The organism is Dermacoccus sp. BD5 (assembly GCF_044878485.1).
GTDB classification, from domain to species: Bacteria; Actinomycetota; Actinomycetes; order Actinomycetales; family Dermatophilaceae; genus Dermacoccus; species Dermacoccus nishinomiyaensis.
This window is the reverse complement of sequence record NZ_JANJER010000002.1, coordinates 1-56,932: the sequence shown is the minus strand read 5'-3', so window position 1 is coordinate 56,932 and position 56,932 is coordinate 1. Positions and strand designations below refer to the sequence as shown.

Here is a 56,932-nt window from a genome sequence, read left to right as displayed (position 1 = left end):
GCAGGTCGCGTCACCGAAGGCGGATTCGGCTTCGCGCATCGCGGCCTCGAGGTTCTCGCGCAGCGCCTCGGGCTTCTCGACGCGACGCATGCCGCGCCCGCCGCCGCCGGCGACGGCCTTGACGAAGACGGGGTAGCCGATGTCGTCGGCGCCCTTGACGAGTTCGTCGATGTCGGACGACGGCGGCACGCTGCGCAGCGTCGGCAGGCCGGCGCGCTTGGCGGCGGCGATGGCCGTCGCCTTGTTGCCCGTCATGTGCAGCACGTCGGGCTTGGGGCCGATGAAGGTGATGCCGGCGTCGGCGCACGCCTCGGCGAGCAGCGGGTTCTCGGACAGGAAGCCGTAGCCGGGGTAGATCGCGTCGGCGCCCGATTCGCGGGCGACGCGGATGATCTCGTCGACGTCGAGGTAGGCGCGCACGGGGTGGCCGACCTCGCCGATCTGGTAGGCCTCGTCGGCCTTGAGGCGATGCTCGCTGCCGCGGTCCTCGTGGGGGAAGACGGCGACGGTGGTGGCGCCCAGCTCGGTGGCGGCGCGGAACGCGCGCACGGCGATCTCGCCTCGGTTGGCGACCAGGACCTTGCGGAACATGCACATCTCCGTTCGGGGTGGGGCGCCGCGGCGGCGCAGTTGGTGCTGACACTACCGGTCGCTCAGCGCTGAAAACCGCAGAGCTTCGCGGCAAAACCGACCAATAGCGAACAGTTGGCAACACACGCGTGTCTCGCACCACACCGGACGTGAGAAAAGCCTCTGGGCGGGCCCGACGCCGGGTCGAGCCCGCCCAGAGGCGAGGGTGTGCAAGCTGAAGCGACCGCGTCAGCCCACGTGCGCGGTGGGCGCTGCCCCGTCGGTCTGCAGTTCGTCGCTGCGAATCGTGATGAAGATCAGGATGAGCAGGGCTCCGACGAGAAGCATGCCGGAGGCCACCCAGAACCCGTGCGTCGAGGCGAAGGTCTGCACGTCGAGCGCTCCGGCTGCCTGCTGGGCCTGCATTTTCGACTTGAACTCAGCCGTTCCCTGCACCGACGTCGGCACCTTCGCCATCGCGGCAGCGGCGGCGGCCTTGAGCTCGTCGGCACGCTGCGTCGCATAGTGCGAATACACCGTGGTGAGAGCCGCGAGACCGATCGAACCACCGATCTGCTGCGCGGTGTTGAGCGCGGAGGCGGCGGCCCCCGAGTCCTTCGCTTCGACGCCGTGGGAGGCGGCGAGCGTCATCGGGATGAAGACGAAGCCCATGCCGAGGGCCATGACGAAGATGCCGGGCAGCAGGTGCGTCGCGTAGCTCGAGTGCGTGTCGAGCTGGGTGAACGACCACATGCCCGCTGCTGCGAGCAGGCCGCCGAAGCCCGAGAGGTAGCGCGGCTTGATGCGCGTGACGAGGTTCTGCGAAAGGCCCGCGGCGATGACGATGCCGAGGCTGAACGGCAGGAACGCGAAACCGGACTTGACCGGCGAATAACCGAGCACCTGCTGGATGTACAGGCCGAGGAAGAAGAACATCGCGAACATCGCGGCACCCATGATGAGCATCGCGAGGATGGCGGTGCCTCGCGTGCGGTCGGCGAGGATGCGCATCGGCAGCAGGGCGTGCTCGGTGCGGCTCTCGATGGCAGCGAACGCGATGACGAGCAGGGTGCCCACGATCAGCGGCACGAGGGTCCAGGTGTCGCCCCACGAGTGGGACGCGGCGTTGGACAGGCCGTAGACGATGCCGAACAGACCTGCGGTCGCCGTGACGGCGCCGATGATGTCGAGGGTGCCCTCGTGACCGTCGGATTCGACGAGCACGCGGGGTGCGAGCACGGCGACGGCGATGCCGATGGGCACGTTGATGAGCATCGTCCAGCGCCAGTCGATCTCGGTCAGCACGCCGCCGAGGATGAGGCCGATCGCTGCACCGGCGCCGGACATCGCGGCGTAGACACCCATGGCGCGGTTGCGCTCCTTGCCGGGCGGGATCGTCGTGTTGACGAGGGCCAGTGCCGCCGGCTGAGCCAGCGCCGCACCGGCACCCTGGAGCACGCGCGCGGCGAGCAGGAGGGTGGGGTTGGGCGCGATGCCGCCGAGCAGCGAGGCGAGAGCGAACACGGCGATGCCGACGGTGAACATGCGGCGGCGTCCGAAGATGTCGCCGAGGCGCCCGCCCAGCAGCAGGAGCGAACCGAGAGCCAGCGCGTAGGAGGTGACGACCCACTGAAGGCCGGACTGGCTGAAGTGCAGATCGGTCTGGATGTGGGGTAGTGCGATGTTCACGACCGTCCCATCGAGCACGATCATGAGCTGGGCGCAGGCGATCACGAAGAGCGCGAGGCTGAGGTTGGGCTTCGCGGGGTTGTCGGTGGATGACTCCACGGGTGCGTCGGGGCCGTGAGTGCTGACAGCAGCAGTCGACATCAGCCCCTCCTTTCTCGAGTTGGCGCCTTTGAGGGGCCGGGGCAGGCGTGGGGGAGAGGCCGGCGAGGGACCGACGGAGTGTGATGCGCGCGGGATCGAACGCGGGCAGCAGGGCGATCGGGCGCTGCTCTGGGGGAGTGCAGCCGCGCGTTGGCCGCCGTTCGTCGGGATGGGATCGGCCGTGGCGCGACGCAACGTGCCCGTGCGGCGAGGTGATTGAAGATGCAACGACCGAGGAACAACGATAGACCCCTCTGGGTGAGGCGCCAAGCGATCCTCGTGTGGCGCGCGACACGGCAGGAGGCGCAGCGCGTGGGAATGCGCTCGCGTCCTTCGCTGTTGAACCGCTAGACTGACGGACGCTGATTCGTCAGTCAGCACAACTCCACAGAGCGAACAGTTTCCATGGGGATGATCGGTTTCGACATCGGTCGCCGTCCCAGGGGAAGCGGGCCGAGGATGCAGAGTTATCTCGTTAACGCTCTCTGCAAACTTATAGGTGCCGATTCCAAGCGCACCGACTTCGCCCTCGCCGCCTGAGCGAGCCCGAAGTCTGTCAGCCTGAGCTAGTTCTCGACTCAGTGTCTGGCATCAGCTAGAGAACTTGCTGCAACGTCTTGTCGAGGGGCGTTGTGGGACTCTCACTCGACTGGGCCTGTCGCGGAATGTGTCATTCCTTGCCGCGGGGCCGAGAAAAATCCGCAGGATGACTGCGCCCGGAGAAGCCCTGGATCGCCGTCGATGGACGGGGGTTCAATTCCCCCCATCTCCACCACCTCCATGCATCGGTCGCGAGGCCGAGCGGCTGTTCGCAGAACTCGTCACGCAGCGTGAATCAGGCTGCTGCGTGACCCGTGTGGCACGGAGCCCGCCGTCATCCCTTTCGAGGGATGACGGCGGGCTCTTGCACGTCGTGCGGTCCGGCGCGTACCACTCGCCGGTGCCGAGCCACCGCTGCACGATCGGCGTCATAGATCGCGACAAACCCGGCCGGGTGATGGCCGTCCCGCCCGACTTCTCGATCAATAGATCGCCCATGGACGAGCTCGTGGCGTCCACCGATCCCTACCAGTACGCACGCGGGAGGGCTCTGGCCAGCTTTGCGCAGCTGAAGGATTGAGAAATGAGCGGCGCCGCCATCAGCGTCTCGACGTCGGTCGACGGTGAGGACATGACGGTCGGGACGTGGTATCCGCATCCACGAAGCGGTGGCACTTTTCGCCATGAGGAGTCGTGGGCGAGCGCTGAGTACCGCTACTCGCGGTCGCCGGCGCTGCCCGTGCTGGCAGGCAGTGCGCCTCAGGTGACATATACCGAGAAGGGGGCCCTGCCGTAGGTCTCCTCGGACAGCGCACCTGCTCGGTGATGCCGGCAGATCATCGAACGGACGTGGCAGGCCGACGGCAGGGGTGTGCCTGACGCAGTCGACATCCTTCTCGCCGTGAGCGACCGGCTACGGATAGGCACACTTCGCTTCGTGCGCGACGGAGTCGTGATGAGCGAGAGCGCACGCGTGCCCAAGATGCTCGACCTGGCTCACCTCGAGGCGGTGGCGCGGGCGCCACGGCATTCAGCCGCACCGCGATCGCGTCGTGCGCGACGGGTTCGACGGTGCGATGAGGCAGCAGAACGCAGTGTCCTCAGGCCGCCGGGGCACAGACCACCTGGTCGAGCTCGGCGGACAGCGGCTGGCCGACGTTGTTCTTCACGACGTTCTTGACGCGTGCGACGCAGCGGACGCGCTTGTCGTCCTTCGTCAGGTAGGTCGTGCCGTGCGCGGCGATCGTCGCGGTTTCCTGGCCGATCGAGTCGACCTCGATACGGCTTCGCGCGTACGTCTCCGTCAGCCCGTTCTTCTTCTGCGCGGCGACGCTGAGGGCGTGCAGGTCATCGGGCGACCACGTCACGTCACTCGAGGCCGGCGCGGCGACGGCCTTCGCCTCCGGGCGCCAGTCCTTCTCGGGGACGGCGGCGGCACGCGCCGCGCTCAACGCGTCGGCGCGCTCGATCGTCGCCGTGGCCGACGCGATGGGCGCCGAGCCCGCCACGCGATGACGCATCGACGGCACCGCCGCCACGAGCGCGACGACGGCGAGCGCCGCGATCACGCCGAAGCGCCACGGGTGGGCCCGCTCCAGGCACATCGACGCGAACATCCACGCGATCGCGCCGATCAGCACGGCGCAGAACGCGAGCGCGGCAAGCGTCGAGACGACCGTCACGTGGGTGGGGGACAGCTGCGGCAGCCACACCGTCGCGACGTGGGCGGCGTGATCGAAGCGCACCGTCATGAGAGCTCCTTGGACGAGGGGCTGCCTCGTCGCAGCCGCTCGAAGCTATGCCGACAGCCTGAGAACCCGCCGAGAGGGCGCCGGACGTGCGCGGTGCGATACTGCACGGGATGCCCCCTTCCGACTCCCGCCTCCTCCGCGCCTGCCGCGCGCTGCTCGTGCTCGCCCTCGCACTGCAGACGTACCTCCTGTACGTGTTCCATTCGAGCGGGGCAGAAGGTGAGCTGTTCCCCCACGCCGACAAGGTGGTCCACGCCTGCATGTTCGGCGGACCCGCCCTCCTGGCACTGCTCGGACGGTGGCGATGGGTGGCGCTCATGCTCGCGTTCTATGCGCCGATCTCCGAACTGATCCAGGGCACGGACGTCGTGGAGCGCGACGCGGACTGGCGCGACGCACTCGCCGATGTGACAGGAATCATCCTGGCGTGGGGGTTGACGCGTCTGCTTCGCCGCCGGGCGTGACGTAGACTCGGGGGACCATTGATCTTGCGTTCAGTAGGTTTGCTTTCGGTTTGAGCGTGCCCGCAGCTACTCCCTGTGGCGGCACGTGGTGGTGAGAGTAGGCCCGTTCTCTGAGCGTCACCCACGATGTGACGCCGTCATGTGAGCGCCGAGATCCCACGCAACAGCGCCGATCCACCCAGTACGCAATCCTTCCAGCCCACGTGCTCCACGGGCTCTCTGGCGTGCTCGCCTTCGGTGCTCTCGACCGAGAGGTTCACACCCATGTCTTCGACGAACAACAACAACGGCAAGAAGCCGCGCTGGTCGCACGCCGACAAGGCCGGCGCCAAGCGCGGCCAGGACCGCTCCGGCGGCCGCGACTTCGGAGGACGCCGCGACGGCGGCGCGGGCGGACGCGACGAGCGACGCGGCGGTTTCAGCCGTGACAACGACCGTCGTGAGGGCGGTTTCCGTGGCGGTGACGAGCGTCGTGGCGGCTTCCAGGCCCGTGACGACCGCCGTGACGGTGGTTTCCGCGGCCGCGATGAGCGACGCGGTGGCTTCAACCGTGACAACGACCGTCGTGAGGGCGGTTTCCGTGGCGGTGATGACCGTCGTGGTGGTTTCAACCGCGGTAGCGACGAGCGCCGTGGCGGCTTCCAGGGCCGTGATGATCGCCGTGGTGGTTTCAGCCGTGACAACGACCGCCGTGAGGGCGGTTTCCGCGGCGGTGATGACCGTCGTGGTGGTTTCAACCGCGACAACGACCGACGTGAGGGCGGCTTCCGCGGCGACGACCGCCGTGGCGGTTTCAACCGCGGTGGCGACGACCGTCGTGGTGGTTTCGGGGGCCGCGACGACCGTCGCGAGGGTGGCTTCCAGCGTCGCGATGACCGCGGTGGTTTCAACCGTGGCGGCGACGACCGTCGCGAGGGCGGCTTCCAGCGTCGCGATGACCGCGGTGGTTTCAACCGTGATGACCGTCGTGGTGGCTACCAGGGCCGTGACGACCGGCGCGGTGGTTTCAACCGTGACAACGACCGTCGCGAGGGTGGCTTCCAGCGTCGAGACGACCGCGGCGGTTTCAACCGTGGCGACCGCCGTGACGGCGGCTTCCAGCGCCGCGACGAGCGCCGTGAGGGCGGTTTCGACCGCGAGAAGCGCTTCGGGCGCCCCGACCGCTCGTTCGACGACGCCCCCGTGCGTGACGAGTCCCGCGTCGAGGACGCGCAGGTCGAGAACGTGACGGCGGCGAACGCCGACGTCGCGGCGACCACCGTCGAGGCCGACGCGGCCACGAGCGAGAACATCCAGCGCGAGAACGTCGACGTCGTCGGCGAACAGAACCCCGACGGGCGCGTCCACGTCGAGGGTGACGTCCGCGTCGACGACGCTCCCACCGCCGACGCCACGGACGCCGAGCGCGACGGTGCTGACGCCGCCGACTCCGACACGACCAACTCTGTCGCCGACAACACCGACGCGGAGAACACCGACCCCGCCGACGCCACGAACGCCACCGCGGGCACGGCCGACGGCGAGCACGCGGGCTTCGACGAGAGCGAGTCGGACGAGATCGACGAGAGCGTCATCATGACGTTCACCGAGCTCGGGCTGCCCGAGGCGCTCGTCGAGCGCATGGCGCGTGACGGCATCACGAAGCCGTTCCCGATCCAGGCTGCGACGATTCCCGACGCGATGGCCGGCAAGGACGTCCTCGGCCGCGGTCGCACGGGTTCGGGCAAGACGCTCGGCTTCGGTCTGCCGATGCTGGCGCGTCTCGCCGAGGGCGGCAAGGCTCGCGCGCACCAGCCGCGCGCCATCGTCCTCGTGCCGACGCGTGAACTCGCGATGCAGGTGAGCGATGCGCTGCAGCCGCTCGTCCACGTCGTCGGTCTCAAGCACAAGCTCGTCGCCGGTGGTATGCCGTACGAGCCGCAGCTGTCCGCGCTGGAGCGCGGCGTCGACGTCCTCATCGCCACGCCGGGTCGCCTGTCCGACCTCATCGAGCGTGGCGCGGCCGACCTGAGCCGTGTCGAGATCGCCGTGCTCGACGAGGCCGACCACATGGCCGAGATGGGCTTCCTCGAGGCCATCACCGAGATCCTCGACCTCGTGCCCGAAGGCGGCCAGCGCCTGCTGTTCTCCGCGACGCTCGACCGTGGCATCGACACCGTCGTCGACAAGTACCTCGTCGACCCGGTGACGCACTCGACGGACGACGGCACCGCCACCGTCACGACGATGGAGCACCACGCGCTGCTCATCGAGCCGCGCGACAAGAAGGTCGTGACGGCCGAGGTCGCGAACCGTGAGGGACGCACCGTGGTGTTCGTCCGCACCAAGATGGGCGCCGACCGTGTCGCCGCAGAGCTGCGCGAGCAGGGCGTCATGGCTGCCGCGCTGCACGGTGGCCTCAACCAGGGTCAGCGCAACCGTGTCCTGTCGGCGTTCAAGGACGGGCGTGTGCCCGTGCTCGTCGCGACGGACGTCGCGGCGCGCGGCATCCACGTCGACGAGGTCGGCGTCGTGCTCCAGGTCGACCCGCCGGCCGACCACAAGGACTACCTGCACCGCGCCGGCCGCACGGCGCGCGCGGGGGAGAAGGGCACCGTCATCACCCTGGCGCTGCCGCACCAGCGTCGCTCGATGCAGCGCCTACTCGACTCCGCCGGCGTCGACGTGAGCCTCGTGCGCACGCGCCCCGGTGACGAGGCGATCGTCGCCGCGGGCGGTTCGACGCCCGAGGGCCGTTCGATCTCCGAGGACGACCTGCGTCGCACCCTCGCGCCGCGCAACGACCGTGGTGGTCGCGGCGGCCGCGGCTACGAGCGCGGTGGCCGAGGTGGTTACGACCGCGGTGGTCGTGACGGCGGGCGCGGCGGTTACGGCCGTGGCGGCGGCTTCGACCGCGGTGGTCGTGGACGTTTCAACGACCGCGACGACCGTGGCCAGGGCCGCGGACGCGGCGGCGACGACCGCGGCTTCGGTGGCGGGCGCGGTTACCGCGACGACATCGACGGTGGTTTCGAGCGCGAGAACCGTCGTCAGAGCTTCGGTGGTCGCGGCGGCCAGGGGGGTCGTGGTGGTTACGGCGGCGACCGTGGTGGCTACCGCGGCAACCGCGACTGACGCCGACTGAATCTGCGCTGATGTTGCCCGGTGATCCGGGGCCCCGTGCCCCGATCACCGGGCAACATCGCGTTCGGGGCGGGCGTGTTCCACAATGGACGGGTGACCTCGTTGACCGGCCGACTGCTCGTCGCGGTGCCTCGTGCCCACGACCGCGATGAGGGTGACATCTTCACCCGTAGCGTCGTGTTCGTCCTCCACCACGGTGACGACGGCGCCCAGGGTGTCGTGCTCACCGAACCGCTCGAGGCCGGTGTCGACTCGGTCCTTCCGGGGTGGCAGTCCGCGTGCTCGGCGCCCGATCGTCTCTTCCAGGGCGGGCCCGTCGGCCTCGACACGGCGGTCGCGCTCGCGGGCGTGCCGGGGCGCGGTGACGTCGTGGGCGCCACGCGACTGTTCGGTTCGCTCGCCGTCGTCGACCTCGACGCGCCGCCGGAGATCGTCGCCCCGCAGCTGTCGGGGCTGCGCGTGTTCGCCGGCAACTGCGGCTGGCAGCCGGGCCAACTCGACGTCGAACTCGCTGACGGGTGGTGGGTGCGCGCCGAACCCGAGATCGCCGACCTGTTCGACGCCGACCCCGAGACGCTGTGGGCGCGCGTCCTCGCACGCCAACCCATGCCGACGTGCCTCCTGGCGTCGTTTCCCGACGACCCGACGCTCAACTGACCCTGCCGCCTGACGCCTCGGCTCGCTGCCCCCTGGCCCGCCGCGGGCGGCGCGCCTACACTGGCGCCCATGAACCCGGTTGTGTGGAACTCTTCGATCGACGACCCGTCATCGCCCCTCGGCGCGCCCGACGGCCCGGGCGGCCTCGGAGGTCCGGGCACGTCGACGGCGGTGCTGGAGCGAGAGCAGGTCGACCACCAGCTCTCCGAGCCCGGCGATCACGAGCGCTTCGCGCACTACGTGCGTAAGGAGAAGATCATGGAGTCGGCGCTGTCGGGCGAGCCCGTCACCGCGCTGTGCGGCAAGGTGTGGGTACCGGGCCGCGACCCGGAGAAGTTTCCGGTGTGCCCGACGTGCAAGGAGATCTACCAGGGCCTGCGTCCGCCGCAGGACGGCGGGGAGTGACGCCGACGGGCGTCAGCTCGCCTTCGCGACAGGCTGCCTGACGTCGCCCGTGACCGGGGCCGCACCGACGGCGCCCGTGACGACCGGTCCCGCGGCGGTGGACGCCGTCGCCGAGCCGCCGTCCACCCCCGTCAGGTGCTCACGCACCTCGACTGCGGGCGCGTGCGATTCGGCCATGCGGATGAGCACCGTGCGGACGGCCTCGACGCTGACGCCGGCCGCCTCGGCAATGGCGCTCTTAGTCACCTTCGCCTGATCGGCGGCGGCGACCGCTCGCCGGTACTCCGCTTCGGCGGCGAGACGCGCCTCGCGCGCCGCAGTGACGGCGCTGAGCTTCTCGCGTTGAGCATCGGTGAGTTGGGCTCTCGTGCGAACCATGACTCTCGTCCTTTCCCTGCGAGCCCCGGCCAGGGGTGAGCGGCCTCGATGGACCGAGCGGCGACGCGCCGCTGGGGCCATCGAGTGCTCGATGTCCATGACTGACTCCACCCTAGGCGCGCGGGCACCCCGCATGGTGGGTTGAGCGCTACCCAACTCCAGGGTGTGGTGCTCACCCCACCCTCCGCCGTCGCCTGGCGCGCCTCCGACACCCTTCGACGCGCCGTCGCGACCCAGCCCGTCTCGTCAGCTGGGAGCCTGTTGGGTGAAACGACGAAGCGGCGACGAGTGGGCTCCGGCGGTGGCAGCCTGCCCCCATCGCGCTCGTGCTGTGCGCGGGGGCTCGGTTCGGTGGCGCGGGAGTTCCTCGCCTCGCGCGGCGGCACGACGCGCAGCCTGCGCGTCGGCTTCGCCGCCATCGTCGTCGCGCTGCCGCACATCGACCTCGCGCACGGCGTCGGCGCACTGGCGTCGGCGATGGCTGCGTATGGCCTGGGCCTCGGCCTGGTCGACGCCGGGTGCAACATGCGGGCCGTCGCCATCGAGCACCGTTACGGGCGCCCGCTCATGTCGACGTTCCACGCGGCTTGGACGCGCGGCGGCGTCCTCGGCACGCTCATCGCGCTCGCGACGCATCGCTGGGGCTTCGCCCTCGCCGCCGCGGTGCTCATGATCCTGACCGCCGCCGCGACGCTCGCGCCGTACGTCCCGCACGTGCGGCCGGAACCGGCGCCCATCACATCCGGGGCCGACGCCCCCGCCGCGCGCAGCCTGCCCTGGCGCGCATCCTCACCCTCGGCCTCGCGCTCGTCGTGTTCTACATCGTCGACACGGCCGTGACGACGTGGGCGCCTACCTACCCGCACCACAGCTTCGACTCACCGGCCTCGCTCGTCGCCGTCGCCGTCGCCGTCGCCGTCGCCACCCTGCCGTACCTCGTGTGCTCGCTGCTCAGCCGCAGCTGCGGCGACTGGCTGACGGCGCGGCTCGGCCCCGCGGCGCTCGTTGCGGCGGTGGGCGTCATCGGGTGCGCGGGCCTGGCACTCGCCGTCTTCGCGAACGGCGCGGCGCTCGCGCTCGTCGGAATGGGCGTCGCTGACCTCGGTCTCGCCGTCGTCGCGCCGCTGTCGTACTCGGTGGCCGTGCGCCTCGCCCGAGACGCACACCCGGAGGCGGACGCGGCGTCCGCGCAGGCCGGCAGCGACGCGGTCATCGCGCGCTTCAACCAGTTCAACTACGTCGGCGCCCTGCTCGGAGCCGTGCTGACGGGGACGGACGTGCTCGGCGACACGTCCCTGCGCTACGGATTCGCCGTCCCGATGGTGCTGGTCCTCGGCCTCGTGGGGCTGTCGCGCGCGTTCCGGCCGGCCTGACGGTCGGTGGCGGCGGCCACGTCGGGGAGTTCGTTCGGCGCCGGTAGACTGCTCGATCTATGAGTACCTCGGCTGCAGAGCACCTCTCACCCGCCTTCCCGGAGCGCGCCGCGTGGGGTACCGCGGGCAAGCTGCGCGCCTGGCAGGCCGGTGCGCTGGAGCGGTACCTGAACACCGATCCGCGCGATTTCCTCGCCGTCGCAACCCCCGGCGCCGGTAAGACGACGTTCGCGCTGCGCCTCGCGACGGAGCTGCTGGGGCGCGGCATCGTCAAGAAGGTGACGATCGTCGCGCCGACCGAGCACCTCAAGACGCAGTGGGCCGACGCGGCCGCGCGCGTCGGCATCCAGATCGACCCGAGGTTCACGAACCGCCAGGTCGATGAGGCGTCCGACTACGACGGGGTCGCCCTCACCTACCAGGGCGTCGCGAGCAACCCCGAGGTGCACCGCATCCGCACCGAGCGCACGCCGACGCTCGTCATCCTCGACGAGGTGCACCACGGCGGCGACAACAAGAGCTGGGGCGAGGCACTGCGCACTGCATTCGACGGCGCCGCGCGACGCGTCTGCCTCACCGGTACCCCCTTCCGCAGCGACACGAGCCCCATCCCGTTCGTGCGCTACGAGGTCGACGACGCCGGCATCCGCCGCTCCGCGAGCGACTATGCGTACGGCTACGCCGAGGCGCTCGCCGACGGCGTCGTCCGGCCCGTGCTGTTCATGGCCTACGGCGGCAACATGCGATGGCGCACCCGGGCCGGCGACGAGATCGCGGCGCGTCTCGGCACACCGATGACGAAGGACGCCATTGCAGGCGCCTGGCGCACCGCGCTCGACCCGAACGGCGCGTGGATCCCGTCCGTGCTTCAGGCCGCCGACAAGCGTCTGTCGGAGGTGCGACGTCACGTGCCCGACGCGGGCGGCCTCGTCATCGCCTCGAACCAGACGGCCGCGCGCGCCTACGCGCGCACGCTCGAGGCGATCACTGGCACCAAACCGACCGTCGTGCTCTCCGACGACGCCGGCGCGAGCTCCCGGATCGAGGACTTCGCCAAGAGCAGCGAGCGGTGGATGGTCGCCGTCCGCATGGTCTCCGAAGGTGTCGACGTGCCGCGTCTTTGCGTCGGCGTCTACGCGACCTCGACGTCGACGCCGCTGTTCTTCGCCCAGGCCGTCGGACGCTTCGTGCGCGCCCGCAAGCGCGGCGAGACGGCGTCGGTGTTCCTGCCGACGGTGCCGATCATCCTCGAGCACGCCTCGCGTCTCGAGGAGCAGCGCGACCACGCCCTCGACCGTCCGCAGCGCGCGGGGGAGAACCCCGAGGACAACATGTGGTCCGAGGAGGAGGGGCTGCTCGCCGAGGCCAATCGTGAGGAGAAGGCCTCCGGGATGCTCGCCGACGACGGCACCTTCGAGGCGCTCGAGTCGCAGGCCGAGTTCGACCACGTCCTGTTCGACGCGCAGCAGTGGGGCATGGGCGGTGACGTCGGCAGCGAGGACGAGCAGGAATACCTGGGCTTGCCCGGTCTGCTCGAGCCCGATCAGATGGCGAGCCTGCTGCGTGAACGCCAGGCCAAGCAGGCCAAGGCCGGGCGCACGCGACGCACCGACGACGACGAACCCGTCGCCGCGCACCGTGCCCTCGCCAAGCAGCGCAAGGAGCTCAACGGCCTCGTCGCGCAGTACGCGCGCAAGAGCGGCCAGCCGCATGCCGTCATCCACAACGATCTGCGTCAGCAGTGCGGTGGGCCGACGCTCGACAAGGCCTCCTCCGAGCAGGTCGGCGAACGCATCGAGTTGATCCGTCGCTGGTTCGTCGGTCGGCGCTGAGCCTGCGAGGCCCTCAGCCCGCGGGGCCCTCAGCCTGCGGGTGTCATGTGGGATGCAGTGCGGTACGAGGCACTGCCTGCCTGGCTCATCCGCACGGCTCATCGCCCCCGGCGCGTCATGCCGGGGCGGATAGGGTAGACGCATGACTGAGCAGCCGCACGCGCCCGTTTCGTCGGGCTGGTACGACGACCCCCGTGACGCCACCCAGCTGAGGTACTGGGACGGCATCCTGTGGACCGAGCGCACCATGCCGAAGCTGCGCCCGGGCCTCGACCACGTCGGGGAGGCTCGCCCGGTCCAGCACGTCGACGCACGGCCGCGCCGTGACGGCGAGCCGCGCACCTATCCGGCTCACTGGGGCCCCGAGGGCAGCGGGGAGCAGCAGCATCGCTTCGGTGTCCCGCAGCCGCGGGCTCATGATCAGCGCCCGACGGCGTTCGGAACGAGCGCGGGGGAGCCGTCGGGGGTGTGGCGCCGCTTCTTCGCCTACTTCCTCGACCGCATCATCTTCGGGGTGCCCGTCACCCTCGCGATGCTGCCATTCCTGCACTCGTGGATCGACGAGTTCCGCGACTTCATCGACGAGGCGAGCACCGCCGCGAGCAACGGTGGGCAGATGCCGGCCTTCCCCGACGACCTGACGTCACCGCCGCTCGCGTTGGCGCTCGCGCTGTTCGTGGCGGGATTCGTCTACGACACCCTGATGACGTCACTGCGTGGTGCGACACTCGGCAAGTCGGCGCTCGGCATTCGCGTGGCGCCCATCGAGGAGGGCGACCCCCGCTCGCCGCAGAAGTTGCCGATGGCACGCAGCGCCGTGCGCGCTCTCATCAAGTACGTGCCGGATCTGATGTCGCTCGTCGCCGTGCTCGCCGGCATCGCGGGCCTGCTGCAGATCGCGATCCTGCTGTGGGCGCTGAGCAACCGCCTCCGTCAGGGCCTCGACGACCTCGCGGCCCGCAGCGTCGTGCGCCGCACCCGCTGACCCCGCCCCACCTGCGATTTTCGTCCACCTTGGCGAATCCCGTCCACATCGGCGATTCTCGTCCATCTTCGGGCCCGGCACGTGGGCCGCGTTCTCAGCCGACGACGGGTTGACCGACGAGCTCGACGCCCGCGTCGCGCATGGTCGTGAGCGCCGCGTCGGTGCTGTCGGCTGCGACGCCGGCCGTCATGCCGAGCAGCACGCGCGTGGCAAAGCCTTCGCGGACGGCGTCGAGCGCGGTCGCGCGGACGCAGTGGTCGGTCGCGATGCCGACGACGTCGACGCTGCCGACGCCCCCGTCACGCAACCAGGAGGCGAGCGACTCATCGCCACCGGCGAGCGCTCCCTCGAATCCTGAGTAGGCCGCGGCGTACCTGCCCTTGCGGAAGATCGCGTCGAGCCGATCGACGACGGTCGCGAATCCGTCGTGGAACGCCGCGCCGTCGGACTCGGCGCGGCAGTGCACGGGCCAGGAGTCGCTGAAGTCGGGGGTCTCGCTCCAGTGCTCGCCGGGGTCGACGTGCCAGTCCTGCGTCGCGACGACGACGTCGTAATCGGCGAGCGCGACGTAGTCGGCGATCGCCGCGGCGACCTGGGCGCCCCCGGCCACGGCGAGCGAACCGCCCTCGCAGAAGTCGTTCTGCACGTCGACGACGACCAGTGCCCGGCGCGTGCCAGCATCAGCGCTCGGCGCGCTCATCGCTGCGTCACCCCGCCCATGCCGGGACCCTCGTACCGGGTCGGGATGACGGGCTCACCGCGCGACATCTGACGCGCCTTTGCGGGCAATTCCGCGCGGGAACGCTCGTACACCGCGCGGGCGCTCGCGGCGTCCGTCGGCGCGACGACCTCGCCGTTCCTGACGAGCGGGACGAGCAGCGCACGGTCGTCGCCGTCGTCGACCGGCTGCTCGCCGATGCCGATGATCTCGGCCTCGGCCACTCCCTGTGCGTTTCGGCGACGCAGCGCCCACTTGCGTCCGCCGACGGAGATCTTGTCCTTGCTCTTCTTCGCGACGTCGATCATCTGGCCGTCGTCGCCCGCGTGCTGGACGAGCTTGTAGACCATGCCGGCCGTCGGCGCGCCGGAGCCGGTGACGAGGGAGGTGCCGACGCCGTACGCGTCGACCGGCCCGGCTGCGAGGGCGGCGATGGCGTACTCGTCGAGGTCGCTCGTCACGACGATCTTCGTGCCCGTGGCACCGAGTGAGTCGAGCTGCTCGCGCACCTCGCGGGCCTGCACGAGCAGGTCGCCGGAATCCAGACGCACCCCACCGAGTTCGGGGCCCGCGACCTCGACGGCGATCTTGACGGCGTTCTTCACGTCGTAGGTGTCGACGAGCAGCGTCGTGTCCTTGCCGAGCGAGTCGACCTGCGCGGTGAACGCGGCGCGCTCGTCGTCGTGCAGCAGCGTGAACGCGTGCGCCGACGTGCCCGTCGTCGGCACGTCGTAGCGACGTCCCGCCTCGAGGTTGGAGGAGGCCGCGAACCCCGTGATGTACGCGGCGCGCGCGGCTGCGACCGCTGCCTCCTCGTGCGTGCGACGCGAGCCCATCTCGATGCACGGACGGCCGTCGGCGGCGAGCACCATGCGCGACGCGGCGGCGGCGACGGCTGAGTCGTGGTTGAGGATCGACAGGATCAACGTCTCGAGGATGACGCCCTCGGCGAACGTCGACTCGACGACGACGAGCGGCGAGCCCGGGAAGTAGCACTCACCCTCGGCGTAGCCGTGGATGTCACCGGAGAAGCGGTAGTCGGCGAGCCACTCGAGCGTCGGCTCATCGACGACGGCGCGTCGACGCAGGTCGTCGATCTCGGCCTCGGTGAACCGGAACTCTTTCAACGCCTCGAGAAAACGACCCGTGCCCGCGACGACGCCGAAGCGGCGGCCGTCGGGCAGGCGGCGGGCGAAGACCTCGAAGACGCTCCTGCGGTGGGCCGCACCGGAGCGCAGCGCCGCCTGGAGCATCGTGAGCTCGTAGTGGTCGGTGAGCAGGGCCGTCGAGGCCGAGATGGTGGAAGTCACGTATCGAACTCTAAGGTGGTTGACGTGTCGATCGCGCCTCCAGGCATCGATTTCGAGCAACTGGCCAAGCAGCTCGCCGACCCCGACCCTCAGGACGTGGGGGAGAGGGCGTGGGTGACGCTCGTGTGGAACGACCCCGTCAACCTCATGAGCTACGTCAGCTTCGTGTTCCAGGACTACTTCGGCTACTCCCGCGAGGAGGCCGAGCGGCTCATGATGCAGGTGCACACCGAGGGCCGCGCCGTCGTCAGCAAGGGCAGTCGTGAGAAGGCCGAGGCCGACACGATCGCCATGCACGGCTACAGCCTGTGGGCGACCTACGAGCAGGAGGGCTGATGGCCGAGGCATTCCGGCGTGACCCGTCCGATGAGCGACGCATCGTCGGGCGTCTCGACGACGTCGAACGCGCCGTCGTCGTCGATCTCATGCATCAGACGAGCGTCCTGCTCTCCGACGGTAGTGACGACGCACCCGACGCGCCGCGCGTCACCGACGAGGACGAGCTGTTCGCGGCGCTCGGACGTTCGATGAGAGCCCGGGAGGCTCCACGCGACCCGGCGCTTCGTCGGCTGCTGCCCGACGGTGTCAAGGACGATGACGGCGCGGCCGCCGAGTTCCGCCGCCTCACCGAGGCCTCCTTGCGCGATCGCAAGCTGCGTAACCTCGCTACGGCGATGACGGCGTTCGAGCGCGCGGGTGCGAACGTCGACCTCGCGCGGACGATGAGCGTCGGCGAACCCCGCGACGTCGTCCTCGACGAGGCCGAGGCGCGCGCGACGATGATGGCGCTGACGGACGTGCGGCTCGTGCTCGCCGAGCGCCTCGGCGTGCGCACCGATGCCGATGCCGACGCACTCGTCGAACAGGTCGAGCGCGGGCAGGTGCCGAGCGACGAGGAACAGCTCATGGCCGCCTACTACGACTTCCTCACCTGGCTCGCCGAATCGGTGACGCTCGCCGTGATGCGCGAGGCCTGAGGCGCAGCGCAGCGGCCGTCTACGATGGAGACATCATGAGCGACTCGACTGCCACCTCAGCCCCCACCCCCTCGACGCCCGGCGAGACGAGCCCCGGCGCCGTCCGTCTGCGCGTCGCGCCGTCGCCGACGGGTGACCCGCACGTCGGCACCGCCTACATGGCGATGTTCGACCTTGCGTTCGCGCGTCAGCAGGGCGGAAAGTTCGTCCTGCGCATCGAGGACACCGACCGGGCGCGCTTCCAGGCCGATTCCGAGCAGCAGATCTTCGACACGCTGCACTGGCTCGACCTGAACTGGGACGAGGGCCCCGACGTCGGCGGCCCGTACGCGCCGTACCGTCAGAGTGAGCGGCTCGACACGTACAAGCCGTACGTCGACAAGCTCATCGACGAGGGCAAGGCCTACTACTGCTACTGCACGAGCGAGCGGCTCGCCGAGATGCGCGAGCTCCAGCAGAAGCAGAAGCTGCCGACCGGCTACGACCGTATGTGCTACGGCAAGTCGCGTGAGGAGCGCGCCGCCGAGCCCGGCTTCAGCGAGAACCCCGTCGTGCGCATGTTCATCCCCGACGACGCGCCGCTCGTGTTCGACGACCTCATCCGAGGCGAGGTCAAGGCGCCCCGCCCGGACGATCAGGTCATCATGAAGGCCGACGGTTTCCCGACGTACCACCTCGCCGTCGTCGTCGACGACCACGAGATGGGCATCACGCACGTCGTGCGCGGTGAGGAGTGGATCAGCTCGACGCCGAAGCACATCCTGCTCTACCAGGGCCTCGGCCTCGAGCCGCCGAAGTTCGCCCACATGCCGCTGCTGCGCGATGAGAAGAAGGCGAAGATCTCCAAGCGCAAGAGCCCGTGGGCGCGCCTCACGTGGTTCAAGGAGCAGGGTTACCTGCCGGAGGCGCTGCTCAACTTCCTCGCGCTGCTCGGCTACCCGCCGATCATCGAGGCGGACGGCACCGAGCGCGAGGTTTTCACCTTCGAGGAGTTCAGCGAAAACTTCGAGTGGAGCAAGGTCAACACCGTCGGCCCGATCTTCAACCTCGACAAGCTGAACTGGCTCAACGGTCACTACATCCGCGAGCTCGAGCCTCGCGACTTCGCCGCGCGTATCCTGCCGTTCCTCGTCGCGGACGGCGTGCTGCCGGAGCAGCCGTCGCTGCCGCAGCTGGGTCGCCTCAACCTCGTCGCCGAACTGATCCAGACGCGCATCAACCTGCTGTCGGAGGCGACGCCGCTCGTCGCACCGTTCTTCACCGACGACGCCGAGCTGCCCATCGCGGACGACGCCCGCGCGCAGCTCAAGGAGACCGCCGCGCAGGTGCTAGACGCCGCCATCGCGGCCCTCGAGCCCATCTCGGGTTCGCTCGGCAAGCCTGACGGCACGGGTATCGAGTGGGTGCACGAGCGCATCGAGGCCGCGTTGCGCGAGGCCGTCGTCGACGGCCTGGGCATCAAGCCGAAGTTCGCCTTCGGCCCGCTGCGCACCGCCGTGTCCGGTCAGCGCATCTCACCGCCGCTGTTCGAGTCGATGGAGATCCTCGGCAAGCACTCGACGATGGAACGCTTGAAGAACCTGCGCGCGAGCTTGTGATCGACCGGGGCGCGCCTGTCGGCCGGCCCTGACGGATGCGTCAGGGCCGGCGCGGCAGGGCCGGCGCGGCAGGGCGCCGGTCGATTTGTCGTCCCGGGAAACCTCCGGTAAAGTTGTCACTCGGTTCGGGGAACGAACGGAAGGCCTCACGAGGCGTGCTGTTCGATCACTGCAATCCCCATTGGGGTATGGTGTAATTGGCAACACGGATGATTCTGGTTCATTTGTTCTAGGTTCGAGTCCTGGTACCCCAGCGCAGATCGCTTGTGCAGAAGGTGACGCCCGCGTCACGCGCTCACAGAGTGATTTCGGGAAAACGATGGCATGAGTTAGAGTTTTCTTCGCTGCTGAACGGCCGAAAGGTTGACGAAGCAGGCCATGGCCCCGTTGTGTAGTGGCCTAGCACGCCGCCCTCTCAAGGCGGTAGCGCGGGTTCGAATCCCGTCGGGGCTACATCGAGACAAGAAATCCTCACCGCAAAAAATGCGGTGGGGATTTCTTGTTTGCCTTCTCTTTTTGTCGCCGTCTCGGCTCGGACCGGCCTTTTTCGGGTCCTGACCATTCGTGCGCTCGAATGCGCGATCCAGGAATCGCCACCGGACGGCCGCAGGTCACGTGCACCTGCCCAAGCGCGACGATGCCCTGCCGCCCCGTCAGGGGCGGCAGGGCATCGTCGCCAGAGATGGATCAGCGCGTCGTGGGTGGTGCGACGCTCTTCTGCTGCGCGGCGGCGCGCGCGAGCACCTCCGTCAGCTTGTTGGCGCCGGCGACGACCGTTGCGGCGTGCAGCCGCCCGGGCTGACGGGAGACGCGCTCGACGGGGCCGGAGATCGACACGGCGGCGATGACGCGGCCGCTGGGCGAGCGCACCGGCGCGGAGACGGACGCGACGCCCTGCTCGCGCTCGCTCACCGACTGAGCCCATCCGCGGCGGCGCACGCCGGACAGCATCGTCGCGGTGAACTTGGAGCCCTGCAGGCCACGGTGCAGACGGTCGGGCTCCTCCCAGGCGAGCAGCACCTGGGCCGCGGAGCCGGCCTGCATCGACAGCGTCGCGCCGACGGGGATGGAATCGCGCAGACCCATCGGGCGATCGGCGGCCGCCACGCAGATGCGCTGGTCGCCCTGGCGGCGGAAGAGCTGGGCGCTCTCGTTCGTGTGGTCGCGCAGCGCGCCGAGGACGGGCCCGGCGGCGGCGAGCAGGCGGTCCTCACCGGCGGCGGAGGCGAGTTCGACGAGTCGGGGGCCGAGGACGAAGCGTCCCTGCATGTCACGGGCCACGAGGCGGTGATGCTCCAGCGCGACCGCGAGGCGGTGGGCGGTCGGGCGAGCGAGGCCGGTGGCTGCGACGAGCTGGGCGAGGGTGGAGGGCCCTGCCTCGAGGGCGGAGAGCACGACTGCAGCCTTGTCGAGGACTCCGACGCCACTTGAATTGTCCATGTACTGATATTGCAGTCTCATGAACCGAGACGCAAGTCCGGTCCGCCGGTAAAAGGGTAACGCTTGTCGCAGAACGGTGTCTCGTGGGTCGGACGACCCGTCGATCGAAGGAGGATGACGTGGGTTCCACGTTGGCCGAGAAGGTGTGGCAGCAGCACGTCGTGCGAAGCGCGGAGGGCGAGCCCGACCTGCTCTACATCGACCTTCACCTGCTCCACGAGGTCACGAGCCCGCAGGCGTTCGACGGGCTGCGGCTCGCGGGGCGCACCGTGCGTCGCACCGACCTCACGCTCGCCACCGAGGACCACAACGTCCCGACGACGCCGGGCCCGATCACCGACCTCGTCAGCCGCACCCAGGTCGAGACGCTGCGCCGCAACTGCGAGGAGTTCGGCATCCGCCTGTTCCCGATGGGCGACGCCGAGCAGGGCATCGTCCACATCATCGGCCCGCAGCTGGGCCTCACCCAGCCCGGCGCGACGATCGTCTGCGGCGACAGCCACACCTCGACGCACGGTGCGTTCGGCGCGCTCGCGTTCGGCATCGGCACGAGCGAGGTCGAGCACGTCCTCGCGACGCAGACGCTGCCGCTCAAGCCGTTCAAGACGATGGCGATCACCCTGGAGGGCGACCTGCCGGACGGCGTCAGCGCGAAGGACATCATCCTCGCCGTCATCGCCGAGATCGGCACCGGCGGCGGCCAGGGCTACGTCCTCGAGTACCGCGGCAAGGCGATCGAAGCGCTGTCGATGGAAGCGCGCATGACGATCTGCAACATGTCGATCGAGGCGGGCGCCCGCGCCGGCATGGTGGCGCCCGACCAGACGACGTTCGACTACCTGGAAGGCCGCCCCCATGCGCCGCAGGGCGCCGAGTGGGATGACGCGGTCGAGGCGTGGAAGCAGCTGCGCACCGACGACGACGCGGTGTTCGACGCCGAGGTCGTCATCGACGCGGCGAAGCTCGCGCCGTTCGTCACCTGGGGCACCAACCCGGGCCAGGGCCTGCCGCTGACGGCGGCCGTGCCCGACCCCGAGCAGATGGGCGACGACTCGGAGAAGGACGCCGCCGCGAGCGCCATCGAGTACATGGGGCTGAGCGTCGGTCAGCCGCTCAAGGAGATCGCGATCGACACCGTCTTCCTCGGTTCCTGCACCAATGGGCGTCTCGAGGATCTGCGCGCCGCGGCGGACGTGCTGCGCGGGCGCAAGGTCGCCGACAGCGTGCGCATGCTCGTCGTGCCCGGTTCGGCGAAGGTGCGTCTCGACGCCGAGGCGGAGGGGCTCGACGCCGTCTTCACCGACGCCGGCGCCGAGTGGCGCCTGCCCGGCTGCTCGATGTGCCTCGGCATGAACCCCGATCAGCTCGAGCCGGGGGAGCGCAGCGCGTCGACCTCGAACCGCAACTTCGAAGGGCGCCAGGGCAAGGGCGGACGCACGCACCTCGTCAGCCCACAGGTCGCCGCCGCGACCGCCGTCACAGGCACGCTTGCCTCGCCCGCCGATCTGTGACCCGCTGAGCCGTCAGGAGACATCGATGGACAAGTTCACCACCCACACCGGCGTCGGGGTGCCGCTGCGCCGCAGCAACGTCGACACCGACCAGATCATTCCAGCCGTCTACCTCAAGCGCGTCACCCGCACGGGCTTCGAGGACGGGCTGTTCTCCGCATGGCGCAAGGACCCGTCGTTCGTGCTCAACACCGAGGCCTACCGCGACGGTTCGGTCCTGGTCGCAGGCCCCGACTTCGGGACGGGCTCCTCGCGCGAGCATGCCGTCTGGGCACTCATGGACTACGGCTTCCGCGTCGTCATCAGCTCGCGCTTCGCCGACATCTTCCGCGGCAACTCGGGCAAGGCCGGCCTGCTCACAGCGCAGGTCGAGCAGGGCGACGTCGAACTGCTGTGGAAGTACCTCGACAACGAACCGGGCGCGCAGATCACGGTCGACCTGGGCTCGCGCACGATCCACGCGGGGGAGCTCGTCGTGCCGTTCGCTGTCGACGACTACATCCGCTGGCGCCTCATGGAGGGCCTCGACGACATCTCGCTGACGCTGCGTCACGAGGACGACATCGAAGCGTTCGAAGACGCTCGTCCGAGTTGGAAGCCGTCGACGCTCGTCCGATAGGTGATATCGCGCTGACCGCCGCGCGGGAGGTCTCGCGCTCGTGGCGCGCGTGTGTGAGGTGCGACGCCCGGGGAGGTGTCTGCGAATCGCTCACGGCCGCAACATGGTCGGGCGGCCGCCATGATGATCTATGACGATCGGCCTACGCGTGTTCGGTGCGTGGGCGCCGCACGGCGGACGACGAAGACTTCACCCAATGGACGGGGATGCAACCACTCTGTACCGTTGGCCCACGTCGAGACGCAGGACGGGATCGAGCCGTGACGGACGGACGAGAAGGGGTAGGACGAAAGATGAACAAGGCAGACCTGGTCGATCGCCTCGAGGTGCGCCTCGGCAGCAAGAAGGCCGCACTGGAGGCCGTGGAGGCCGTCGTCGACGTCATCATCCGAGAGGTCGCTGCCGGCAACAAGGTAGGGATCACCGGATTCGGCACGTTCGAGCGCGTCGACCGCGCCGCCCGCACGGGCCGCAACCCGCGCACCGGCGAAGCGGTGCGCATCGGTGCCACCTCCGTGCCCAAGTTCACCCCTGGTACGAACTTCAAGGCCGTCACGGCCGACCCGTCGAAGCTGCCCCGCTCCGGCAACGCCGGTGGTCGCGCGCGCGTCGAGCGCTGAGACGCACCGCGTCGGGCGGCGTCAGCGGATCTGCTGGCCCGTCCCGATGCCCTCGATCCACAACCGGCGGATTCCGTCTGGCCCGTGATCGACGTTGAGACGCTGCCCCACGCGCAGCGTGCGCAGGCCGCTGCGCGCGAAGGCGTCGGCGTCGAACGGCAGCACCCGGCCGGCGTCGGTGATGAGCTCACCTGTGAACGCCGCCTCGTCGAAGCGGTGGACACTGGCCTGCGTGTGATGGGTCATGGCGGCTCCTTCGGCGGCTCGGACCGGTGACGGCGAGGTGCGCGGGTCTCGTACCCTCTCACAGCGATCCCTCCCATGCTGCCAGATGCCCCGGCCTGATGGATCGCAACGCTGCGACGAATGCCCTGGACATGTCGTGCCACTAGAGTGCGAGACGAACAGGAGGTGCCCATGGCGAAGATCTCGCTCGATGCGGGAGAGCGCAACGCCGTCGTCTCCGTCATCACGAACGCCGTCGCCCCGGCGGTGGCGCCGTGGCTGCGTGAGACGTGGCGAGGCGCCGAGCACGTTCCCGCAACCGGCGGCGCCGTCATCGCCGCGAACCACCTCAGCTACTCCGACCCGTTCGTCATCGGCCGCTTCCTCCTCTACGGCGCGGGTCGCCTGCCGCACTTCCTCGGCAAGGCCGAGGTCTTCGCCGTCCCCGTCCTCGGGCCGCTGCTGCGCCGCGCCGGGCAGATCCCCGTCCACCGCGGCACCGCACGGGCCAAGGACAGCTTCGTCGAAGCCGTCGACGCGGTCGCGGCCGGCCGCCTCGTCTGCCTGCTGCCGGAGGGCACGCTGACACGGGATCGCGCGTTCTGGCCGATGACGGGCAAGTCCGGCGCCGCGCGCATCGCGCTGACGACGGGCGCCCCGCTCGTCACGGTCGCGATGTGGGGGCCCGAACGAATCATCCCGCCGACCAGTCGCGCCCGCCATGTCGTGCCGCACCTGCTGACGCGTCGTCATGACGTCACTGTCGTCGCGGGCGAGCCGGTCGACCTCGACGACCTGCGCGGGCGCGACCTCGACACCGAGGTGCTGACGGAGGCCACCAGGCGCCTCATGGCCGCCATCCTCGAGCTGCTGTGCGAGATCCGCGGCGAGCGACCCGGCGCGCCGCCGCTCGACAACCCGCGCACCGTCTCGCGCCCGACCGACGCGCGAGGCACGCGATGAACGCGCCGACCTGTCCCAGTGGCCCCCGCGCCGACCTGCCTCACAGCGCCGATCTGTCCGGCCGCACCGAACTCCACGAAAGGACGAGACGATGACAAGCGCCGCAATCATGGGGGCCGGAAGCTGGGGCACGGCGTTCGCCGCCGTCATGGCCGACGCAGGCACCGACGTCACGCTGTGGGCGCGCCGTGCGGAGGCTGCTGACGCGATCAACACCGAGCGCCGCAACGTCGCCTACCTGCCCGAGCTGCAGCTCGCCGAGCGCATCAGCGCGACGGCGGACGCCGCGCAGGCGCTCGAGGGCGCCGACCTCGTCGTCCTCGCCGTCCCTTCGCAGTCGCTGCGCGGCAACCTCGAGCAGTGGCGCGACGTGCTGCCGCAGGGCGCGCCGCTCGTGTCGCTCATGAAGGGCATCGAACTCGGCACGCACCTGCGGATGAGCCAGGTCATCGCGGAGGTCGCCGGCGTGCCGCTCGCGCAGGTCGCCGTCGTCTCCGGGCCGAACCTCGCGAAGGAGATCGCGCAGAAGCAGCCGGCCGCCGCCGTCGTTGCAGCGCCGCATCACGGGCTGCGCGCCAAGGTGGCGGAGGCCTGCGCCGCCCCGTACTTCCGCCCCTACACGAACGCGGACGTCGTCGGCACGGAGATCGCGGGCGCGGTGAAGAACGTCATCGCTCTCGCGGTCGGCATGGCCCACGGCCTGGGCCTCGGTGAGAACACGACGGCGACGCTCCTGACGCGCGGTCTCGCAGAGACGGCCCGCCTCGGCGCGGCGCTCGGCGCCGACCCGCAGACGTTCCTCGGTCTCGCCGGTGTGGGCGACATGGCCGCGACGTGCAGTTCGCGCCTGTCGCGCAACCATGCCTTCGGGCTGGCCCTCGGCGAGGGGCAGACGCTCGAAGAGGTGACCGCACAGGCCAGCCAGACGGCCGAGGGCGTCAAGTCGTGCCGCTCCATCGTCGAACTCGCACGCAGCGTCGACGTCGACATGCCGATCTGCGACGGCGTGCACGCCATCCTCTACGAAGGGTGGGGCCCGCAGGAGATGGTGCGCGCCCTCATGTCGCGTTCGCGCAAGAGCGAACGCGTCTGACGGCCGGCCAGGCGCGCCCGTTGTTTCGGGTGTCGGCCGGGGCAGCCTGGGCGGGGCAGTCGCGTGACCGGGTCAGTCGGCTGGCGCGGCGTGCGCCCGGCGCAGGGCGTCGTCGAGGTCCGCCCACAGATCCTCGACGTCCTCGACCCCGACCGACAGGCGCAGCAGGTTCTCCGGAACGCTGGCCGGTTCGAGCGCATGTCGACGGCGGCGCTCCAGCATCGACTCCACGCCACCGAGGCTCGTGGCGGGCAACCACACCTCGACGAGCTGTTCGACGGCGCGTGCGGCGTCTGCGTCACCGCGCAGTTCGAGCGCGATCATCGCGCCCGTTCCCGGGTGGCGCACGCGTGCGACGTCGTCGTGCTCGCGCAATCGCGCAGCGAGCGTCGCCGCGTTCGCGCAGGCGCGCTCCCAGCGCAGGTGCAGCGTCCGCATGCCTCGCAGCGCGAGCCACGTCTCCTGCGGGCCGGGGATGGCGCCGCCCAGCGTGCGTGCTGTGAGCAGCCGCGCGGCGAGGTCGGCGTCGTTCGTCACCGCCGCGCCGAGCAGGACGTCGCTGTGGCCCGCGAGGTACTTCGTCACCGAATGCACGACGACGTCGACGCCGTCGTCGAGGGGACGGCGCCCGAGCGGCGTGTTGAACGTGTTGTCCTCGACGACGAGCGCGCCCGCCGCGTGGGCGCGGCGCGTCACGGCGGCGACGTCGCACGTCTCGAGCATCGGGTTGCTCGGCGACTCGACCCAGACGAGATCGCACCCGGCAGCTAGGGCGGCGTCGAGGGCGCCGTCGTCGGCGAGGTCGACGCGCGTGAGGTGTGCGCGGCCGGCCTCGTGCCAGGTGTCGAGGACGGCCGAGGTGCCGTTGTAGAAGTGTCGCGGCGCGATGACACGGCCGCCGTGCGGCAGGAGTGACAGCGCGGCCGAGATGGCGCCCATGCCGCTGGCGAAGGCGAGTGCGGTCGTCGAAGCGTCACCTTCGAGGGAGGCAAGGGTCGTCTCGAACGCGCTCCACGTCGGGTTGCCGACCCGCGCGTAGTTGAGGTCGGCGCCGGCCACGTAGGTCGAGGTGAGCGCGAGCTCCGGGCTGACGCTCGCGCCCGGCGCGCGGGCAGGGCGTCCACCGCCGACGAGGCGCGTCGCAGCAGCGAGGGGGCGGGCGGGACGATCGGCGTGCGCAACCATGCGAACACCCTGGCACGGCGGCGCCACCGCGCGCCGTGGCGTCCGGCGACTGACCGCGCGCGGGCGCTATTGTTGGCCGCGATGAGCACTTCGCAGCCCCGCACCCGCGTCGCCGTCGTCTTCGGTGGGCGCTCCTCCGAGCACGCCATCTCGTGCGCCACCGCCGCCGGCGTTCTCGCCGCGATCGACCGTGAGCGCTACGACGTCGTGCCGATCGGCATCAGCAAGGCCGGCCAGTGGGTGCTCATGCCCGACGACCCGTCGGCGCTCGCGATCCAGGGCAAGAAGCTGCCGGAGGTGACGAACGACGCCGGCCGTGAGGTCGTCATCGCGCCGTCGCCCGACCAGCACGACATCCTCGTGCTCGACGCGGGGCAGACCCCGCAGGCGCTGACGTCCGTCGACGTCGTCCTGCCGCTGCTGCACGGGCCGTTCGGTGAGGACGGCACCCTGCAGGGCCTGCTCGAACTCGCCGACCTGCGCTACGTCGGCTCGGGCGTCACGGCGTCGGCCGTCATGATGGACAAGCACATGATGAAGATCGTGTTCGAGGCCGCCGGGCTGCCCGTCGGCCCCTACGTCGTCATCACCGACAAGCAGTGGCGCCGCGACAAGGACGCCGCGATGGCGAGCGTCGCACCGCTGCGCTACCCCGTCTTCGTCAAACCGGCACGCGCGGGTTCGTCGGTCGGCATCTCGAAGGTCGATTCGCGCGACCAGCTCGAGGCCGCCATCGAACTGGCGCGCGAGAGCGACCCGAAGGTTGTCATCGAGGCCGGCATCGTGGGCCGCGAGGTCGAATGCGGTGTGCTCGAAGGCCACGGCAGCGACCTGCCGCGCGCGTCCGAACTCGGTGAGATCGAGGAGATCGGCGAGCACGCCTTCTACGACTTCGAGGCCAAGTATCTCAACGACGACGGGCTGCGCCTCGCGTGCCCCGCCGATGTCAGCGCCGAGGACACCGCGCGTATCAAGGAGCTGTCGATCAAGGCGTTCGACGCCGCCGGCTGCGAGGGCCTCGCGCGCGTCGACTGGTTCTACACCGCCGACGGCACGCTCTTCCTCAACGAGATCAACACCCTGCCCGGCTTCACGCCCGTGTCGATGTTCCCGGCCGTGTGGCGCGAGAGCGGCCTCGACTACACCGACCTCATCACCGACCTGATCGAGTTGGCGCGCGAGCGCAAGACCGGTCTGCGCTGACGGCAGCTCCGCGTCCGCGGGGTCCCGTGGGGGAGTCCGGGGCTCTTGTGGGTGGTGACGCGGCGACGATGGCCGGGTCGGGGGGTGAACCGGAGCCGAACCGAATCGGCGCCGCCCGTCAGGAACAGCGGTGTGGACCCTGAGCGATCTTCTTCGCCGCGGGGGCGAACGCGGCGAGCAGCGTGCCGTCGAGGTTCGCCGACGACGGGACGAGCACCTCGATCGCCGGCTCACGACCGTAGGTGACGTACCGCGTGCCGCCCGAGACCGGGATCTGCACCCAGTCGACGTCGTTCGCGGAGAAGCAGGCGTCGCTCGTCGGGCCGGGTGAGGTGACGCCGCAGCGCGCGATGAGGGCGTCGTCGGCGTTCTTGCCCCAGGCGTGGACGGTCGTGGAGTCGGCTGAGTTCGGGTAAGAATCGAGCCCGGCGACGGTCTTGGGCCACGACTTCGCGACAGCCGCGCACTCGGACGATGACGCCTGCGCAGCAGGCTTCGCAGCGACGGGCGAGTCACCGCATGCGGTGAGCGCCAGCGTTGCGGCACCGGCGAGAGTGAGAGCGACGCGTGCTGACATGACCCATAGGCTATCCAACCCTCGTCTGCCCACCCCACGCCTGCCCCGCCCGCAACCATCCAACCCGCACCGGCGCCCGGGGCTGATCGGGGGACCCAAGATGCTTGGGAGTTGCAATCCCGCCTAACAGAGTTTCAGCTCGCGGGAACGTCCTTGAGAGCTGCGATTCTGCATGGCGGTGTTTCGGCTCTGACGATCGGAAACTCACGGAGGGGCCACGATTTCGCATGGCGGTGTTTCAGCTCGCGGGAGCGTGCTTGCGAGCTGCGGTCCTGCCTGATGGGGGTTTCAGCTTCGAAGATCGCCATGTGCTGCGCGGGGCGTTCGCGCCGTCGTCAGGATGCAGCGGCTGATTGAATGGCGTGGTGACCGACCTCGCGACCCCCTCGTGGCTCAGACCGACCTGGAGACCGCGGGTCGGCGGCGACGCGGCGACCGTCGCCGACGTCGGGGAGGCCTGCGTGCTCGCGGCGATCACCCCCCACCTCGCGGCGGCCGACGCCGAGATCGGGCCCGGTGACGACGCGGCCGTCCTGCCCCTCGCGACGGGCCGTGCCGTCGTCACGACCGACTCGATGGTGCTCGATCTCGACTGGCGCGACGACTGGTCGAGCGCCCACGACGTCGGGGTCAAGGTGATTGCCCAGAACCTCGCCGACGTCGTCGCGATGGGCGCGCGGCCCACCGGCGTCGTCGTGGCGCTCGCCACAGAGGAGCGCACGCGTGTCGACTGGCTCGTCGAGCTCACCGACGGCATGGCTGACGAACTGCGTCGCGCGGGTTGCGGATCCCTCGGCGGCGACCTGTCGGGCGCGCCCGCAGGCACCGTCGTCATCACCGTCACCGCGCTCGGCGAACTCGCCCCCGGCGCGCCGGCGCTGACACGCTCCGCCGCCCGGCCCGGCCAGGTGGTCGTCGTCTCCGACCGGCTGGGACGCTCGCAAGCCGGTCTGCTCGTTCTGAGCGGCGAGTTGGCCTGGCCCCCACGAGATGCGGGGGCGACGGCCCGTCGTGATCCCGGCCCGTCCGTCGCTGACGAATTTCCCCACGCAGACGCAGACGCAGACGCGAACCAAGCGCTCCGCACATGCGCAGACGATCGCCGAGTGCCCCCCACAGACGGCGAGGCCGCGTCCCGCGCAGCCGTGGGTGCAGGGCCCCCCGCAGCCGCGAACGGGGCGGCCGAAGCCGTCGCACGCGAGTGTGTGACGTTCCATCGCGCACCCCGGCCGCGCTATGCAGACGACGAGGCCGTGAGCGCGGGGATGGGCGTCGCGATGGACGTCTCCGACGGGTTGGGGCGGGACGCGGCGCGTCTGGCCGCGGCGTCGGGCGTCGACATCGAACTCGATCGCGCCGCGCTGGAACGCATGGCGGCGCCGCTGCGGCCGCTGCTGGGGGATCGGGCGCTCGACTGCGTCCTCGCGAGCGGCGAGGAGCACGCGCTGCTCGGCACCTGCGACGCCGACGCGGTGCCGCCGGGCTGGCACGTCATCGGTCGCGTCGTCGCACCCGCAGCAAGCACGTCCGGCCGGCGGGCCGCGGTGACGCTCGACGGCGTCGACGTCGTCGAACGCGGCTGGTCGCACTACGAACGGGCGCGCCCCTCGGCGTCCGAGTGACGGCGTTCGCTCGTCACGCGGGCGCCGTGCGCCGGCCGTCCGGGTCGAGGGCCCCATGCCGCTCCAGCATCTCAGCGCCGGCGCAGCGCGCGTGCCGTAGCCGCGAGACGCCACACGGGCGCGGCGCCGAACATTGCAAACAGGTCTCGATTCCGACTGTGAGCCCCTTCACCATGGCGCGTGGTGCGAGTCTGGCGTTACCGTCGGGGGTCACTTTCCTCCACGACTGTCCGGGAGCCAGCCTTGCTGCCTATGGATTCCTCAGCTCTGCGCCTCGACGCAGGGCCGGTCGACTACGTGCTCATCGCGTTGTACTTCGTGTTCGTGCTCGGCATCGGCCTGTTGGCCCGCCGACAGGTGAGCTCCAGCATCGACTTCTTCATGTCCGGCCGATCCCTGCCCGCCTGGGTCACCGGCCTCGCCTTCATCTCCGCGAACCTCGGTGCGGTGGAGATCATGGGCATGTCCGCGTCGGGCGCCAAGATGGGCATGCCGACGTTCCACTACTACTGGATCGGCGCGATCCCGGCGATGTTGTTCCTCGCCATCGTCATGATGCCGTTCTACTACGGCTCGGGCGTGCGCTCGGTGCCTGAGTTCATGAAGCGTCGCTTCGGCACGGGCGCCCACCTCGTCAACGCGATCTCGTTCGCGCTCGCGCAGGTGCTCATCGCCGGCGTCAACCTGTTCCTGCTCGCCAAGATCGTCAACATGCTGCTCGGCTGGGACATGACGGTCTCGACGATCGTCGCCGCTGTCATCGTCCTGAGCTACATCACCCTCGGTGGCCTCTCGGCCGCGATCTACAACGAGGTGCTGCAGTTCTTCGTCATCGTGGCGGCGCTGCTGCCGTTGACGCTCGCCGCCCTGCACAAGGTCGGCGGTTGGGACGGGCTGCAGGCCAAGATGAAGGCCGCGGGCACGGACGGCGAGCTGTCGTCGTGGCCGGGCAACTCGCTGACCGGCTTCACCGATTCGGTGTGGTCCGTCATCGGCATCGTCTTCGGTCTCGGCTTCGTGCTGTCGTTCGGTTACTGGACGACGAACTTCGTCGAGGTGCAGCGCGTCATGGCCTCGAAGGACATGAACTCCGCGCGTCGCGCGCCGATCATCGGCACGTTCCCGAAGATGTTCATCCCGTTCATCATCATCATCCCGGGCATCATCGCCGGCGCGCTCGTGCCGGAGATCGCGAAGGCGAAGGCCAGTGGCGGCAACCCGGACTACAACAACTCCCTGCTGTACCTCATGAGCGACCTGCTGCCGAACGGTCTTCTCGGTGTGGCCATCGCGGGCATGCTCGCCGCGTTCATGGCCGGCATGGCCGCGAACATCTCGGCGTTCAACACGGTGTTCAGCTACGACATCTGGCAGGAGTACGTCGTCAAGGATCGTGACGACGCGTACTACATCAAGATCGGCCGCATCATGACAGTCGTCGCGACGGTCATCGCGATCGGCACGTCCCTCCTGGCGCGAAGTTACTCGAACGCGATGGACTACCTGCAGACGCTGTTCGGCTTCTTCAACGCGCCGCTGTTCGCGACGTTCATCCTCGGCATGTTCTGGAAGCGCATGACGCCGACGGCCGGTTGGGCCGGCCTCGTCTCCGGTACGGTCGGCGCGCTCGTCGTCGCCGTCTTGTCGGAGAACGCGCTCGGCGATCTGTCGCAGGACGTCATCCACATCGGTGGTCAGGGCGCGTCGTTCGTCGCGGCCGGTACGGCGTTCGTCGTCGACATCGTCGTAAGCGTCATCGTCAGTCTCATGACGCAGCCGAAACCGGCGGAGAGCCTGCGCGGTCTCGTCTACAGCGAGACGCCGAAGGAGGACTTCGAGGAAGACACGAACACGTCGTTCTTCAAGTCGCCGACGAAGCTCGCGGGCCTGTCGCTGCTGCTCGTCATCATCCTCAACGTCGTCTTCCACTAAGGGGCATCGATCATGAGTACACCGATCAACGACGCGCACGATGCCCCGCGCGGGCGTGACGACGCCGTGCACACCGGGCGTGACGGCGCGGACGAGGTGACAACGACCAAGGCCGGCAACTCGGCCCGTCATGGCGCCGGCCTGTTCGACATCCGCAACATCATCGGGCTGCTGATGGCGCTCTACGGCCTCATCCTGCTCGTCATGAGCTTCACGACGAGCACCGCCGACAAGGCGAAGGCCGACGGCGTCAACCTCAACCTGTGGACGGGCATCGGCCTCATCGTCATCGGCGCCGCGCTCATCGCGTGGGCCGTGACGCGCCCCATCGTCGTCGACGAGCGCGAGCTGGAGGCCGACAAGGCCGCCGCCGAGCGTCAGGGCAAGCCCGCCGCACACTGAACGCCCCGTGCGGGGGTCTGAGCGCATCCGCGTGGCCTGGTTCGACGAATCCCCGGTCTCCTTCGGAGGCCGGGGATTCGTCGGTTCGCGGGCGCCGAGCAGGCAACAAAAAACCCGGCCGAAGCCGGGTTTTTCGAACAAGTGCCGAGATCAGCGCTTGACCTTGCCTGCCTTGAGGCAGGAGGTGCAGACGTTGAGACGCTTCGGGGTCACGCCAGCCTCGCCGACCAGGGCGCGAACGCGCTGGATGTTCGGGTTCCAACGACGCTTCGTGCGGCGGTTGGAGTGCGAGATGTTGTGACCGAAGCCCGGTCCCTTGCCGCAGACGTCGCAGGTGGCAGCCACGGTTTCTCCTGAAGTCGATGTTTTCGGGCGGATGCCCTTCGGTTGCTTCGCGCAAGACCTGACGGTCTCGCTCGCCCCCATCGATCCGCAGCGTCGAGATGATTCGCGTGATGTCATGGGGGCAACCTGCACAGCATAGCCGGAGGCAGCGGGTGGGATCAAAACGGCGCCGCGCTCGGGTGCGTGGAGGCCGGCCTGTCGAACGCGGCGCGCCGCATGCGGAGCCGCCCTAACGTCGCCGGTTCGCCGTGCGTGTGGCGTTCGCCCGGAGTGGCGTGTACGGCTTTTCACCCCGCCCTGCCGAGGTTGTCAGACCCATGTGCCAAGGTACTCGTGACACGCCGCGATGATGATTCACGTCTCGCGGGAGACGCCCGCGGCGGTCGCCGGAGCGAGAGGCAGGAGGGTACATGACGCAACGCCTGAGCGCGCGTGACCTTGCCCGCGCCCTCGTCTCCGCACGCGTCGAACTGTCGTCGGCGGAGTCGACGCTCAACGCGCTCAACGTCTTCCCCGTGCCCGACGGCGACACCGGCACCAACATGCGCGCCAGCCTCCAAGCGGGCTTCGTCGCACTCTCACAGACCGGTTCGGACGACGCGCCGCGTGCGCGCACCAAGGCGTTCGTCACCGGCATGACGCGGGCGGCGCAGGGCAACTCAGGCGTCATCCTCTCCGAATACGTGCGCGGTTTCGCCCGCGTGCTGCTGGCCGATCCCGCCGTCCTCGAGGTCGGCCTCGACGGTCCGGGCCTCGCCGAGGCGCTCGGGTCCGCCTCGGCCTGCGCCCGCGGCGCGGTGGGCGAACCGGTGGAGGGCACGATCCTGTCGGTCGCGCAGGCCGCGGCCCTCGCCGCCCGTCGATGCGTCGACGAGGCCGCGGGCGCAGGACGCGAGGCCGATGCCGCCGAGGTGGCGCGGGCGGCACACCAGGCTGCGCAGGAGGCGTTGGACGCGACACCCGCACAGTTGGAGGCGCTCGTGCGTTCGCGCGTCGTCGACGCCGGGGGTGCGGGTCTGCTGCTCGTCCTCGATGCCCTCGACCGCGTCGCCTCGGGTGCGGGGGGCCTGCCCCGGACGAACACCCGCTCGTGGCTCGACGCGCGTCGGACGACGTCGTTGGAGGAGGACGCGGGCTGCCACGTCGCCGCGGGTGGCCCGGCCTTCGAGGTCGTGTGCATCGCCGAGGGCCTCGACGACGAGGGCGCCTCGGCGCTGCGTGACGTGCTCGCGCGGTGGGGCGACTCGGTTGTCGTCGCGGGCGACGAACGGCTGCATCGCGTCCACCTGCACACGGACGAGCCCTTGACGGCCGTTTCCGTCATGCGTGAGCGCGCGACGATCAGCGCCGTCACGATGACGCATTTCGACGGCCCGCTGCCGGGGTGTGAGCCCATGCTCGTCGCCGCGCGCGACGAGGCGGTGCGCGCCTACGCGTTCGCCCTCGGTGCGCAGACGCGCGATTCGCGGGAGCCGGGAGCGCCGTGGGGCCACGCAGCCGGTGACGTTCTCGCGGACGTCGACGCCGGTGACGGCGCGCGCTCGAGCAACCTCCTCGCGCTGCTCGAACGACTCGACGATGCAGCCTCGCCGTTCGGTGACTGGGAGGGCGAGCAAGCGGCCGTCTGGGAGGACGACGACCCCGGTGACGACGTCGAATTCCTGCGGGCCGACTCGTGGCGGGCCGCGCGCGACCTGGCCCGTCTCCATCTCCCCGGCGCCGAGTCGGTGCTCGTGTGCCTCGCGCCCGGCGCCGACGAAAGTGCCGCGCAGAAGTTCCTGTCGCTCGCTCGCACGCGCGTCGGTGACGGCGGCAGCATCGACGTCCTGCGTCTCGATGCCGGTTCGCTCGTCCTCATGGAGGTGACCCATGGGTGAGGTGACGCTCGACTCGCCACTGCTCGCCGTCCTCGGATCCGGCGCGAAGAAGCTCGCGAAGGCGCGTGACCTCGTGACGGTGCGCGACCTTCTCGACTACTTCCCGCGCCGCTACATCGACGCGCACGCCGGCAGCACGTTCGGCGAGTTCGAACTCGGCGAGCACGTCGTGCTCACCGCACGCGTCGAGACGATGACGCAACGACGCATGCAGACGCGCAAGGGTTCGATGGCGAACGCCGTCATCGTCGACGACGAGGGCCGCCGCGCCGCCGTCACGTTCTTCAGTGCGCAGCCTCACTACAACGTCCTGCGCCCGGGCAAACGCGCGCTGTTCAGCGGCCAGCTCGGCCTGTTCAACAAGCAGCTTCAGCTGTCGCACCCGCAGTACACGCTGATGGACGACGCCGACATGAGCGTGTATCCGGGCAGCCTCGTGCCGGTCTACAAGCAGGTCGAGAAGATCACCAACCTCAACCTCACCCTCTCGATCAGCACCGTCCTCGACGCGCTCGGCGAGATCCCCGACCCCCTCGGCGAGCCGCTGCGCGCGCGTCACGGTCTCGTCACGACGACCCGCGCCTACCGCGGCCTGCACCTGCCGGCGAGCATGGCCGACGTCCAGGCGGGGCGTGAGCGGCTGCGGTTCGACGAGGCGTTCACCACCCAGATCGTGCTGGCCCAGCGGCGCCACGAGGCGCGCTCCGAGCCGTCGACACCGCGCGTTGCGAAGCCCGGCGGTCTGCTCGAACGCTTCGATGCGACGTTGCCGTTCGAGCTCACCGAGGGCCAGCGCGAGGTGGGGGAGCAGATCGCACGCGATCTCGCCGAGCCTGTCGCGATGCACCGCTTGTTGCAGGGTGAGGTCGGTTCGGGCAAGACGCTCGTCGCGTTGCGCGCCATGCTCGCCGTCGTCGACTCGGGCGCGCAGGCCGCACTGCTCGCGCCGACGGAGGTGCTCGCTGCCCAGCACGCCGCCTCGATGCGCGCGATGCTCGGCCCGCTCGCCGAACGCGGACGCCTCGGCGGCGCGGACGACGGCACCCGCGTCACGCTGCTCACCGGCTCGATGTCGGCCTCGGCGCGCGCGCAGGCGCTGCTCGACATCGTCTCGGGCGAGGCGGGCATCGTCATCGGCACGCACGCGCTGCTGCAGAAGCACGTCGAGTTCGCCGACCTCGGTCTCGTCGTCGTCGACGAGCAGCACCGCTTCGGCGTCGAGCAGCGCGCGGCGCTCAGCTCGAAGGCGCACCGCCCGCCGCACGTGCTCGTCATGACGGCCACGCCGATCCCGCGCACCGTCGCGATGACGGCGTTCGGCGACCTCGACGTCTCCACGCTTCGTCAGCTGCCACGTGGGCGTGCGCCGGTCGTCTCGCACGTCGTGCCGACGCACGTCGCGTCGTGGATGAACCGGGTGTGGGAGCGCATCGCGGAGGAGTGCGCCGCCGGGCGTCAGGTCTACGTCGTCGCCGGACGCATCGGTGACGGCAGCGAGCCGGTCGCGCCGGGCCTCGTCGACGGGCCCGACGCTCATGGCGCCGGGGAGGGCGATGCCGCGGCGCGCCCCATCGGCGTCGTCGACCTCATCGACGAGATGCGCCGCCTGCCTGCGCTCGCTGGGCTGCGGATCGATCTCATGCACGGCCGGCTGCCCGCCGAGGAGAAGGACGACGTCATGCGCCGCTTCGGCGCCGGTGAGGTCGACGTGCTCGTCGCGACGACCGTCATCGAGGTGGGCGTCGACGTGCCGAACGCGTCGATGACCGTCATCGTCGACGCGGACCGGTTCGGCCTGTCGCAGCTGCACCAGTTGCGCGGACGCGTCGGGCGGGGCGAGCACGGCGGGCTGTGCCTGCTCGTGACACGCAACGAGAACCCCGGCACGCTCGAGCGTCTGCGGCGCGTCGCGGAGACCAACGACGGATTCGCCATCGCCGATCTGGATCTAGACTTGAGACGGGAAGGAGACGTGCTCGGCGCCGCGCAGAGCGGACGGCGATCGTCTCTCGACTGGTTGGAGCTGACGAAGGCGTCCGATCTCGCCGTCATCGAGGCCGCGCGCACCGAGGCCGCCGCCATCGTCGAAGCGGATCCGTCTCTGACCGAGCATCCCCTGCTGGCGCAGGCCGCGCATGCCCGCGTGGACGCGTCGCAGGCCGAATTTCTGGAAAGAAGCTGATGACGCGCATCATTGCCGGCTCCGCCGGAGGCCGCAGGCTCGACACGCCCCCCGGAGCGGGCACCCGCCCGACGTCCGACCGCGTCCGTGAGGCGCTGTTCTCCCGGCTGGAGCATCTCGGTGCGATGCTCGGCGCGGACGTGCTCGACCTGTACGCGGGCTCCGGCGCGCTCGGGCTGGAGGCGTTCAGCCGCGGCGCCGCGTCCGCGACGTTCGTCGAGGTCGACCGCCGCGTCGCGACCGTCATCCGCACGAACGTGCGCAACCTCGGGTTCTCGCCGGTGCGTGTCGTGACGCAGGCCGTCGAGAAGTTCCTCGAGGGCCCGCCGAGCGTCAAGGCCGCGCTCGTGCTCATGGACCCGCCGTACAGCGTGAGCGAGGAGCAGCTGCGGCAGGCCATCGACCTGCTCGTCGAGCGGGAGTGGCTCGCCGAGCGCGCTCTCGTCGTCGTCGAACGCTCGTCGCGTTCGCCGCAGCCGACGTGGCACCCGCGCCTGGAGGCCTGGGAGCCGCGCGTCTACGGGGAGACGACGATGTGGTTCGCCGAGCTCGCCCAGGACGACGCGCCCGAGCCCGACGACGTCCAGGCCGTCGTGGCGACGCTCGATCAGGTCGTGCCCGAGATCGTCGTCACCGGTACGCCCGAGGACATCGCAAAGGTCACATCATGACGACGTGCGTCTGCCCCGGCTCGTTCGACCCGCTGACGCTGGGGCACCTCGACGTCATCGAGCGGTGCGCGGCGCTGTTCGAGGACGTCGTCGTCACGGTGCTGCACAACCCCGACAAGCAGGGGACATTCGGCGCCGACGAGCGCGTCGACCTCATCGAGCGCTCGGTCGCGCATCTCGACAACGTCCGTGCCGCGGCCTACGCCAACACGCTGCTCGTCGACGTGTGCCGTGAGCTGGGCGCACCGCTCGTCGTCAAGGGGCTCCGCGGGGAGACCGACTTCAGCTACGAGACGCCGATGGCGACGATGAACCGCGCGCTGTCGGGTCTCGAGACGGTGTTCATCCCCGGAAACCCGGGCATGGATCACCTGTCGAGCTCGCTCATCAAGCAGGTCGCGGGCCTCGGCGGCGACGTCACGGGCATGGTTCCGGAGCCCGTCATCGGCCCGCTGCTCGAACGTGTCGGCGCGTCGCGTTGACCTGCGCAGGCCCGCACATTCTGGGATTTGGGAGAGTGCGCGCCCGCGGCGTAGACTTGCACGTCGGCCTACGCCATCGCTGTGGCCGAAAGATGTTCGAAGTTCTCGACCGACGAAGAGTGCAAGGTAATGACCCAGGCTGATTCCCGCCGCCCGCTGGTGCTCGACACCAGGGAGCTCGGTCGTCGACCCGGAAATTCGCTGCGCCTCCACCGCGACGTCGAGGCTCCGGCAGATTTCGGTACCGACGTCATCGGCATCGAGGAGGGTCAGCCCGTCGGGCTCGACCTGCGTCTCGAATCGGTGATGGAAGGAGTCCTCATCACCGGTGAGGTCGAGGCGACGGCAACCGGCGCGTGCGTGCGGTGCCTGGAGGACGTGACCTACCCGGTCGACGTCCACTTTCAGGAGCTGTTCGTCTACGCCGATCGTGCTGCGCACCACCGTGAGGTGGCAGGCGGCGATGATGAGGACGAACTGCATGTGCTCGACGGCGACGACGCCGACCTCGAGCCCGTGCTGCGGGACGCTGTGGTGCCCACCCTGCCGTTCCAACCGGTGTGTCACGAGGACTGCCTCGGGTTGTGCTCCGAATGCGGTGCACGACTCGACGACGACCCCGATCACCATCACGAAGCTATCGACCCCCGCTGGTCGGCCCTGGTCAACCTGACCGAGGCTGGATCGGCAGAAGACGAGAAGAGGAACTGACGTGGCTGTCCCGAAGCGGAAGATGTCCCGCGCCAACACCCGCTCGCGCCGAGCCAACTGGAAGGCGACGCCCGTCGCCGTGCAGGCGTGCCCCGCGTGTGGTGCCAACAAGCAGTCGCACATGGCGTGCCCGGCGTGCGGTACGTACAACGGCCGCCACTACGGTGCAGCGGAGCGCACCGAGCACCAGGCCTGATCGGCCGTTCGCAGACCGTGGGCAAGAAGTCTTCGAAGCGGTCAGCTGCTGACGTGTCGCAGCGGCCCGTCGGCGACCTCGTCCGGATCCTCTCTGAGGTTTCGGGTGTGGACGTCGACGAGTCGCTGCTTCGTCGTGCCCTGACCCACCGTTCGTTCGCGTACGAGAACGGCGGCATTCCGCACAACGAGCGCCAGGAGTTCCTCGGCGACGCCGTGCTGGGCCTCGTCGTCACCGAGACGCTGTACACGGATCAGCCCGACGCGCCGGAGGGGCACCTCGCGAAGCAGCGGGCGGCGGTCGTCAACTCGCGGGCCCTCGCTGAGGTCGCGCGCGGTCTCGAGCTGGGGGAGTACCTGCTGCTCGGGCGTGGCGAGCTCGCCACGGGTGGACGCGACAAGGATTCGATCCTCGCCGACACGACGGAGGCCGTCATCGGCACGGTGTTCCTCTCGGGCGGCATCGAGGCGGGGCGACGCATCGTCCACCACCTCATCGATCCGTTGATGAACCGATCGTCGACGATGGGTGCCGCGCTCGACTGGAAGACGTCGCTGCAGGAGGCCACCGCTGCGGCCGGCCTCGGTGCGCCGACGTACGTCGTCGAGGGTGAAGGGCCGGATCACGACAAGGTCTTCACCGCGACCGTCGTCGTCGACGGGCGCACCCTCGGCGTCGGTACGGGGCGCAACAAGAAGTCGGCCGAGATGATCGCCGCCGAGAACGCGTGGGTGAGCCTGCGCGACGAAGCGGCGAAGAACGCCGGTTCGGCCTGCGGTGACGTCGTACGCGACGAGGCGGGCGCGGTCCCCGTCACGGACGGCGCGCATGCCTGAGCTTCCCGAGGTGGAAGTCGTACGACGAGGCCTGGACGACCACGTGGTCGGCCGGGCCTTCGTCTCGTCCCGGGTGACGGGCTCGCGCGTCGCACGCCGTCACCTGCCGGGGCCGCAGCATCTGGCCGACGCATTGCTCGGACGACGGGTAGCGTCGGCCCAACGGCGCGGCAAGTACCTGTGGGTGACGTTCGAAGACGCCGGTCCCGGTTCTGATGGCTCGGCGGACGCGACGGTGCCGCTGGACCGGCGCGAGGGTGCGGTGGCCGACGACGCCCTCGTCATCCACCTCGGCATGAGTGGACAGGTGCTCGTCGAGAGCGCCGACTCGCCGCTGGAGAAGCATGCGCACGCGGTGTTCGACCTGTCGGCGCCTGTGAAGCTCTCGCCGCCCAGGAAGTCGGGGGAGCGCGCTGGCTCGGGTGAGGCGGTGGATGCGCCGGGGGTGACTGACGCATCGGAGAGGCCGCGCTCGGAACGATCGGCCCAGCAGATGCGCTTCGTCGACCAACGGACGTTCGGCGGGTTGTTCCTCGACGACCTGACGGTGGCGCACGGGCGCGAGGTGCCCGCGTCGATCGCGCACATCGCGCCTGACCCGCTCGAGGAGGCGTTCGACGCGGGCGCCGTCGCGCGGCTCATGCGCAGCAAGGATGTCGCGATCAAGCGGATGCTGCTCGATCAGGGCATCGTCAGCGGTATCGGCAACATCTACGCCGACGAGGCGCTGTGGCGCGCGCAGGTGCACGGTCGACGCCCGGGGCGCATGCTGACGAAGACGCAGCTCATCGGCGTGCTCACGGCGGCGCAGGACGTCATGCGTTCTGCGCTCGATCATGGCGGCACCAGCTTCGACGCGCTCTACGTCAACGTCAACGGTGCGAGCGGCTACTTCGATCGCTCTCTCGACGCCTACGGTCAGCAGGGCAAGCCGTGCCGCCGCTGCGGCACGCTGATCGTCAGGGAGCAGTTCATGAACCGCTCGTCGCACTTCTGCCCGACGTGCCAGAAGCCGCCCCGGACGATGGACCGTTCCTGAACAACGGGTCGATCACCGCACGCGCTCCGATGCCGGCGACCTCCGCGATGCGCGAGAAGTCCGACTCGCTCGCCGCGACCCCCATCCAGCGGCGTCGCAGTTCTCCGGGCTTTCCTCGGTCACGATCAACCATCGTGTGACTGCGGGGTCGTTGCGGAAGCCGGCGATGATGTCGTCGTCCCGAGCGACGGGATCGCGCAGGACGACGTCGTCGACATGACGCGGCCACGGATGCTTTGAGGACATGGACGAAGTACGAGTTCGTGCACGCGGGTGACAACCGAATTCCGCTCCGGATGGCGCATCTACATCAGAGTGAACCGATGACACATATATGCGCATACGCGAAGAGATGTGTCATGGAGATGGCTGGCCGACGTGGCGCGCCGTCACGGATGTGCGATCCGAACCGCGCAGGCTGCTGTCGTCGGTGGGTCCCTTTCTGCGCATCGCCGCGTCGAACGTGCCCTCGTTGTCGATGATCGCGCAGCGCAAGCTTGGCAGCGCTCTGCCCCGCGGGGCGCACGTGGAACGAGGCGGGCCGAAATGCGGCGCTCGACCTTCTCACGTCGGGCGCTACCGCTGAGCTCCGCGGATCCGAGAGGTCACGATTGACGGCTCGGCTCCGCCGGATGACGGCGCGTCAGATCGCCCATGCGAGTGGGGGACTCGGATCGTGGGCGAGGTATCGGTCCGATGCCCCCTGGACATCGACCCGATCGGCCCGAGTCGTGCTGACCTGCATCAGCTCGGTGTCGTCGGAAAGGGGAGCTGGCTGCGCTTCGGTCGCGTCGTCGATCTCGATGAATTCGAGTACGCCTCAGACGTGCGCGTAGACGTGAACGGGAAAGTCGGGGTGGTCGAACGACCCGTGCGCGATGATCGCATCGCGCGCACACTCATCGACACGTATCTGCTCGGGGACGCTCGCGTGAGCGCCGCCGCCGGCCGCGCGATCGAGGAGCGTGCTCGTGCTCTGCGACCCCTTCGACACGCTCGAAGCCGTGGCTGGTGGTGGAGATCAGGGTTTGTTCGTACGGCGAAGCCGCGCGGGCCGTTCAGAGCATCGGCTTCGATCTCCAGGAGCCCCTCGACGTTCGCGCACCTGTCCATCGGTTCGTTCGTGCTGACGGTGCGGTGATCGACCTCATGGTTGCCGACCGTGAGAGTCGCCCACCGGTCTACCGGGGGAGGCGAGTGGTGGACGTTCCGGTTTCAGCTCCGGCCATGAAACGAACCACTGATCACACCCTCCCCACCGGCACGCGGGTTCGTCTGCAGTCGTCATCCTGGTCGTCGCGACGGGCCGCCGCGACACGATCGACCGCTGATGCTTCGCGAGGCTCGACGGTGTCCGGGCGCGGGCTGCACTACCGTAGTCGGGTGATCGAACTGCGTACGCCCCGAGAGATCGACGAGATGAAGCCCGCCGGGGCGTTCGTCGCATCCGTCCTGACCGCCCTGCGCGAGGCCGCCGACGTCGGCGTCAACCTGCTCGAACTCGACGCCCTGGCGCACCGCATGATCACCGACGCCGGTGGGGAGTCGTGCTACATCGACTACCACCCGAGCTTCGGCGCGAGCGCGTTCGGCAAGGTGCTGTGCACGAGCGTCAACGACGCCGTCCTGCACGGCCTGCCGCACGACTACGCCCTCAAGGACGGCGACCTGCTCAGCATCGACTTCGCCGCATCACTCGACCGCTGGGTGAGCGATTCGGCGATCTCCTTCGTCGTCGGCACGCCGCGCGAGGCCGACCTGCGCCTCATCGACACGACCGAGCGAGCCCTCGCCGCAGGGATTGCGGCCGCGCAGCCCGGCAACAAGCTCGGCGACATCTCGGCCGCCATCGCCGACGTCTGCGCAGGCGCCGGATACCGCGTCAACACGCAGTTCGGCGGCCACGGCGTCGGCCGCACGATGCACGGCGAACCGCACGTGCCCAACGACGGTCGTGCAGGCCGCGGCCTCAAGCTCAAGCCTGGCCTCGTCATCGCGATCGAGCCCTGGCTCATGGCGGGCACCGACCAGATCATCCAGGACCGGGACGGGTGGACGCTGCGCAGCGTCGACGGTTCCCGTGGCGCGCACTCCGAGCACACCGTCGCGATCACCGCCGAGGGCCCGCTCGTCCTCACGGCGCGCGACACGGCCGCCGCCGGCGCGCCGCAGCCGACGGCCTGAACCGCGCGCCGTGTACGTCAAGTCGCTGACCCTCAAGGGGTTCAAGTCGTTCGCGTCGGCGACGAACCTCGTCCTCGAACCGGGCATCACCTGCATCGTCGGTCCGAACGGTTCCGGCAAGAGCAACGTCGTCGACGCGCTCGCCTGGGTCATGGGCGAGGGCAGTGCCCGCAGCCTGCGCGGCGGCAAGATGGACGACGTCATCTTCGCCGGCACCTCCGGGCGCCAGCCGCTCGGGCGCGCCGAAGTGACGATGACGATCGACAACTCAGACGGCGCACTGCCGATCGACTACACCGAGGTGACGATCAGCCGCACCATGTTCCGCGGCGGCGGCTCCGAATACGCGATCAACCGCACGCCGTGCCGACTGCTCGACATCCAGGAGCTGCTGAGCGACTCCGGCATCGGCAAGGAGATGCACGTCATCGTCGGCCAGGGCCAGCTCGACGCGGTGCTGCGCGCGACGCCCGAGGAACGTCGCGGGTTCATCGAAGAAGCGGCCGGCGTGCTCAAGCACCGCCGTCGCAAGGAGAAGGCGCTGCGCAAGCTCGACGGCATGGAGGCCAACCTCACGCGCGTCGCCGACCTGACGGCCGAGGTTCGCCGCCAACTCGGGCCGCTGGGGCGCCAGGCCGAGACGGCGCGTCGGGCGCAAGCCATCCAGATGACGGTGCGTGACGCACGGCTGCGGCTGCTCGCCGACGACCTCGTCCAGCAGCGCGCGCGGCTCGAGGCCGACGTCGCGGACGAACAGGCGATGGTGCGGCGTCGCGCCGAACTCGACGACGCGGTGCGCGCCGCGAAGGCCGGCGTCGAGGAGATCGAGGCCGAGATGGCAGCCCGCGCTCCGGTGCTCGAACGGCTGCAGTCGCAGTGGTACGCGCTGTCGTCAGTGGAGGAGAAACTCGATTCGACGCGCCGGCTCGCCGCGGAACGAGCCACCTCGCTGACGGCGGCGCAGGACGAGACGCCCGGTTCGGGCCGGGATCCCGAGCAGCTGCGGCGTCAGGCCGAGCGGGTCCGGGGGGAAGAGCTGGAGCTGCAGGCCAAGGTCGAGCGAGCCCAGGAGGCGCTCGACGCCGCCGTCGAGGTGCGCGAGAAGGCTGAACGTGAACATCAGGTCGAGCAGCAGCGACTCGTGCGGATCGCGCGGGCAGCCGCAGATCGACGCGAGGGTCTGGCCAAGCTTCACGGTCAGGTCGAGGTTCGGCGTTCACGCGTGGAAGCAGGCGAGGCTGAACTCGCGCGGTTGCGCGCCAGCATCGGGGAGTCCGCGACGCGAGTGGCCGAGGCCCAGGAGGAGCTGGCGCCTCTCGAGGAGGCGCTGCGCGACGCGGAAGCCGCCGAAGCGGCGCTCAATGATGCCGCGGAGAAGCTGAGGGCGGATCACGCTGCCCTGCTCGAACGTCGTCGCGTGCTGCGCGACGAGCGCAATACTTCAGCCCAACGCCGCAGCGCCTCAGCCGCACGCGCGCAGGCGCTCGATGAGATGCTCGGTTCCGACACGGCGGGGCTCGAGAACCTCCCCGCCGAAGCGTCGGGCGTGCTCGGCGACGTCGTCAGCCGCCTCGAGGTGGAGCCAGGTCACGAAGCCGGCGTCTCGCTCGCTCTGGGGTGGGCTGCCGAGGCCCTGCTCGTCGACTCCCACACCGACGCCGCAGCTCTGCTGGCCGCCCTGCGAGCGCAGGACGGCGGCCGCGTCGCTCTCCTCGTCGCGGGAGACGCGCCGCACGACGTCACGACCCACGACTGGCCGACCCTTCCCGAGGGTGCCGTCTGGGTGCGCGACGTCGCGAGCGTACCGGCGACGATGCAGAGCGCGTTCGACGTCCTCGTCGACCGACTCGCGATCGTTCCCGACGCCGACAGCGCGCTCACGCTCGTCCACGCCGGTGCGTGGGCCGTCACCCTCGACGGGGACGTCTACGAACCCACCGCGGTGCGTGGCGGGGGCCGCCCTGGGCGCTCCCGCCTCGAGGTGCGCGCGGCGCACGAGCATGCCGTCCGGGACGCGGAGATCGCTGCCGACGCCGAGCAGAACGCAGAAAACGCCCTGGAAGCCCTGACGCAGCCACTCGCGGCCGCGCAGGACGCCGCGGACGATGCTGCGGCGGCGCTCGCCGAGAACGACGCGCGCATCGAGGAACTCATGGCGGCGCTCGCGCGTCACCATCAGGCGATCGCCGCGGCCTCCCACGAGCGTGACCGCATCAACGACTCGATCGAGCAGGCGAGCGTCGCGCTCGATGCGAACCGTGAAGAGCTCATGGAACTCGAGATGCGTCTCGACGAGGCGCAGGCCGAACCGGGTGAGAGCGAACCGTCCGTCGCCGAACGAGACCGTCTGGCGACGCTCGCCGCGACGGCGCGCGAGCAGGAGACCGAGCAACGTCTGACGCTTCGCACGCTTCAGGAAAGAGTCCGCGCGATCGCTGGGCGCGCTGAATCCCTCGAGGCCGCCGCACGCTCGGAGGTCGCCGCGCGCGAACGGGCGCAGGCGCGCCGCGTCCGACGTCGGGAGGCCGCAGCCCTGGCGCAGGCCGTCGAACGGGCCGCCGAACTGGCACGCGAGCAGGTGCGTCGCGCGCGCGATGAGGTGACCCGGGCGCGTGACGCCGAGCAGGCAAGCAAGGCGACTCGGGACGGGGCGTTGCGCACCGCCCGCGTCCGCCTGCAGGAATGCAGCGACCAACTGCGCGAGGTCACCGACTCCGTCCACCGCGACGAGATGGCGCGCGCTCAGCAGCGGCTGCGCATCGAGGCGCTGGAGACGAGGGCGGTCGAGGAACTCGGCATCGACCCTGATGTCCTCGTCGAAGAATTCGGGCCGCATCTGCCGGTGACGCTGTTCGAGGCCGGCGCCGGTATGACCGCCGGCGAGAAAGCCGGCACCCAGGCATCGTCGGGACGCGCTCCGTCAGGGCAGGGGAGCGAGTGCGACGACACAGACGGCGGCCCCCGACCGGCCCTGAGCCAGTCGCGAGCCGCCCGTTCGAGCGGGTCCTGGAGGAGAAGCGGCTGCGCACGGCCGAACGCGACCTCAAGCAGCTCGGCAAGGTCAATCCGCTGGCCCTCGAGGAGTACGCGGCCCTGGAGGAACGGCACACGTTCCTCAGCGAGCAGCTCGCCGACCTGCGCGGCTCGAAGAAGGACCTGCTGTCCATCGTCAGCGAGGTCGACGCGCGTGTCGAGCAGGTCTTCACCGAGGCGTTCCACGACGTGGCGCGCGAGTTCGAAGGCGTCTTCTCCCGCCTGTTCCCCGGCGGTGAAGGGCGGCTCGTTCTGACCGACCCCGAGAACATGCTGACGACGGGCCTCGACGTCGAAGCGCGCCCGCCGGGCAAACGCATCAAGCGGTTGTCGCTGCTTTCCGGCGGCGAGCGCTCCCTCGTCGCCGTTGCGCTGCTCGTGTCGATCTTCAAGGCGCGCCCGAGCCCGTTCTACATCATGGACGAGGTCGAGGCGGCCCTCGACGACGCGAACCTCGGCCGCCTCATCACGCTGTTCGAGGAGCTTCGTGACTCGAGCCAGCTCATCGTCATCACGCACCAGAAGCGGACGATGGAGGTCGCCGACGCCCTCTACGGCGTGACGATGCGCGGTGACGGCGTGACGACGGTGGTCTCACAGCGTCTCGCCGACGTGCGGGTCGCACCCGAGCCGGCCGAGGCGTCCTGACGGCGCCGCTGGCCGTTGTGCGACACGAGGGCCACCTGAGGCGCGTCGACTGGCGCCGTCAGGACGGTTCGGCGACAATCATGGCGGAGCAGGCCTCATGCGCTCGCTCCCACCCGACGTGCCATCCGCGCGTCACACCCACCCCTCGGAGGATTCGTGTTCTGGATCGTGCTCGGTATGACGCTGACCGTCGTTCTGGCGGCGTTCGTCGTCGGCATCGTCGCGCTGCCGGCGCGACGGGCGGGCCGTCCGGTGCTCACCACGCGTGGCGAGAAGCTCTTCCGTGTCGGTCACGCGCCAGCCGCCCCGCGCGCCGCGACGGCCAAGGACGGCGAGCGCGCGGCCGAGCGCGGCGGTCGGATCCGCCGCTCCTGATTCCCCAGCTGACGCGTGCCGTCGCCGCCTCGTTGGGCGGTTGTCGGTGCCGTTTGCAATGATGGCGGCGTGGATCAGCTCTGGGAAATTCTTGGTGTCGTCGCCGTAGCGCTCGTCGCCGCCGTCATGGGCCTCGTGGCCTTCGTCCGCGGCCGTTCGCGCAAGGCTCCGAAGGTTCCGGCGCGCGAGGAATCCGTCGAGATTCCGCGCACGCCACCGAAGAAGACGCAGTACACGCCGAGTTCGGGTGTGCGCATCGACACGTCGAAGTCGGCGGCGCCCGCCCCGGCGAAGCCCGCGCAGACCGACGTCGTCGACGCACCGCGCGACGAAGCGCCCGCCCCCGAGGTCGTCGAGCCCGCTGACGTCGTCGACGAGACGCCCGCGCCCGAACCGGCTGCGCTCGAGCGCCCCGAGTCGGCCCGTGGGCGCATGGTTCGCCTGCGTGAGCGACTGTCGCGCTCGAACACTGCGCTCGGCAAGGGCCTGCTCGCCATGCTGTCCGGCGGCAGCCTCGACGACGAGGCGTGGGAGGACGTCGAGGACACGTTGCTGCAGGCCGACCTGGGTGTCGAGGCGACGACGCAGATCGTCGACAACCTCAAACGCCGCATCGCCGTGCACGGTGCCACGGACGAGGAAACCGTCTCCGGCTGGTTGCACGAGGAACTGCTCGCGCAGGTCGGCCCCGACATGGATCGCCGCATCGCGGCGAGCCGCGTGGGCGATCGACCCGCCGTCGTCCTCGTCGTCGGCGTCAACGGCACGGGCAAGACGACGACCGTCGGCAAGCTCGCGCGCGTTCTGGTCGCCGAGGACAAGGACGTCATCCTCGGCGCGGCCGACACGTTCCGTGCCGCCGCAGCCGACCAGCTCGAGACGTGGGGCGCCCGCGTCGGCGTGCCCACCGTTCGCTCCGAGAAGGAGGGCGCCGACCCGGCCGCCGTCGCGTTCGACGCTGTCAAGGCCGGTCAGGAGAACGAGTGCGACGTCGTGCTGCTCGACACCGCGGGGCGCCTGCACAACAAGGTCGGCCTCATGGACGAGCTCGCCAAGATGAAGCGCGTCATCGAGAAGCGCAGTCCCATCGACGAGGTGCTGCTCGTCCTCGACGCGACGACCGGCCAGAACGGCATGCGTCAGGCCGAGGTGTTCGGCCAGGCGGTCGACGTCACGGGTGTCGTACTGACGAAGCTCGACGGCACCGCCAAGGGCGGCATCGTCGTCAACGTCCAGCGTGAGCTCGGCGTGCCCGTCAAGCTCGTCGGGCTCGGCGAGGGCCCCGACGACCTCGCGCCGTTCGACCCGGAGGCCTACGTCAACGCCGTGCTCGATTGAGCAGGCCTGTCTCGAGCCCCGCAGCGCCCACCCGCCGTCACGGCCGGTGGGCGCTCGTGCGTCCACGCTTCGACACGAAACGTCTCACATGGCGTGCATACCCTCAGGATGTGACCGCGATTTCACGTCAGCGCCGCATCCGAAACATGGGCGAAACATCGCGAGCCGCATGCTGAAACGTGGCGAGGGCAGGATCACTGAGCATGAACGCACACCTTCTGGCGGCAGAGGCCGCCCCGAAACTCGACTATGCGGCCACCGCATTCGTCCTCGTGTGCGCATCGCTCGTGCTCATGATGACGCCCGCGCTGGCGTTGTTCTACGGCGGGATGACGCGCTCCAAGTCGGTGCTCAACATGATGATGATGTCGTTCGGCGCCCTCGGCGTCGTCGGCATCATCTATGTGCTCTACGGCTACTCGATGTCGTTCGGCACCCACGACATCGCCGGGGTGATCGCGAACCCGGGTGACAAGTTCGGTCTGCACAACGTCGCCGACGTGTTCAACTCGTTCGGGTACGAGGGCTACGGAAACATCCCCGAGCTCGCGTTCGTGGGCTTCCAGCTCACCTTCGCGGGCCTGACGGTCGCGCTCATCTCCGGCGCCATCGCCGACCGTGTGAAGTTCTCGACGTGGCTCGTCTTCTCCGCGATCTGGGCGACGATCGTGTACTTCCCGATCGCGCACATGGTGTGGGGCGGCGGGTTCCTCGGCGGCACCGACCAGGGCGTCGCCGCGACGATGTTCGGTTCGACCGACGGCAAGGCCACGTTCGCACCGATCGACTTCGCGGGCGGCACCGTCGTCCACATCAACGCAGGCATGGCGGGCCTCGTCCTGGCCCTCATCGTCGGGCGCCGCGCCGGTTTCGGCCGCGTGCCCATGCGCCCCCACAACGTGCCGCTGACCATGCTCGGCGCCGGTCTGCTCTGGTTCGGCTGGTTCGGGTTCAACGCGGGTTCCGAGCTCGCCGCAGACGGTTCGGCCGCCCTCGTGTGGGTCAACACGGCCGCCGCGACGTGTGCGGCGATGATCGGTTGGCTCGCCGTCGAGAAGATCAAGGACGGTGAGGCGACATCGATCGGTGCCGCCTCCGGCGTCGTCGCCGGTCTCGTCGCGATCACCCCCGCCTGTGGTGCGCTCAGCCCCGTCGGCTCGCTCATCCTCGGCGCGGTCGCCGGCATCCTCAGCGCCCTGGCCGTCAGCCTGAAGTTCAAGTTCAACCTGGACGACTCGCTCGACGTCGTCGGCGTCCACCTCGTCTCCGGCCTGTGGGGCACGATCGGCGCCGGCCTGCTGTCGACGACGAACGGCCTGCTCTACGGCAAGGGCTACGAGCAGACGGTCGTGCAGATCGTCATCGCGCTCGGTTGCCTCGCGTTCACGGGCGTGCTCACCGCCGTCATCGGCCTCGCCCTCAAGGCGACGATGGGCTGGCGCATCGACCACGACGACGAGCTCGCAGGCATCGACTCCGCCGAGCACGCCGAATCCGCCTACGATTTCGGTGGGTTCGCCTCCGGTACCCGCGTCGGCCACGGCCTGCTGCCGTCCGGCCACGGCCCCCTCGGTGGCAGCACCACCGGCGCAGAACACAACGACCCGCGAGGAGTGCAGGCATGAAACTCGTCACCGCCATCATCAAGCCGTTCAAGCTCGACGACGTCAAGGAAGCCCTCGAGGCCTTCGGCATCGCCGGGATGACGGTGAGCGAGGTCAGCGGCTACGGCCGCCAGCGCGGCCACAGCGAGGTTTACCGCGGCGCCGAGTACAGCGTTGACTTCGTGCCGAAGCTGCGCATCGAGGTCGTCATCGACGACGCCGACGCGCCCGCCGTCGTCGACGCCGTCGTGCGTGCCGCGCAGACGGGACGCATCGGCGACGGCAAGGTGTGGACCGTTCCCGTCGACGACATCGTGCGCGTGCGCACCGGCGAGACCGGCGCTGCCGCGGTCTGAGCGCCTTTGGGACGTGAGCCTCGCCGACGTGGCGCACGAGTCCTCGTGGCCCGAGTGCCGACGGTGACGCTCGGCCGCCCCGGTTCGGTCGAGACCTTGAAGAACGCCGTCGCCGCCCGAGGACCTCCGGCCCGGCGTTCGTCGGCGTCCGTCCCGCTTCGTGAGGCGAACCACGCCGCGCGCCACGCCGTCGTAGTCGCCGTAGACGCACAACCCCAGCCATCGACGGCGCAGAACCCCCGCCCAGCCCTCCGAGAGAGGACGATGCAGCCATGAGCGCCGTGTCCGCCCACTACGCCGCACGTCTCGACCTCGCGCGCACGCGCGAGTTCGAGCAACCCGGCGCGGGCCCCGCACGTCGGGAGCGGCTCGCGGCGTCGGCCCATGCCTTCATGGCGCAGGCCTGGCGCGATGCGTGTGCGGCGACGGGGCTGCCCGAGCGTCAGAGCGGTGTGGCGCTCGCCGTCGTCGGCTCGCAGGCCCGGGGCGATGCGGGGCCGTTGAGCGATTACGACTTCGTCCTCCTGCACGACGGGCGCAGCGTAGGCTCGAAACGCATCACCGAGCTCGCGGACGCCCTGTGGTACCCGTTGTGGGATGCAGGGGTGCGCTTCGACCACTCCGTGCGCACGCTAGCGCAGTGCCGCCAGGCCGCGTCGTCAGACCTCGCCGCTGCGGTCGGCATGCTCGACATCGCGTCCGTGGCCGGTGACGGCGTCCTCGTCGCCGGGGTACGCCAGGCGATCGCCGCCGACTGGCGCGGTGCCGCGCGCAAGCGGCTGCCGGAGGTCGTCGAGTCGTTGCGGGCGCGGCACGCGCGGTTCGGTGACATCGCGACGACGCTCGATCCGGACCTCAAGGAATCCGGGGGAGGCCTGCGCGACCTCAGCCTCGTCGGCGCGCTGACGACGGCGTGGCTCGCCGACCCTCACCGCGCCAGCGCAGAACGCGCCCGAGCGCAATTGCTCGACGTGCGCGACGCGTTGCACGTCGTCACCGGGCGGGGGCGGGAGCGGCTCAGCCTGCAGGATCAGGACGCCGTCGCGGCGCTGCTCGGGTGCTCCGACAGCGACGAGTTGCTGACGCATGTCGTCGACGCGGCGCGCACGATCACGTACGTGACGGACGCGGCCGTGCGCGCGGCCGGCCAGTCGCAGCGAGCCCGGACGTTGCGCGTCGGGCCGCGCCGACCGTCGCTGACGCCGCTCGGGCACGGGTTGCACCTGCACGACGGCGAGGTCGTCCTCGGCGCGGGGCGCCGCGACGGCGGGCACCTGACGTTGCTGCGCGCCGCCGCTGCGGCAGCCTCGCGGGGTGCGCTCATCGGGCCGACGACCCTCGCGAACCTCGTCGCGAGCTGCGGGCCGCTGCCCGCCCCGTGGCCGCGAGAGATCCGGGAGGGTTTCGTGGGGTTCCTCGCGAGCGGGCCCGGCATCGTCGACGTGTGGGAGGGCCTCGATCTGAGCGGCATCGTCGACGTCTGGCTGCCCGAGTGGTCGACGGTGCGTTCGCGCCCGCAACGAAACGCGATCCACCAGTTCACCGTCGACCGACACAGCATCGAGGCCGTCGTCATCGCGGCGGGCCTGCGCGAGCACGTGGCACGGCCCGACCTGCTCCTCGTCGCCGCGCTGCTGCACGACATCGGCAAGGCCGCAGGCGCGCGTGACCACAGCGCGGAGGGCGCACCCGTCGCGCGCGCGATCTGCCAGCGCATGGGCTTCGATCGCGCCGACTGCGACCTCGTCGAACGTCTCGTGCGCGAACACCTCACGCTCGTCGATCTGGCGACGAAACGCGACCCCGACGACCCTGCGACCGTCAGGATGCTCTGCGAGGCGGCCGGCAGCGCCGAAGGCCTCGACCTGCTCGCCGCGCTGACGGAGGCCGACGCGCGAGCAGCCGGACCACAGGCATGGACGACGTGGCGCGCCGGCCTCGTGCGCGACCTCGCCGCGCGAGCACGCAGGCGGTTCGCGTCGGAGGAGACGGTCGCAGGCGTGCCCGCACCTGCCGCGACCTTCGAGGGTGCCTCGTCCCCCGACGCGTCGTCGCCCGGGGCGACGGCCGAGCAGCGGCCGTCCGAGGACGTGGCGACCGGACACGCCGGTTCTCCTCCTGCGGTCTCTCGACCCTCGAGTCGCGCCCCCGCGGCGTCAGCCCAGGCCCTGGACGAGACCGAGTCGGTCGCGGAAGGCGACGGGGTGCAGGCGCAGGTCGACGCTGGCAGCCCGTCGGGCATCGTGAGCGCGGACGAGCGAGGACGCGTCACAGCGGGGGAGGTGGTCGTCGAGATCGAGCCGCTGGAGGGCGTGAGCGGCGTCGTGACCGTCCGCATCATCGACGTCGACCGGCTCGGCCTCTTCGCCGACATGGCGGGCGTGCTCGGGCTGCGACGCACGTCCGTGCGGTCGGCGAACCTGCGGACGATCGACGGCCTCGCCGTCGACACGTGGGTCGTCGAGGTGCCGCACGGCGACGTGCCGCGCACGAGCGACCTGGCGCGGTCGCTGCGAACGTTGCGCGAGGGCGAGCGCCTGCCGCTGCGTGCCCTCGAGGCAGACGCGCGCCGTCGCGCTGCCGCGGGGCCGTCACGCGCGACGATGCCGCGGGCGTCCGCGTTCGTCGTCCCGGGTGCATCGCAGCACGCGACCGTCATCGAGGTGCGCGCCGCCGACCGTCTCGGATTGTTGTTCGACGTTGGGTCGGCATTCGCCGCCGAGCGGGTCTCCGTGCGCTCCGCGCACATCGCGACATATGCGGGACGCAGCGCCGACACCTTCTACGTCACGGACGAGCAGGGCTCGCCGCTGGCGCCGCCGCACGCGGCGCGCGTCATCGGCGCCGTGCTCGACGCCGTCGACACCGCCGGCTGACGCATCTCTTCGCTCGAACCGCTACCTCGAAGAACCCCGGCACCCGTCCCCATCTGCGAATCCCGTCCCCCTCTGCGAATCCCGTCCCCCTCTGCGAGTCTCGTCCACATCTGCATCTACGCCCATGTGGACGAGCATCGCAGATGGGGACAGTCGCCACGATGCGTCGTTCCTCGAGGGCATTCCCGCCGAGACCGAGCGTCGACATCGACGAACGCCGACGCGACGGGCTCGGCATCGGCTCCACTGCACGGTCGATCTGACGGGGCCGCATGGGAGCGGGTAATCTGGGCCGGTGTTCAATAGCCTCTCAGACCGCCTGACAGCGACCTTCGCCAACCTCAAGGGCAAGGGGCGTCTCACTGAGTCAGACATCAACGCGACCATCCGTGACATCCGGATGGCGTTGCTCGATGCCGACGTCGCGCTGCCCGTCGTCAAGCAGTTCACGCGGGGGGTGCGTGAGCGTGCGCTCGGTGCGGAGGTCAGCCAGGCGCTGAACCCCGGCCAGCAGGTCGTCAAGATCGTCAACGAGGAGCTCGTCGCGATCCTCGGCGGCCAGACGCGGTCGATCCAGTACGCGAAGACGGGCCCGACCGTCATCATGCTCGCCGGTCTGCAGGGTTCCGGTAAGACGACGTTCGCGGGCAAGCTCGCGCGTCGGCTGCGCGACGAGGGTCACTTCCCGGTGCTCGTCGCCGCCGACCTGCAGCGTCCGAACGCCGTGCGTCAGCTCGAGGTCGTCGGTGAGCGTGCGGGCGTGCCGGTGTTTGCGCCCGAGCGTGGCAACGAGGGTGGCCACGACGCGGTCTCGGAGACGGGCGAGGGCACACGCAGCCACGGCGACCCCGTCTGGGTTGCCCAGGCCGGTGTCGCACAGGCGAAGGTACGCCAGTACGACGTCGTCATCGTCGACACCGCGGGTCGTCTCGCTGTCGACGAGAACCTCATGCAGCAGGCCGCCGACATCCGTGAGGCGATCCAGCCGAACGAGGTGCTCTTCGTCATCGACGCGATGATCGGTCAGGCCGCCATCGAGACGGCGATCGCGTTCCAGGACGGCGTCGACTTCACGGGTGTCGTCCTGTCGAAGCTCGACGGTGACGCCCGCGGTGGTGCCGCCCTCTCGGTGGCCTCGGTGACGGGTCGCCCGATCATGTTCGCCTCGACGGGCGAGGGCGTGAAGGACATCGAGGTCTTCCACCCCGATCGCATGGCGAGCCGCATCCTCGACATGGGTGACGTGCTGACGCTCATCGAGCAGGCGGAGCGCGCGTTCGACAAGCGCCAGGCCGCCGAGATGGCGCGCAAGTTCATGGACGAGGAGGATTTCACGTTCGACGACTTCCTCCAGCAGATGTCGGCCATCAAGAAGATGGGCAACATCAAGGGCCTGCTCGGCATGATGCCGGGCATGGGTCAGATGCGTGACCAGCTCAACTCGCTCGACGAGCGCGAGTTCGACCGTGTCGAGGCCATCGTCCGCTCGATGACGCCGTTCGAACGCACGCACCCGAAGCAGATCAACGGTTCGCGACGCGCGCGCATCGCGCGAGGTTCGGGCGTCTCGGTCTCCGAGGTCAACCAGCTGCTGCAGCGTTTCGGCGAGGCGCAGAAGATGATGCGTCAGCTGAAGCGTGGCGGCGGCATGCCGGGCATGCCGGGCATGGGTGCGATGCCTGGTGGCGGCGGTGGCAAGAAGGCGAAGAGCCAGCCGAAGAAGAAGGGCAAGAGCGGCAACCCCGCCAAGCGTGCGCAGGAAGAGGCGGCCGCAGCGGCCAAGGCCGAAGCGGCGCGTGCGGCCGCGATGGAGAACGCCTTCGGCCAGATGAACGACGAGCCCGACTACTCGAACATGAAGCTGCCGAAGGGCTTCGAGAAGTTCCTCGGCCCGGGGGCGGACAAGGACTAACCGCGTCGGTCGTCCTTCGGCCCGGAGGAGTTGTGCAGGTTCGTGCGACCGGTATCGCGAACATGCACGACCTCTCGGGCGATCAGCGCCGACGTCGCGCGATAGTGTCGGTTCATGAATGGCGATGTGCTCCACCTCACCGGCTGCATCCTGGCCGGGCCTGACGATGAGGTAGGGGAGGCCTGGGTCGTCGACGGACGCATCACCTACGCGCGTCCCGAGACGAACCTCGACGACGCCGTCGAGCTCGACGGCTGGTTCCTGCCGGGGCTCGTCGACGCGCACTGCCACGTCGGGCTCGAGTCGCATGGGGGAGTGCCGCCCGAACGCGCCGAAGAGCATGCCCTCGCCGACCGCGCGGCCGGCGCGCTCCTGCTGCGCGACTGCGGCTCACCCGTCGACACGCACTGGATCGACGAACGTGACGACCTGCCCCGCATCGTCCGCGCCGGCCGCCACATCGCCCGCACCAAGCGCTACATCCGCAACTACGCCCACGAGATCGAGCCCGAAGATCTCGTCGCGTACGTGCGCCAGGAGGCGCGCCGCGGTGACGGCTGGGTCAAGCTCGTCGGCGACTGGATCGATCGCGACGCCGGCGACCTCACCCCGTGCTGGCCCGCAGAGGCACTGAAACCCGCCATCGACGCCGCCCACGCCGAGGGCGCGCGCGTCACCGCGCACTGCTTCGGCGAGCAGTCATTGTTCGACTTCGCGGACGCCGGCGTCGACTGCATCGAGCACGCGAGCGGCCTCACCGAGGAATCCATCGCACTGTTCGCCGAGCGCGACATCGCGATCGTCCCGACCCTCGTCAACCTCGACAACTTCCCGACGTTCGCCGCTGCCGGCGAGGCCAAGTTTCCCGCCTACGCTGCGCACATGCGCGACCTGCACGCCCGCCGGTACACCACGATCGGCGCGGCCCGCGACGCTGGCATCCGCATCTACGCCGGCACCGACGCGGGCGGTCAACTGCCGCACGGCCTCATCGCGAGCGAGGTCGCCGAGATGACGAACGCCGGGATGAGCAACAGCGAAGCACTCGCGACGGCGACGTGGGGCGCGCGCGAATGGCTCGGCCACGAACGCCTGACGGAGGGTGCGCCGGCCGACATCGTGATGCTCGACGCTGACCCGCGCGACGACGTGCGCGTCCTCGCCGCGCCGCGCCACGTCGTCCTGCGCGGACGCATCGTCGAATGAGGCCGAACGCATGAGCAGCGCCGAATTCCTCCACGCCAACGGCGAACGTGTCAGCGTCAGCGTTGCCCGGCGAGCCGACATCGAGCCCTACCGACGCGCGATGACGCGCTCCGCGGCACGCATCGGCTCGTGGAACCCCGTCAATCCGGGCGATCTCGTCCACCACCTCGCGGCGCAATCCGAGAAGCACCGCACCTTCCTCATCCGCGCCCATGACGACGTGCGCGCCCCGCACGACACGGCCGGTCTCGTCGGCTGCGTCAACGTGTCGAACGTCGTGCAGGGGCGGTTCATGAGCGCGACGATGGGGTACAACGCATTCGACCCGTACGTCGGGCAGGGGCTGTTCCGCGAAGGTCTCGCGCTCGTCGTCGACATCGCTCTGCGCCCCACCCCGTCGGGCATGGGCCTGCACCGCGTCGAGGCGAACGTGCGCACGGCCAACGCGACGTCGGCGGGCGTCCTGCGGTCGCTCGGTTTCAGACGCGAACGCACCGTCCGCCGCATGTTGTGGCTCGCCGACGGCCCGTCGGGCGCCAACGCCTGGCGCGATCACGACTCCTACGCGATCACCCGCGAAGAATGGCCGGCACGCGCCTACGCCGAGCATGACTCTCCGGCCGGCGTCATCGTCCTCGACCACGCGATCAGTGAACTGGTCGCCGTTGCGCTGGCGCGTGAGCTGACGGCGGTGGCCCTGTTCGGACTGCCTTACGCGGCGGCCCTCGACGTCGCTGCGTACGCCGGTGCGCCGATCGTGTGGTGCGCGGGTTCCTCAGCTGAGCGCGCCCTCGTCGATCTGACGGCTCGCGGCGTGCGCGCCGCGCGGCCCGATGACGTCACTGCCGCGCAACTGCGGAAACTCAACGACAGTCCCCACGATGCGCGAGCCTTCGTCCAGCAGGCGCTGAACTTGCGTCCGCGTCTCAGCTGACCACCGCTTCCAGCGTTCCCCGCCGAACCACACCGGACGTCGAGCCACGCTGAGGTCGCGCCACACCGAGCATGCTGCCGGGGGCGGCCCCCCCCGGGGGGGGGGGGGCGGGGGGGGGGGGGGGGGGCGGCGGCGGGGGGGGGGGGGGGGGCGGGGGGGGGGGGGGGGGGGGGGGGGGGGGGGGGGGCGGGGGCGGGCGCGGGGGGGGGGGGGGGGGCCGCCCC

52 protein-coding genes, 2 tRNA genes and 1 other RNA gene (1 of these 55 cut by a window edge) are annotated in these 56,932 nt (G+C 70.1%); 43 read left to right on the top strand and 12 right to left on the bottom strand.

The features are described from left to right. Both NQ706_RS01900 and NQ706_RS01895 read right to left on the bottom strand, forming a co-directional pair. Window positions 1–591, bottom strand: partial view of a pyruvate carboxylase gene (locus tag NQ706_RS01900; protein ID WP_038571231.1) — the beginning only. The gene continues 2,790 nt to the left of window position 1, outside the view; only the first 591 of its 3,381 coding nucleotides appear in the window; the start codon lies at window positions 589–591; its stop codon lies beyond the left edge, outside the window. A gap of 228 nt (window positions 592–819) precedes the next feature. Beyond that, window positions 820–2,400 carry an MFS transporter gene (locus tag NQ706_RS01895; protein WP_038568888.1) on the bottom strand — a complete coding sequence of 527 codons (1,581 nt, stop codon included), beginning with the start codon at window positions 2,398–2,400 and terminating at the stop codon, window positions 820–822. A 407-nt stretch (window positions 2,401–2,807) separates the two neighbouring features. On the opposite strand from NQ706_RS01895, the gene ssrA reads away from it, so the two are divergent. Both ssrA and NQ706_RS01885 read left to right on the top strand, forming a co-directional pair. Continuing rightward, window positions 2,808–3,175: a transfer-messenger RNA gene (gene ssrA / locus NQ706_RS01890) on the top strand. A 165-nt stretch (window positions 3,176–3,340) separates the two neighbouring features. Continuing rightward, entirely contained in the window at window positions 3,341–3,520 is a 180-nt protein-coding gene (locus NQ706_RS01885) for a hypothetical protein (protein ID WP_150112767.1), read from the top strand. Window positions 3,521–4,040: 520 nt separating this feature from the next. Here the strand turns inward: NQ706_RS01885 and NQ706_RS01880 are convergent. Further along, on the bottom strand, window positions 4,041–4,691 hold the full coding sequence (locus tag NQ706_RS01880) for a hypothetical protein (RefSeq protein ID WP_038568884.1): 651 nt from the start codon (window positions 4,689–4,691) through the stop codon (window positions 4,041–4,043). A 110-nt stretch (window positions 4,692–4,801) separates the two neighbouring features. Here NQ706_RS01880 and NQ706_RS01875 point away from each other — a divergent pair, with 110 nt between their 5' ends. The 4 genes from NQ706_RS01875 to NQ706_RS01860 all read left to right on the top strand — a co-directional run bounded on the left by NQ706_RS01875 (window position 4,802) and on the right by NQ706_RS01860 (window position 9,340). Continuing rightward, on the top strand, window positions 4,802–5,155 hold the full coding sequence (locus tag NQ706_RS01875) for a hypothetical protein (protein WP_051806007.1): 354 nt from the start codon (window positions 4,802–4,804) through the stop codon (window positions 5,153–5,155). A 264-nt stretch (window positions 5,156–5,419) separates the two neighbouring features. Further along, on the top strand, window positions 5,420–8,269 hold the full coding sequence (locus tag NQ706_RS01870; RefSeq protein WP_081873690.1) for a DEAD/DEAH box helicase: 2,850 nt from the start codon (window positions 5,420–5,422) through the stop codon (window positions 8,267–8,269). A 102-nt stretch (window positions 8,270–8,371) separates the two neighbouring features. Beyond that, window positions 8,372–8,935, top strand: coding sequence for a YqgE/AlgH family protein (locus NQ706_RS01865; protein WP_038568882.1), 564 nt, complete (start codon window positions 8,372–8,374; stop codon window positions 8,933–8,935). A 69-nt stretch (window positions 8,936–9,004) separates the two neighbouring features. Continuing rightward, window positions 9,005–9,340: a DUF3039 domain-containing protein gene (locus NQ706_RS01860; protein ID WP_050786634.1), complete on the top strand. Its 336-nt coding sequence runs from the start codon at window positions 9,005–9,007 to the stop codon at window positions 9,338–9,340. A gap of 12 nt (window positions 9,341–9,352) precedes the next feature. Here NQ706_RS01860 and NQ706_RS01855 read toward each other — a convergent pair whose 3' ends face one another. Beyond that, window positions 9,353–9,718 (bottom strand): hypothetical protein, encoded by a 366-nt coding sequence (locus NQ706_RS01855; protein WP_038568880.1) that lies wholly within the window; start codon window positions 9,716–9,718, stop codon window positions 9,353–9,355. 168 nt (window positions 9,719–9,886) lie between these two features. Between NQ706_RS01855 and NQ706_RS01850 the strand changes: the two genes are divergently transcribed. The 4 genes from NQ706_RS01850 to NQ706_RS01835 all read left to right on the top strand — a co-directional run bounded on the left by NQ706_RS01850 (window position 9,887) and on the right by NQ706_RS01835 (window position 13,908). Further along, window positions 9,887–10,558 (top strand): hypothetical protein, encoded by a 672-nt coding sequence (locus NQ706_RS01850; RefSeq protein ID WP_235181934.1) that lies wholly within the window; start codon window positions 9,887–9,889, stop codon window positions 10,556–10,558. Beyond that, complete coding sequence (locus NQ706_RS01845; protein ID WP_235182047.1) at window positions 10,459–11,091, top strand: hypothetical protein; 633 nt, start codon at window positions 10,459–10,461, stop codon at window positions 11,089–11,091. Before NQ706_RS01850 ends, NQ706_RS01845 begins: the two co-directional genes overlap by 100 nt. 59 nt (window positions 11,092–11,150) lie before the next feature. Beyond that, entirely contained in the window at window positions 11,151–12,923 is a 1,773-nt protein-coding gene (locus NQ706_RS01840) for a DEAD/DEAH box helicase (protein ID WP_038568879.1), read from the top strand. A 142-nt stretch (window positions 12,924–13,065) separates the two neighbouring features. Further along, window positions 13,066–13,908, top strand: coding sequence for an RDD family protein (locus NQ706_RS01835; protein WP_038568878.1), 843 nt, complete (start codon window positions 13,066–13,068; stop codon window positions 13,906–13,908). Window positions 13,909–14,002: 94 nt separating this feature from the next. Here NQ706_RS01835 and NQ706_RS01830 read toward each other — a convergent pair whose 3' ends face one another. Then, entirely contained in the window at window positions 14,003–14,608 is a 606-nt protein-coding gene (locus tag NQ706_RS01830) for an isochorismatase family protein (RefSeq protein WP_038568877.1), read from the bottom strand. Further along, window positions 14,605–15,936 (bottom strand): nicotinate phosphoribosyltransferase, encoded by a 1,332-nt coding sequence (locus NQ706_RS01825; RefSeq protein ID WP_038568876.1) that lies wholly within the window; start codon window positions 15,934–15,936, stop codon window positions 14,605–14,607. The genes NQ706_RS01830 and NQ706_RS01825 overlap by 4 nt, the downstream gene beginning before the upstream one ends. Before the next feature lie 15 nt (window positions 15,937–15,951). On the opposite strand from NQ706_RS01825, the gene clpS reads away from it, so the two are divergent. The 5 genes from clpS (at window position 15,952) to NQ706_RS01800 (ending at window position 18,964) form a co-directional block, all read left to right on the top strand. Continuing rightward, complete coding sequence (gene clpS / locus NQ706_RS01820; RefSeq protein WP_404360265.1) at window positions 15,952–16,272, top strand: ATP-dependent Clp protease adapter ClpS; 321 nt, start codon at window positions 15,952–15,954, stop codon at window positions 16,270–16,272. Continuing rightward, entirely contained in the window at window positions 16,272–16,913 is a 642-nt protein-coding gene (locus NQ706_RS01815) for a DUF2017 domain-containing protein (protein ID WP_038568874.1), read from the top strand. Before clpS ends, NQ706_RS01815 begins: the two co-directional genes overlap by 1 nt. Window positions 16,914–16,948: 35 nt before the next feature. Then, window positions 16,949–18,511, top strand: coding sequence for a glutamate--tRNA ligase (gltX, locus tag NQ706_RS01810; protein WP_038568872.1), 1,563 nt, complete (start codon window positions 16,949–16,951; stop codon window positions 18,509–18,511). A 182-nt stretch (window positions 18,512–18,693) separates the two neighbouring features. Then, a tRNA-Gln gene (locus NQ706_RS01805) sits at window positions 18,694–18,765 on the top strand. Between the two features lie 126 nt (window positions 18,766–18,891). Next, a tRNA-Glu gene (locus NQ706_RS01800) sits at window positions 18,892–18,964 on the top strand. Window positions 18,965–19,198: 234 nt separating this feature from the next. Here NQ706_RS01800 and NQ706_RS01795 read toward each other — a convergent pair. Further along, window positions 19,199–19,951 carry an IclR family transcriptional regulator gene (locus tag NQ706_RS01795; RefSeq protein WP_038568870.1) on the bottom strand — a complete coding sequence of 251 codons (753 nt, stop codon included), beginning with the start codon at window positions 19,949–19,951 and terminating at the stop codon, window positions 19,199–19,201. Between the two features lie 119 nt (window positions 19,952–20,070). Here NQ706_RS01795 and leuC point away from each other — a divergent pair, with 119 nt between their 5' ends. The 3 genes from leuC to NQ706_RS01780 all read left to right on the top strand — a co-directional run bounded on the left by leuC (window position 20,071) and on the right by NQ706_RS01780 (window position 22,701). After that, window positions 20,071–21,462 carry a 3-isopropylmalate dehydratase large subunit gene (gene leuC / locus NQ706_RS01790; RefSeq protein ID WP_038568868.1) on the top strand — a complete coding sequence of 464 codons (1,392 nt, stop codon included), beginning with the start codon at window positions 20,071–20,073 and terminating at the stop codon, window positions 21,460–21,462. A 25-nt stretch (window positions 21,463–21,487) separates the two neighbouring features. Beyond that, a complete protein-coding gene (gene leuD / locus NQ706_RS01785) occupies window positions 21,488–22,081 on the top strand; it encodes a 3-isopropylmalate dehydratase small subunit (protein WP_038568866.1) in 594 nt (197 codons plus the stop codon). Between the two features lie 293 nt (window positions 22,082–22,374). Beyond that, a complete protein-coding gene (locus NQ706_RS01780) occupies window positions 22,375–22,701 on the top strand; it encodes an HU family DNA-binding protein (RefSeq protein WP_038568864.1) in 327 nt (108 codons plus the stop codon). A 21-nt stretch (window positions 22,702–22,722) separates the two neighbouring features. Here the strand turns inward: NQ706_RS01780 and NQ706_RS01775 are convergent, their stop codons facing one another. Further along, window positions 22,723–22,947 (bottom strand): hypothetical protein, encoded by a 225-nt coding sequence (locus NQ706_RS01775; protein ID WP_038568862.1) that lies wholly within the window; start codon window positions 22,945–22,947, stop codon window positions 22,723–22,725. A 171-nt stretch (window positions 22,948–23,118) separates the two neighbouring features. On the opposite strand from NQ706_RS01775, the gene NQ706_RS01770 reads away from it, so the two are divergent. Together NQ706_RS01770 and NQ706_RS01765 are read left to right on the top strand one after the other, a co-directional pair. Then, entirely contained in the window at window positions 23,119–23,889 is a 771-nt protein-coding gene (locus NQ706_RS01770; protein ID WP_038568861.1) for a 1-acyl-sn-glycerol-3-phosphate acyltransferase, read from the top strand. A 91-nt stretch (window positions 23,890–23,980) separates the two neighbouring features. Next, window positions 23,981–24,982, top strand: coding sequence for an NAD(P)H-dependent glycerol-3-phosphate dehydrogenase (locus NQ706_RS01765; protein ID WP_038568860.1), 1,002 nt, complete (start codon window positions 23,981–23,983; stop codon window positions 24,980–24,982). Between the two features lie 72 nt (window positions 24,983–25,054). Here the strand turns inward: NQ706_RS01765 and NQ706_RS01760 are convergent, their stop codons facing one another. After that, window positions 25,055–26,167 carry a PLP-dependent aspartate aminotransferase family protein gene (locus tag NQ706_RS01760; protein ID WP_038568859.1) on the bottom strand — a complete coding sequence of 371 codons (1,113 nt, stop codon included), beginning with the start codon at window positions 26,165–26,167 and terminating at the stop codon, window positions 25,055–25,057. A gap of 81 nt (window positions 26,168–26,248) precedes the next feature. Here NQ706_RS01760 and NQ706_RS01755 point away from each other — a divergent pair, with 81 nt between their 5' ends. Next, window positions 26,249–27,370 carry a D-alanine--D-alanine ligase family protein gene (locus NQ706_RS01755; protein ID WP_038568858.1) on the top strand — a complete coding sequence of 374 codons (1,122 nt, stop codon included), beginning with the start codon at window positions 26,249–26,251 and terminating at the stop codon, window positions 27,368–27,370. Between the two features lie 118 nt (window positions 27,371–27,488). Here the strand turns inward: NQ706_RS01755 and NQ706_RS01750 are convergent, their stop codons facing one another. Beyond that, entirely contained in the window at window positions 27,489–27,947 is a 459-nt protein-coding gene (locus NQ706_RS01750; protein WP_051806003.1) for a DUF3515 family protein, read from the bottom strand. Between the two features lie 365 nt (window positions 27,948–28,312). Between NQ706_RS01750 and NQ706_RS01745 the strand changes: the two genes are divergently transcribed. The 3 genes from NQ706_RS01745 to NQ706_RS01735 all read left to right on the top strand — a co-directional run bounded on the left by NQ706_RS01745 (window position 28,313) and on the right by NQ706_RS01735 (window position 31,903). Then, window positions 28,313–29,569 carry a thiamine-monophosphate kinase gene (locus NQ706_RS01745; RefSeq protein WP_167539847.1) on the top strand — a complete coding sequence of 419 codons (1,257 nt, stop codon included), beginning with the start codon at window positions 28,313–28,315 and terminating at the stop codon, window positions 29,567–29,569. Window positions 29,570–29,821: 252 nt separating this feature from the next. Next, entirely contained in the window at window positions 29,822–31,501 is a 1,680-nt protein-coding gene (locus NQ706_RS01740) for a sodium:solute symporter family protein (protein WP_038568855.1), read from the top strand. A gap of 12 nt (window positions 31,502–31,513) precedes the next feature. Continuing rightward, window positions 31,514–31,903 carry a hypothetical protein gene (locus tag NQ706_RS01735; protein ID WP_235181933.1) on the top strand — a complete coding sequence of 130 codons (390 nt, stop codon included), beginning with the start codon at window positions 31,514–31,516 and terminating at the stop codon, window positions 31,901–31,903. 150 nt (window positions 31,904–32,053) lie between these two features. On the opposite strand, the gene rpmB is transcribed toward NQ706_RS01735, so the two are convergent. Next, window positions 32,054–32,248 (bottom strand): 50S ribosomal protein L28, encoded by a 195-nt coding sequence (rpmB, locus tag NQ706_RS01730; RefSeq protein WP_006943284.1) that lies wholly within the window; start codon window positions 32,246–32,248, stop codon window positions 32,054–32,056. A 410-nt stretch (window positions 32,249–32,658) separates the two neighbouring features. On the opposite strand from rpmB, the gene NQ706_RS01725 reads away from it, so the two are divergent. From NQ706_RS01725 to NQ706_RS01690, 8 genes are all read left to right on the top strand, one after another. Further along, window positions 32,659–34,125 (top strand): DAK2 domain-containing protein, encoded by a 1,467-nt coding sequence (locus NQ706_RS01725; RefSeq protein ID WP_051806000.1) that lies wholly within the window; start codon window positions 32,659–32,661, stop codon window positions 34,123–34,125. Beyond that, a complete protein-coding gene (locus tag NQ706_RS01720; RefSeq protein ID WP_404360258.1) occupies window positions 34,118–36,307 on the top strand; it encodes an ATP-dependent DNA helicase RecG in 2,190 nt (729 codons plus the stop codon). The genes NQ706_RS01725 and NQ706_RS01720 overlap by 8 nt, the downstream gene beginning before the upstream one ends. Beyond that, entirely contained in the window at window positions 36,307–36,978 is a 672-nt protein-coding gene (gene rsmD, locus NQ706_RS01715) for a 16S rRNA (guanine(966)-N(2))-methyltransferase RsmD (protein WP_038568854.1), read from the top strand. The genes NQ706_RS01720 and rsmD overlap by 1 nt, the downstream gene beginning before the upstream one ends. Continuing rightward, the gene (coaD, locus tag NQ706_RS01710; protein WP_038568852.1) at window positions 36,975–37,460 is read left to right on the top strand and encodes a pantetheine-phosphate adenylyltransferase; all 486 of its coding nucleotides are present in this window, start codon (window positions 36,975–36,977) and stop codon (window positions 37,458–37,460) included. The genes rsmD and coaD overlap by 4 nt, the downstream gene beginning before the upstream one ends. Window positions 37,461–37,589: 129 nt before the next feature. Then, window positions 37,590–38,171, top strand: coding sequence for a DUF177 domain-containing protein (locus NQ706_RS01705; protein ID WP_038568850.1), 582 nt, complete (start codon window positions 37,590–37,592; stop codon window positions 38,169–38,171). 1 nt (window position 38,172) lies between these two features. Then, window positions 38,173–38,367, top strand: a complete 195-nt coding sequence (rpmF, locus tag NQ706_RS01700; RefSeq protein ID WP_006943268.1) for a 50S ribosomal protein L32 — start codon at window positions 38,173–38,175, stop codon at window positions 38,365–38,367. Between the two features lie 53 nt (window positions 38,368–38,420). Further along, the gene (gene rnc, locus NQ706_RS01695) at window positions 38,421–39,203 is read left to right on the top strand and encodes a ribonuclease III (protein WP_235181932.1); all 783 of its coding nucleotides are present in this window, start codon (window positions 38,421–38,423) and stop codon (window positions 39,201–39,203) included. Then, window positions 39,196–40,242, top strand: a complete 1,047-nt coding sequence (locus NQ706_RS01690) for an Fpg/Nei family DNA glycosylase (protein ID WP_038568846.1) — start codon at window positions 39,196–39,198, stop codon at window positions 40,240–40,242. Before rnc ends, NQ706_RS01690 begins: the two co-directional genes overlap by 8 nt. A gap of 820 nt (window positions 40,243–41,062) precedes the next feature. Here NQ706_RS01690 and NQ706_RS01685 read toward each other — a convergent pair. Then, window positions 41,063–41,236: a hypothetical protein gene (locus NQ706_RS01685; protein WP_165584042.1), complete on the bottom strand. Its 174-nt coding sequence runs from the start codon at window positions 41,234–41,236 to the stop codon at window positions 41,063–41,065. Window positions 41,237–41,625: 389 nt separating this feature from the next. Between NQ706_RS01685 and map the strand changes: the two genes are divergently transcribed. From map to NQ706_RS01630, 11 genes are all read left to right on the top strand, one after another. After that, window positions 41,626–42,426, top strand: coding sequence for a type I methionyl aminopeptidase (gene map / locus NQ706_RS01680; RefSeq protein ID WP_038568842.1), 801 nt, complete (start codon window positions 41,626–41,628; stop codon window positions 42,424–42,426). A 10-nt stretch (window positions 42,427–42,436) separates the two neighbouring features. Next, entirely contained in the window at window positions 42,437–45,715 is a 3,279-nt protein-coding gene (locus tag NQ706_RS01675) for an AAA family ATPase (RefSeq protein ID WP_404360254.1), read from the top strand. Then, window positions 45,649–46,107: an AAA family ATPase gene (locus NQ706_RS01670; protein ID WP_038568840.1), complete on the top strand. Its 459-nt coding sequence runs from the start codon at window positions 45,649–45,651 to the stop codon at window positions 46,105–46,107. The genes NQ706_RS01675 and NQ706_RS01670 overlap by 67 nt, the downstream gene beginning before the upstream one ends. 177 nt (window positions 46,108–46,284) lie before the next feature. Next, complete coding sequence (locus tag NQ706_RS01665; protein ID WP_150112764.1) at window positions 46,285–46,482, top strand: hypothetical protein; 198 nt, start codon at window positions 46,285–46,287, stop codon at window positions 46,480–46,482. A gap of 69 nt (window positions 46,483–46,551) precedes the next feature. Next, window positions 46,552–47,820 carry a signal recognition particle-docking protein FtsY gene (ftsY, locus tag NQ706_RS01660; protein WP_038568836.1) on the top strand — a complete coding sequence of 423 codons (1,269 nt, stop codon included), beginning with the start codon at window positions 46,552–46,554 and terminating at the stop codon, window positions 47,818–47,820. A 203-nt stretch (window positions 47,821–48,023) separates the two neighbouring features. Next, window positions 48,024–49,445 (top strand): ammonium transporter, encoded by a 1,422-nt coding sequence (locus tag NQ706_RS01655; protein WP_038568834.1) that lies wholly within the window; start codon window positions 48,024–48,026, stop codon window positions 49,443–49,445. Further along, window positions 49,442–49,780 (top strand): P-II family nitrogen regulator, encoded by a 339-nt coding sequence (locus tag NQ706_RS01650; RefSeq protein ID WP_006943278.1) that lies wholly within the window; start codon window positions 49,442–49,444, stop codon window positions 49,778–49,780. The genes NQ706_RS01655 and NQ706_RS01650 overlap by 4 nt, the downstream gene beginning before the upstream one ends. A gap of 272 nt (window positions 49,781–50,052) precedes the next feature. After that, window positions 50,053–52,656: a [protein-PII] uridylyltransferase gene (locus NQ706_RS01645; protein WP_038568832.1), complete on the top strand. Its 2,604-nt coding sequence runs from the start codon at window positions 50,053–50,055 to the stop codon at window positions 52,654–52,656. A 295-nt stretch (window positions 52,657–52,951) separates the two neighbouring features. Continuing rightward, on the top strand, window positions 52,952–54,568 hold the full coding sequence (gene ffh / locus NQ706_RS01640) for a signal recognition particle protein (protein WP_006944856.1): 1,617 nt from the start codon (window positions 52,952–52,954) through the stop codon (window positions 54,566–54,568). A gap of 114 nt (window positions 54,569–54,682) precedes the next feature. Continuing rightward, window positions 54,683–55,774, top strand: coding sequence for an amidohydrolase family protein (locus NQ706_RS01635; RefSeq protein ID WP_038568829.1), 1,092 nt, complete (start codon window positions 54,683–54,685; stop codon window positions 55,772–55,774). Window positions 55,775–55,784: 10 nt separating this feature from the next. Beyond that, entirely contained in the window at window positions 55,785–56,708 is a 924-nt protein-coding gene (locus tag NQ706_RS01630) for a GNAT family N-acetyltransferase (protein ID WP_051805995.1), read from the top strand. Window positions 56,709–56,932: the final 224 nt, after the last annotated feature.

Bases quoted from the DNA above. Each gene is read 5' to 3' on its own strand.
- NQ706_RS01775 (WP_038568862.1), bottom strand. From the start codon at position 22,947: ATGACCCATCACACGCAGGCCAGTGTCCACCGCTTCGACGAGGCGGCG.
- NQ706_RS01895 (WP_038568888.1), bottom strand. From the start codon at position 2,400: ATGTCGACTGCTGCTGTCAGCACTCACGGCCCCGACGCACCCGTGGAG.
- NQ706_RS01765 (WP_038568860.1), top strand. From the start codon at position 23,981: ATGACAAGCGCCGCAATCATGGGGGCCGGAAGCTGGGGCACGGCGTTC.
- NQ706_RS01650 (WP_006943278.1), top strand. From the start codon at position 49,442: ATGAAACTCGTCACCGCCATCATCAAGCCGTTCAAGCTCGACGACGTC.
- NQ706_RS01875 (WP_051806007.1), top strand. From the start codon at position 4,802: ATGCCCCCTTCCGACTCCCGCCTCCTCCGCGCCTGCCGCGCGCTGCTC.
- NQ706_RS01720 (WP_404360258.1), top strand. From the start codon at position 34,118: ATGGGTGAGGTGACGCTCGACTCGCCACTGCTCGCCGTCCTCGGATCC.
- NQ706_RS01665 (WP_150112764.1), top strand. From the start codon at position 46,285: ATGACGCTGACCGTCGTTCTGGCGGCGTTCGTCGTCGGCATCGTCGCG.
- NQ706_RS01630 (WP_051805995.1), top strand. From the start codon at position 55,785: ATGAGCAGCGCCGAATTCCTCCACGCCAACGGCGAACGTGTCAGCGTC.
- gltX (WP_038568872.1), top strand. From the start codon at position 16,949: ATGAGCGACTCGACTGCCACCTCAGCCCCCACCCCCTCGACGCCCGGC.
- NQ706_RS01840 (WP_038568879.1), top strand. From the start codon at position 11,151: ATGAGTACCTCGGCTGCAGAGCACCTCTCACCCGCCTTCCCGGAGCGC.
- NQ706_RS01635 (WP_038568829.1), top strand. From the start codon at position 54,683: ATGAATGGCGATGTGCTCCACCTCACCGGCTGCATCCTGGCCGGGCCT.
- NQ706_RS01760 (WP_038568859.1), bottom strand. From the start codon at position 26,167: ATGGTTGCGCACGCCGATCGTCCCGCCCGCCCCCTCGCTGCTGCGACG.
- NQ706_RS01735 (WP_235181933.1), top strand. From the start codon at position 31,514: ATGAGTACACCGATCAACGACGCGCACGATGCCCCGCGCGGGCGTGAC.
- NQ706_RS01860 (WP_050786634.1), top strand. From the start codon at position 9,005: ATGAACCCGGTTGTGTGGAACTCTTCGATCGACGACCCGTCATCGCCC.
- NQ706_RS01755 (WP_038568858.1), top strand. From the start codon at position 26,249: ATGAGCACTTCGCAGCCCCGCACCCGCGTCGCCGTCGTCTTCGGTGGG.
- NQ706_RS01880 (WP_038568884.1), bottom strand. From the start codon at position 4,691: ATGACGGTGCGCTTCGATCACGCCGCCCACGTCGCGACGGTGTGGCTG.
- NQ706_RS01655 (WP_038568834.1), top strand. From the start codon at position 48,024: ATGAACGCACACCTTCTGGCGGCAGAGGCCGCCCCGAAACTCGACTAT.
- NQ706_RS01855 (WP_038568880.1), bottom strand. From the start codon at position 9,718: ATGGTTCGCACGAGAGCCCAACTCACCGATGCTCAACGCGAGAAGCTC.
- NQ706_RS01780 (WP_038568864.1), top strand. From the start codon at position 22,375: ATGAACAAGGCAGACCTGGTCGATCGCCTCGAGGTGCGCCTCGGCAGC.
- NQ706_RS01870 (WP_081873690.1), top strand. From the start codon at position 5,420: ATGTCTTCGACGAACAACAACAACGGCAAGAAGCCGCGCTGGTCGCAC.
- rsmD (WP_038568854.1), top strand. From the start codon at position 36,307: ATGACGCGCATCATTGCCGGCTCCGCCGGAGGCCGCAGGCTCGACACG.
- NQ706_RS01835 (WP_038568878.1), top strand. From the start codon at position 13,066: ATGACTGAGCAGCCGCACGCGCCCGTTTCGTCGGGCTGGTACGACGAC.
- NQ706_RS01795 (WP_038568870.1), bottom strand. From the start codon at position 19,951: ATGGACAATTCAAGTGGCGTCGGAGTCCTCGACAAGGCTGCAGTCGTG.
- NQ706_RS01750 (WP_051806003.1), bottom strand. From the start codon at position 27,947: ATGTCAGCACGCGTCGCTCTCACTCTCGCCGGTGCCGCAACGCTGGCG.
- NQ706_RS01740 (WP_038568855.1), top strand. From the start codon at position 29,822: ATGGATTCCTCAGCTCTGCGCCTCGACGCAGGGCCGGTCGACTACGTG.
- NQ706_RS01690 (WP_038568846.1), top strand. From the start codon at position 39,196: ATGCCTGAGCTTCCCGAGGTGGAAGTCGTACGACGAGGCCTGGACGAC.
- NQ706_RS01705 (WP_038568850.1), top strand. From the start codon at position 37,590: ATGACCCAGGCTGATTCCCGCCGCCCGCTGGTGCTCGACACCAGGGAG.
- NQ706_RS01770 (WP_038568861.1), top strand. From the start codon at position 23,119: ATGGCGAAGATCTCGCTCGATGCGGGAGAGCGCAACGCCGTCGTCTCC.
- NQ706_RS01725 (WP_051806000.1), top strand. From the start codon at position 32,659: ATGACGCAACGCCTGAGCGCGCGTGACCTTGCCCGCGCCCTCGTCTCC.
- NQ706_RS01830 (WP_038568877.1), bottom strand. From the start codon at position 14,608: ATGAGCGCGCCGAGCGCTGATGCTGGCACGCGCCGGGCACTGGTCGTC.
- NQ706_RS01815 (WP_038568874.1), top strand. From the start codon at position 16,272: ATGGCCGAGGCATTCCGGCGTGACCCGTCCGATGAGCGACGCATCGTC.
- NQ706_RS01645 (WP_038568832.1), top strand. From the start codon at position 50,053: ATGAGCGCCGTGTCCGCCCACTACGCCGCACGTCTCGACCTCGCGCGC.
- coaD (WP_038568852.1), top strand. From the start codon at position 36,975: ATGACGACGTGCGTCTGCCCCGGCTCGTTCGACCCGCTGACGCTGGGG.
- leuD (WP_038568866.1), top strand. From the start codon at position 21,488: ATGGACAAGTTCACCACCCACACCGGCGTCGGGGTGCCGCTGCGCCGC.